The 57,671-nt window shown below is 56.2% G+C and carries 49 protein-coding genes and 1 tRNA gene (1 of these 50 only partly in view); 22 read left to right on the top strand and 28 right to left on the bottom strand.

Features of this window, described 5'->3' with window-relative positions; genetic code table 11:
• Positions 1-131: 131 nt before the first annotated feature.
• The 3 genes from ACVDG4_RS10595 to ACVDG4_RS10605 all read left to right on the top strand — a co-directional run bounded on the left by ACVDG4_RS10595 (position 132) and on the right by ACVDG4_RS10605 (position 3,155).
• Positions 132-908 carry a FadR/GntR family transcriptional regulator gene (locus ACVDG4_RS10595; protein WP_447235014.1) on the top strand — a complete coding sequence of 259 codons (777 nt, stop codon included), beginning with the start codon at positions 132-134 and terminating at the stop codon, positions 906-908.
• 16 nt (positions 909-924) lie between these two features.
• Entirely contained in the window at positions 925-2,061 is a 1,137-nt protein-coding gene (locus tag ACVDG4_RS10600) for an alpha-hydroxy acid oxidase (protein ID WP_409689093.1), read from the top strand.
• Positions 2,062-2,243: 182 nt separating this feature from the next.
• Positions 2,244-3,155, top strand: coding sequence for a DMT family transporter (locus tag ACVDG4_RS10605; RefSeq protein WP_447235015.1), 912 nt, complete (start codon positions 2,244-2,246; stop codon positions 3,153-3,155).
• 35 nt (positions 3,156-3,190) lie between these two features.
• Here the strand turns inward: ACVDG4_RS10605 and ACVDG4_RS10610 are convergent, their stop codons facing one another.
• Together ACVDG4_RS10610 and ACVDG4_RS10615 are read right to left on the bottom strand one after the other, a co-directional pair.
• On the bottom strand, positions 3,191-4,081 hold the full coding sequence (locus ACVDG4_RS10610) for a LysR substrate-binding domain-containing protein (RefSeq protein ID WP_447235016.1): 891 nt from the start codon (positions 4,079-4,081) through the stop codon (positions 3,191-3,193).
• 101 nt (positions 4,082-4,182) lie between these two features.
• Complete coding sequence (locus ACVDG4_RS10615; RefSeq protein ID WP_133948492.1) at positions 4,183-5,058, bottom strand: LysR substrate-binding domain-containing protein; 876 nt, start codon at positions 5,056-5,058, stop codon at positions 4,183-4,185.
• A 246-nt stretch (positions 5,059-5,304) separates the two neighbouring features.
• Between ACVDG4_RS10615 and ACVDG4_RS10620 the strand changes: the two genes are divergently transcribed.
• Positions 5,305-5,631 (top strand): DUF1127 domain-containing protein, encoded by a 327-nt coding sequence (locus tag ACVDG4_RS10620; RefSeq protein ID WP_306149839.1) that lies wholly within the window; start codon positions 5,305-5,307, stop codon positions 5,629-5,631.
• 86 nt (positions 5,632-5,717) lie between these two features.
• Here ACVDG4_RS10620 and ACVDG4_RS10625 read toward each other — a convergent pair whose 3' ends face one another.
• The 4 genes from ACVDG4_RS10625 to ACVDG4_RS10640 form a co-directional block, all read right to left on the bottom strand.
• Entirely contained in the window at positions 5,718-6,476 is a 759-nt protein-coding gene (locus ACVDG4_RS10625; protein WP_409689087.1) for a DUF937 domain-containing protein, read from the bottom strand.
• A 140-nt stretch (positions 6,477-6,616) separates the two neighbouring features.
• Positions 6,617-7,990 carry a glutamate--cysteine ligase gene (locus ACVDG4_RS10630; RefSeq protein WP_447235017.1) on the bottom strand — a complete coding sequence of 458 codons (1,374 nt, stop codon included), beginning with the start codon at positions 7,988-7,990 and terminating at the stop codon, positions 6,617-6,619.
• Positions 7,991-8,144: 154 nt separating this feature from the next.
• Positions 8,145-9,902 carry an adenylate/guanylate cyclase domain-containing protein gene (locus tag ACVDG4_RS10635; RefSeq protein WP_447235018.1) on the bottom strand — a complete coding sequence of 586 codons (1,758 nt, stop codon included), beginning with the start codon at positions 9,900-9,902 and terminating at the stop codon, positions 8,145-8,147.
• A 2-nt stretch (positions 9,903-9,904) separates the two neighbouring features.
• Positions 9,905-10,663, bottom strand: a complete 759-nt coding sequence (locus ACVDG4_RS10640) for a 16S rRNA (uracil(1498)-N(3))-methyltransferase (protein WP_447235109.1) — start codon at positions 10,661-10,663, stop codon at positions 9,905-9,907.
• 190 nt (positions 10,664-10,853) lie between these two features.
• Between ACVDG4_RS10640 and ilvA the strand changes: the two genes are divergently transcribed.
• From ilvA to ACVDG4_RS10655, 3 genes are all read left to right on the top strand, one after another.
• Positions 10,854-12,110: a threonine ammonia-lyase IlvA gene (ilvA, locus tag ACVDG4_RS10645; protein ID WP_447235019.1), complete on the top strand. Its 1,257-nt coding sequence runs from the start codon at positions 10,854-10,856 to the stop codon at positions 12,108-12,110.
• 69 nt (positions 12,111-12,179) lie between these two features.
• Positions 12,180-13,748, top strand: coding sequence for an exodeoxyribonuclease VII large subunit (gene xseA / locus ACVDG4_RS10650; RefSeq protein WP_447235020.1), 1,569 nt, complete (start codon positions 12,180-12,182; stop codon positions 13,746-13,748).
• A 400-nt stretch (positions 13,749-14,148) separates the two neighbouring features.
• Complete coding sequence (locus ACVDG4_RS10655) at positions 14,149-14,496, top strand: DUF805 domain-containing protein (protein ID WP_447235021.1); 348 nt, start codon at positions 14,149-14,151, stop codon at positions 14,494-14,496.
• Between the two features lie 71 nt (positions 14,497-14,567).
• Here the strand turns inward: ACVDG4_RS10655 and ACVDG4_RS10660 are convergent, their stop codons facing one another.
• From ACVDG4_RS10660 to ACVDG4_RS10680, 5 genes are all read right to left on the bottom strand, one after another.
• Entirely contained in the window at positions 14,568-15,938 is a 1,371-nt protein-coding gene (locus ACVDG4_RS10660; protein ID WP_447235022.1) for a TRAP transporter large permease, read from the bottom strand.
• Positions 15,935-16,579, bottom strand: coding sequence for a TRAP transporter small permease subunit (locus ACVDG4_RS10665; RefSeq protein ID WP_447235023.1), 645 nt, complete (start codon positions 16,577-16,579; stop codon positions 15,935-15,937). Before ACVDG4_RS10665 ends, ACVDG4_RS10660 begins: the two co-directional genes overlap by 4 nt.
• Before the next feature lie 74 nt (positions 16,580-16,653).
• Positions 16,654-17,670, bottom strand: coding sequence for a C4-dicarboxylate TRAP transporter substrate-binding protein (locus ACVDG4_RS10670; protein WP_133948512.1), 1,017 nt, complete (start codon positions 17,668-17,670; stop codon positions 16,654-16,656).
• A 227-nt stretch (positions 17,671-17,897) separates the two neighbouring features.
• Positions 17,898-19,313: a sigma-54-dependent transcriptional regulator gene (locus tag ACVDG4_RS10675; protein WP_447235024.1), complete on the bottom strand. Its 1,416-nt coding sequence runs from the start codon at positions 19,311-19,313 to the stop codon at positions 17,898-17,900.
• Positions 19,310-21,097 (bottom strand): sensor histidine kinase, encoded by a 1,788-nt coding sequence (locus ACVDG4_RS10680; RefSeq protein WP_447235025.1) that lies wholly within the window; start codon positions 21,095-21,097, stop codon positions 19,310-19,312. The genes ACVDG4_RS10675 and ACVDG4_RS10680 overlap by 4 nt, the downstream gene beginning before the upstream one ends.
• 148 nt (positions 21,098-21,245) lie before the next feature.
• Here ACVDG4_RS10680 and ACVDG4_RS10685 point away from each other — a divergent pair, with 148 nt between their 5' ends.
• Together ACVDG4_RS10685 and ACVDG4_RS10690 are read left to right on the top strand one after the other, a co-directional pair.
• Positions 21,246-22,079 carry a universal stress protein gene (locus ACVDG4_RS10685; protein ID WP_306149827.1) on the top strand — a complete coding sequence of 278 codons (834 nt, stop codon included), beginning with the start codon at positions 21,246-21,248 and terminating at the stop codon, positions 22,077-22,079.
• Positions 22,080-22,195: 116 nt separating this feature from the next.
• A complete protein-coding gene (locus tag ACVDG4_RS10690; RefSeq protein ID WP_447235026.1) occupies positions 22,196-24,928 on the top strand; it encodes a bifunctional acetate--CoA ligase family protein/GNAT family N-acetyltransferase in 2,733 nt (910 codons plus the stop codon).
• A gap of 67 nt (positions 24,929-24,995) precedes the next feature.
• On the opposite strand, the gene ACVDG4_RS10695 is transcribed toward ACVDG4_RS10690, so the two are convergent.
• Both ACVDG4_RS10695 and ACVDG4_RS10700 read right to left on the bottom strand, forming a co-directional pair.
• A complete protein-coding gene (locus ACVDG4_RS10695; protein ID WP_447235027.1) occupies positions 24,996-26,660 on the bottom strand; it encodes a thiamine pyrophosphate-binding protein in 1,665 nt (554 codons plus the stop codon).
• Between the two features lie 189 nt (positions 26,661-26,849).
• The gene (locus ACVDG4_RS10700) at positions 26,850-27,230 is read right to left on the bottom strand and encodes a hypothetical protein (RefSeq protein WP_008193842.1); all 381 of its coding nucleotides are present in this window, start codon (positions 27,228-27,230) and stop codon (positions 26,850-26,852) included.
• A gap of 126 nt (positions 27,231-27,356) precedes the next feature.
• Here ACVDG4_RS10700 and ACVDG4_RS10705 point away from each other — a divergent pair, with 126 nt between their 5' ends.
• Positions 27,357-28,898, top strand: coding sequence for a bifunctional aminoglycoside phosphotransferase/ATP-binding protein (locus ACVDG4_RS10705; protein ID WP_447235028.1), 1,542 nt, complete (start codon positions 27,357-27,359; stop codon positions 28,896-28,898).
• Here ACVDG4_RS10705 and ACVDG4_RS10710 read toward each other — a convergent pair.
• The 3 genes from ACVDG4_RS10710 to ACVDG4_RS10720 form a co-directional block, all read right to left on the bottom strand.
• Complete coding sequence (locus ACVDG4_RS10710; protein ID WP_166672684.1) at positions 28,895-29,215, bottom strand: branched-chain amino acid transport AzlD family protein; 321 nt, start codon at positions 29,213-29,215, stop codon at positions 28,895-28,897. The two genes, ACVDG4_RS10705 and ACVDG4_RS10710, sit on opposite strands and share 4 nt — an antisense overlap.
• Complete coding sequence (locus ACVDG4_RS10715; protein ID WP_133948524.1) at positions 29,208-29,909, bottom strand: AzlC family ABC transporter permease; 702 nt, start codon at positions 29,907-29,909, stop codon at positions 29,208-29,210. Before ACVDG4_RS10715 ends, ACVDG4_RS10710 begins: the two co-directional genes overlap by 8 nt.
• Positions 29,910-30,037: 128 nt before the next feature.
• Positions 30,038-30,865, bottom strand: a complete 828-nt coding sequence (locus tag ACVDG4_RS10720) for a sulfite exporter TauE/SafE family protein (protein ID WP_447235029.1) — start codon at positions 30,863-30,865, stop codon at positions 30,038-30,040.
• Between the two features lie 244 nt (positions 30,866-31,109).
• Here ACVDG4_RS10720 and ACVDG4_RS10725 point away from each other — a divergent pair, with 244 nt between their 5' ends.
• From ACVDG4_RS10725 to ACVDG4_RS10740, 4 genes are all read left to right on the top strand, one after another.
• Positions 31,110-31,667: a DUF3291 domain-containing protein gene (locus ACVDG4_RS10725; protein WP_447235030.1), complete on the top strand. Its 558-nt coding sequence runs from the start codon at positions 31,110-31,112 to the stop codon at positions 31,665-31,667.
• Positions 31,668-31,785: 118 nt separating this feature from the next.
• The gene (locus ACVDG4_RS10730) at positions 31,786-32,343 is read left to right on the top strand and encodes a DUF3291 domain-containing protein (protein ID WP_447235031.1); all 558 of its coding nucleotides are present in this window, start codon (positions 31,786-31,788) and stop codon (positions 32,341-32,343) included.
• A 142-nt stretch (positions 32,344-32,485) separates the two neighbouring features.
• Positions 32,486-33,190, top strand: coding sequence for a pirin family protein (locus ACVDG4_RS10735; protein ID WP_447235032.1), 705 nt, complete (start codon positions 32,486-32,488; stop codon positions 33,188-33,190).
• Between the two features lie 165 nt (positions 33,191-33,355).
• A complete protein-coding gene (locus tag ACVDG4_RS10740; RefSeq protein ID WP_447235033.1) occupies positions 33,356-33,661 on the top strand; it encodes a GNAT family N-acetyltransferase in 306 nt (101 codons plus the stop codon).
• A 2-nt stretch (positions 33,662-33,663) separates the two neighbouring features.
• Here ACVDG4_RS10740 and ACVDG4_RS10745 read toward each other — a convergent pair whose 3' ends face one another.
• The 4 genes from ACVDG4_RS10745 to ACVDG4_RS10760 form a co-directional block, all read right to left on the bottom strand.
• Positions 33,664-34,179, bottom strand: a complete 516-nt coding sequence (locus ACVDG4_RS10745; RefSeq protein WP_447235034.1) for a hypothetical protein — start codon at positions 34,177-34,179, stop codon at positions 33,664-33,666.
• A 145-nt stretch (positions 34,180-34,324) separates the two neighbouring features.
• Positions 34,325-34,401, bottom strand: a tRNA-His gene (locus ACVDG4_RS10750).
• A 183-nt stretch (positions 34,402-34,584) separates the two neighbouring features.
• Positions 34,585-35,094 (bottom strand): phasin family protein, encoded by a 510-nt coding sequence (locus ACVDG4_RS10755; protein WP_133948534.1) that lies wholly within the window; start codon positions 35,092-35,094, stop codon positions 34,585-34,587.
• Between the two features lie 348 nt (positions 35,095-35,442).
• Positions 35,443-35,832 (bottom strand): phasin, encoded by a 390-nt coding sequence (locus ACVDG4_RS10760; protein ID WP_133948536.1) that lies wholly within the window; start codon positions 35,830-35,832, stop codon positions 35,443-35,445.
• Positions 35,833-36,089: 257 nt separating this feature from the next.
• On the opposite strand from ACVDG4_RS10760, the gene ACVDG4_RS10765 reads away from it, so the two are divergent.
• Entirely contained in the window at positions 36,090-40,334 is a 4,245-nt protein-coding gene (locus ACVDG4_RS10765; RefSeq protein ID WP_447235035.1) for a PAS domain-containing sensor histidine kinase, read from the top strand.
• Positions 40,335-40,575: 241 nt separating this feature from the next.
• The gene (locus ACVDG4_RS10770; protein WP_447235036.1) at positions 40,576-42,225 is read left to right on the top strand and encodes an ABC transporter permease; all 1,650 of its coding nucleotides are present in this window, start codon (positions 40,576-40,578) and stop codon (positions 42,223-42,225) included.
• Positions 42,226-42,383: 158 nt separating this feature from the next.
• On the opposite strand, the gene ACVDG4_RS10775 is transcribed toward ACVDG4_RS10770, so the two are convergent.
• Complete coding sequence (locus ACVDG4_RS10775) at positions 42,384-43,415, bottom strand: Fe(3+) ABC transporter substrate-binding protein (RefSeq protein WP_208326700.1); 1,032 nt, start codon at positions 43,413-43,415, stop codon at positions 42,384-42,386.
• A gap of 335 nt (positions 43,416-43,750) precedes the next feature.
• Between ACVDG4_RS10775 and ACVDG4_RS10780 the strand changes: the two genes are divergently transcribed.
• Both ACVDG4_RS10780 and ftsH read left to right on the top strand, forming a co-directional pair.
• Positions 43,751-45,373, top strand: a complete 1,623-nt coding sequence (locus tag ACVDG4_RS10780; RefSeq protein ID WP_447235037.1) for a thiamine pyrophosphate-binding protein — start codon at positions 43,751-43,753, stop codon at positions 45,371-45,373.
• 140 nt (positions 45,374-45,513) lie between these two features.
• On the top strand, positions 45,514-47,340 hold the full coding sequence (gene ftsH / locus ACVDG4_RS10785) for an ATP-dependent zinc metalloprotease FtsH (RefSeq protein WP_447235038.1): 1,827 nt from the start codon (positions 45,514-45,516) through the stop codon (positions 47,338-47,340).
• A 149-nt stretch (positions 47,341-47,489) separates the two neighbouring features.
• Here ftsH and ACVDG4_RS10790 read toward each other — a convergent pair whose 3' ends face one another.
• Together ACVDG4_RS10790 and ACVDG4_RS10795 are read right to left on the bottom strand one after the other, a co-directional pair.
• Positions 47,490-48,116, bottom strand: a complete 627-nt coding sequence (locus ACVDG4_RS10790; protein WP_133948546.1) for a CoA transferase subunit B — start codon at positions 48,114-48,116, stop codon at positions 47,490-47,492.
• 21 nt (positions 48,117-48,137) lie between these two features.
• Entirely contained in the window at positions 48,138-48,833 is a 696-nt protein-coding gene (locus ACVDG4_RS10795) for a CoA transferase subunit A (protein ID WP_008190021.1), read from the bottom strand.
• 251 nt (positions 48,834-49,084) lie between these two features.
• On the opposite strand from ACVDG4_RS10795, the gene ACVDG4_RS10800 reads away from it, so the two are divergent.
• Positions 49,085-49,327 carry a DUF6460 domain-containing protein gene (locus ACVDG4_RS10800; protein ID WP_055670357.1) on the top strand — a complete coding sequence of 81 codons (243 nt, stop codon included), beginning with the start codon at positions 49,085-49,087 and terminating at the stop codon, positions 49,325-49,327.
• A 3-nt stretch (positions 49,328-49,330) separates the two neighbouring features.
• Here the strand turns inward: ACVDG4_RS10800 and ACVDG4_RS10805 are convergent, their stop codons facing one another.
• The 5 genes from ACVDG4_RS10805 to ACVDG4_RS10825 form a co-directional block, all read right to left on the bottom strand.
• Positions 49,331-50,155, bottom strand: coding sequence for an ABC transporter permease (locus tag ACVDG4_RS10805; protein WP_133948550.1), 825 nt, complete (start codon positions 50,153-50,155; stop codon positions 49,331-49,333).
• Complete coding sequence (locus tag ACVDG4_RS10810) at positions 50,152-51,075, bottom strand: ABC transporter permease subunit (RefSeq protein WP_447235039.1); 924 nt, start codon at positions 51,073-51,075, stop codon at positions 50,152-50,154. Before ACVDG4_RS10810 ends, ACVDG4_RS10805 begins: the two co-directional genes overlap by 4 nt.
• A 10-nt stretch (positions 51,076-51,085) precedes the next feature.
• Positions 51,086-52,243, bottom strand: coding sequence for an ABC transporter ATP-binding protein (locus ACVDG4_RS10815; protein WP_447235040.1), 1,158 nt, complete (start codon positions 52,241-52,243; stop codon positions 51,086-51,088).
• A 77-nt stretch (positions 52,244-52,320) separates the two neighbouring features.
• Positions 52,321-53,400 (bottom strand): polyamine ABC transporter substrate-binding protein, encoded by a 1,080-nt coding sequence (locus ACVDG4_RS10820; RefSeq protein ID WP_371932323.1) that lies wholly within the window; start codon positions 53,398-53,400, stop codon positions 52,321-52,323.
• Between the two features lie 186 nt (positions 53,401-53,586).
• Complete coding sequence (locus ACVDG4_RS10825; RefSeq protein WP_133948556.1) at positions 53,587-54,975, bottom strand: glutamine synthetase family protein; 1,389 nt, start codon at positions 54,973-54,975, stop codon at positions 53,587-53,589.
• A gap of 146 nt (positions 54,976-55,121) precedes the next feature.
• Between ACVDG4_RS10825 and ACVDG4_RS10830 the strand changes: the two genes are divergently transcribed.
• The 3 genes from ACVDG4_RS10830 to ACVDG4_RS10840 all read left to right on the top strand — a co-directional run.
• Positions 55,122-55,832 carry a GntR family transcriptional regulator gene (locus ACVDG4_RS10830; protein WP_447235041.1) on the top strand — a complete coding sequence of 237 codons (711 nt, stop codon included), beginning with the start codon at positions 55,122-55,124 and terminating at the stop codon, positions 55,830-55,832.
• 139 nt (positions 55,833-55,971) lie between these two features.
• Positions 55,972-57,378: a glutamine synthetase family protein gene (locus ACVDG4_RS10835; protein WP_133948560.1), complete on the top strand. Its 1,407-nt coding sequence runs from the start codon at positions 55,972-55,974 to the stop codon at positions 57,376-57,378.
• A 26-nt stretch (positions 57,379-57,404) separates the two neighbouring features.
• Positions 57,405-57,671, top strand: the beginning of a protein-coding gene (locus tag ACVDG4_RS10840; protein WP_447235042.1) for an aspartate aminotransferase family protein. The gene runs 1,128 nt beyond the window's last position; the window shows 267 of its 1,395 coding nt (coding positions 1-267); the start codon lies at positions 57,405-57,407; its stop codon lies beyond the right edge, outside the window.

Below are 57,671 nucleotides of genomic sequence, written 5' to 3' on the forward strand. Positions count from 1 at the left end.
AAAGATGACATAAGCGCACGTGCGGCCTTTTTGGTTTGTTTGCATCAGCTGCGATCCAAAAATTGGATAAATTATTTGACCAATTTTATCGGCTCGACTATTTTCGCACGGTAATCACAGCGTAAAAACCGATGTTTCAGCCGATAGACACTCATAAAACGGCCGACGCCGCCGTCGATCAAATTGAAGAACTGATCCTCAAAGGGGTCCTTCAATCCGGTGACCGGCTGCCGGCGGAACGCGTGTTGGCAGAGCAGCTTCATGTATCCCGGCCCGTGTTGCGGGATGCCCTGAAAACACTGGAAGAACGCGACCTTATCGAAGCGCGCCAGGGCGGTGGAACATTCGTCTGTGATCTCATTGGGCCGATCTTTTCCGAAGCAATCGTTCAATTGATCTCCCGGCACCCATCTGCGGTGAGCGACTATTTCGATTTCCGGCGCGGGATCGAAGGTCAGGCATCTGCAATGGCGGCCATGCGCGCAGCTCCTTCGGATATCCGCAGGCTAAGTGACATCGTTGAGCAGATGGACACCGCGTACGCAGCGGATGACCCTCTTGTTGAAAGTCGTCTGGATGTGGAGTTCCATCATGCTGTAGGGGAAGCCGCACACAACGTGGTGCTGCTGCACACGCTCCACTCCTGCTACCGGCTTTTCGAAAACGGAGTCTTTCTGAACAGAGGCCGTCTCTACCATCACACATCGGCACGTGCTGAAGTGCTGAAACAGCACAAGGCGGTGTTTGAGGCGATTGCCGCTGGAGATCCGAAGCTCGCACAGCGCTGCGCGGAAGAACACATTGATTATGTCCGCGCCACACTCGCTGCCAAGGAACAACTGGATCAGCGCGAGAAACTGGCCGATCTTCGCCGCACACAAGCTTCCGATCGAGCCGTAAAAAAATAGCTCAGGGGAAAATGATATGCCGATTGTAACCGACGTCGCCGACATGCAGGCTCTTGCCAAACGGCGGGTCCCGAAAATGTTTTATGACTATGCCGACACGGGGTCCTGGACCCAAAGCACCTATTGGGACAACGAGGCGGCATTTCAAAGGCAAAAGCTGCGCCAGCGCGTTGCGCGCAACATTGACAACCGATCGGTCAAAACAACCATGATCGGGCAGGATGTCGCCATGCCTGTAGCACTCGCACCGGTCGGGTTGACCGGGATGCAGCATGCAGACGGTGAAATCCTGGCAGCACAAGCCGCCGAAGAATTCGGAGTGCCGTTTACGCTTTCAACAATGAGCGTTTGCTCCATCGAGGATGTTGCCGAACACACCAAAAACCCGTTCTGGTTCCAACTCTATGTCATGCGTGATCGCGGCTTTTCTGAGAACCTGATGAAACGCGCTCACACGGCTGGCTGCTCGGCTCTTGTCCTGACGCTGGATCTTCAGGTTCTTGGTCAACGGCACCGCGATATCAAGAACGGTCTCAGTACACCGCCAAAACCGAAGCCGCATGTGCTCGTTGATCTTGCCTTCAAGCCACGCTGGTGCTGGAACATGCTGCAAACCAAGCGGCGCGAGTTCGGCAACATCGTAGGTCATGTTTCCGGTGTTGAAGATATGACTTCGCTTGCCGAATGGACGGCCAGCCAGTTCGACCCGACGCTAGACTGGTCGTCAGTCGAGTGGGTCAAAAAACACTGGGACCGTAAACTGATCCTGAAAGGCATTAACGACGTTGAAGATGCCAGGATTGCAGCGGATCTCGGTGCAGATGCGATCGTTGTGTCGAACCACGGCGGCCGGCAGCTGGATGGCGCCCTCGCCTCCTATGACATCTTGCGCGATATCGTCGACACCGTTGGCGACAAAGTCGAAGTTCACGTCGATGGCGGCATCCGCTCCGGCCAGGATGTCTTCAAGGCTGTCGCCATGGGGGCCCACAGCACCTACATCGGACGCGCCTTCATCTACGGTCTTGGCGCTATGGGCAAGCCTGGCGTTCGCCAAGTCCTTGAGATCATGCACAAGGAACTTGATGTCACCATGGGCCTCTGCGGCGAGACGGACATCAAGAAGGTCGGTAGGCACAATCTCGTGCTTTAGGAAATCCGGGCGTTTCCTGACTGAAAAACCTGTGCCGCCTGAAGCCTTCGTGTCGTCAGGCGGCGCATCGCAGGACACCCGCTCGCATTCACAGAGCTGATCATCTCATCAAAAACTATCATTTGCGCTGAAGTATTCTGAAGCTCAAATTGTGCTTGTTCCTGCACAAACGAGTATTTCCCATGAGCATTGCCCAGCCAACGCTGAACCGGTCCGGTATGGACTCTACTGACCTTGGTCTCTATGCCGCCACGGTTTTTGCCTGGGGCTTCAGCTGGATTGCGATGAAAGGGCAGATCTCCGGTGTCGCCCCGGAAGTGTCTGTCTTTTGGCGCTTCGTAGTTGCCGCAGCGATGATGATGGCCTGGGTTCGCATGAGAGGTTATCCCCTGACCTTTCCTCTGAAAGATCACATTCGCTTCGCCGGACTTGGCGCGCTCTTGTTTTCAACGAACTTCACCCTGTTCTACTATGGCGCTGCCTATCTACCCTCCGGGCTTTTGGCCGTGGTGTTTTCAACGGCGTCTGTCTTTAACGTCTTTCTGGGACTTGTTCTCTTCCGTCAACGCCCGAGCGCACTCACTCTGGCCGCTGGCTTTCTCGGCGTCGCAGGCATTGCGCTGATGTTTTTGCCGGAGATGGCCGGAACGCAGTTCAATCGAAGTGTCGCGATCGGGTTGGGATTTTGTATCTGTGGGACCTTGTCGTTCTGCTTTGGCAACATGTTGTCCGCTGATACGCAGCGCCGCGGGATTGGGGTCATGCCCGCAACCGCCTGGGGAATGGTCTACGGGATGATATTCCTCGGACTGTTTTCTGCAATCCGTGGGCAAAGCTTCGCGGTTGACTGGACGCTGCCATACATCGGCAGCCTGATCTACCTGGCCTTAGTCGCCTCTGTCATTGCGTTTGCGTCCTATCTGACGCTCCTTGGACGGATCGGCTCCGCGCGGGCGGGATACGCTACAGTGCTGTTCCCGATTGTAGCGCTGGCGCTGTCAACGATCTTTGAAGGCTACCAGTGGACGCCGCTCACAATCGGCGGCCTCGCCTGCGTCATTGGCGGCAACGTTATGATGTTGCGCGCTCGATAGGTTAGATTTCAACGAGTGATCTGGGACCCGAAGAGTTACTCGGCCGCCTCACGGGAAGACACTGTCCCCACATTGCCAATGGCCGCGATGATGTGATTGCACAACCGGTCATGCATCGGTAGGCGGGCGTTATCTGAACGCAGCATGGCGATGTCACAATGCGGTAGGGCGGGGAAGCCGTCTCTTTGGTCCAGGATCCGCATGCCATCCCGGATAGCGCTTTCGGGAAACACCGTTAGCGCCAGTCCAGCTTGCACAGCCCCGATGAGGGCCGAGCCGCTCGCGCTCGTATAGGACACGCGGTACTGGCGTCCGGCGCGGTCCAAAGCATCCATGGACAACCGGCGCCAACTGCAGCTGGACGGGCCAAGGGCAAGCCGGAGAACATCTTGTGTGTGCGCGCTGTGCTGTTCAGATGTAACCCAGTAGAGGGGTTCACGCCGGATGATTTCACCGCGTAACTCACTGGTATCACCGGATGTCGTGATCGCAACATCGAGCTCATTGTCGCGCACCGCTTTTGTCAACTTTGCGCTGCTGGTGCATTCGACCTGAACCTCAATAGACGGGTTGAGGCGATTAAACGCGGCAAGCACCTGCGGAAGCAGCCGATCGGCATAATCGTCAGGGACGCCAAGCTTGACGAAACCAACCTCTTTTTTGCCGTTGAAGGCCAGCAAGGTTTCATCATTCAGCTGAATCATACGACGGGCGTATTCCACCAGGCGCAGCCCTTGTTCTGTCAAACGCGACTGCCGTCCATCTTTGATGAAAATGGGCTGCCCGACACGTTCTTCGAGGCGGCGCATTTGCATGGAAACGGCGGACTGGGTCTTGTGAACTGCTTCTCCGGCCTTTGTGAAACTGCCGAGCTCGGCAATTGCGAGAAACGTCCGAAGCTGATCAATATCCAGCGCGTGGCTCATGGAGCTCTCCTAAATGGACACATAACGCAGTCACAAGACCATCATAAAATATGATTGATTGATCTTGCTTACATCAAATTTTATGGCAATTCAATTTGTGATCATTCCGCCGCCTGCGGAACCGAAAGATTGTCGAGGGACGACATGATGTGTTCCACCAAGGCATCTGTTACGCGGGAGTTATTGTGCCAGGATCGCATGATGCCAATCTCGCAGTCCGGAAGCCGAGGAAACCCATCCGCTTCTGTCAGAACCCGCATTCCTGAACGCAACGCAGATTCAGGTAAAACGGAAATTGCCAAGCCGGCCAAAACTGCAGCCCCAACAGCGGTTGAGTTCCAACTGGAATACAAAAGACGGTACTCGCGCAGCTGGTCCTCCAGCGCACTCAATGCAGCCTTGCGCCAGTCACATGTTGCACGGCCCAAGGCCATTGGTAGAACCGCTTCGTTTTCCGTTGCATGACGAGCAGACGCGACCCAGAGCAATGGTTCCCGGCGCAGGATCTCCACGTTTTTGCGCCCTTTTTTCTGAACGTGGGTGATGATTGCCACATCAAGCTCGCCCTCGCCGATCATGTCCGCAAGATTCGGCGTCGGCGCACATACAACACTCACTTCAGCCTTTGGATTGGATCTTGAAAACCTTGCGAGGATCTCTGGTAGAAACCGGTCAGCGTAATCATCCGGTGTGCCCAAACGAACCAGTCCAGCGAGTTCCGTGTCATCAAACGCCGCGAGTGTTTCATCGTTCAACTGCACAAGTCGTCTGGCATAGTGCAGGAGCCGTTCACCGTGTTCGGTCAGGCGGGACTGCCGCCCGACACGAACAAACAGCGGTTTTCCAATCCGCTCTTCAAGACGGCGCATCTGCATGGAGACCGCTGACTGAGTCTTGTGCACGTTGTCAGCAGCTTTGGTAAAGCTTCCGCTTTCTGCAATGGCAACAAATGTCCGCAGCTGATCCAAGTCTAACATGCCGCTTCACCGATAATTTCTGAAGATTCAAAATCGGAACCAAGCCATTCGAATTGGCTCGAATCCGCGAGTTTTTCCTAAGATACAGTCTTCATATCACAATATCTGATTATTCATATCAAAAACATTCGTTGGAATAATGGATTAATACATCGCATTTAGAGCGTGTTCCAAACAAAGGACTGCCCCAAGGGCGCGGAACAAGCAGCCGGAAATTCCTCCGGCGGCTCACAGGAGAATTACGCCATGTCACATATCGCACACCACCCCATTTTCGCTCTTTCCGGGCAGTTGGTTGCCCGTGCCCTGCGCGTGTTCAAGAACCGCCGCCAAATGGGCAAGCTCTCGGAGTTGAGCGACGCTGCATTGAAGGACATTGGACTGACCCGGAGCGATGTTCGACGAGCCATCGCGCTACCGGTCCACACCGACCCGGTACCTTTTTTGACGCAGATGGCCAACGGGCACAGCATCACCGCGCTGCAGCCTATGCCCCGTGCCGCCAACGAGGGTCCCAAAGCTCCGAGACTGACAGTTATTCCGGCACATCCCCGGTCGGAAATCGCAGCTTGATTGGAAATTGTTTAGCAGCCCCTGTCGGCAAGCCTTGCTGACGTCAACTGACCCGCCTTTTCGGCGGGTCTTTTTTTTTGTTCGTCTTATTTGCCGAGGTTTTTGGTAGCTGTCGCGAAGAAATCGTCAAACGCCTTGAACTGGCTGGACTGCAAGTCGCGCCCAGCCGACATCCAACCGGACACCATTTCATCGAATTCCGACGCCTCGTCTGTCTCGACCTCTTCATCGACCAGATCGTCTTCGAGCTCCGGCTCCAGCTCAGCTTCATCCTCGACATGGCGCGCCGCGGCAGGTTGCAGGAACGAGCCCCAGAAGGCATTCATTGCTTCCGTGTACCCTTGAAGGTAATCGATTGGAGCTGGCGCCCGTTTTGGCCGCCCGCGCGCAAAGCCGCGCAGGTAGGCATCCAACAGGACCTGAGCCTCCCCTTGCAAGAAAGGCCTCGCCACTTGTCCAAAGGCAAGTGTTGCCGCAACCGGCATCAACTCCTGCACAGCGTCTCGTTGAACCCCGGTCATTGTGGAAATCTGCGCAGCAACGGCCTGCTGAACGGCTTCCGGACCGAAGAATGGCGTCAGGGATTGTTGTGTGGGGGCTTGGAAAAATTTTGCATAATCAGCAAAGGGATTGCCGGAACCGGCTGACAGTTGCGCTGCCTGAGCAAACCAGTCTGGCATGCTTTTGCTCGGCGTACCGAAGTGCTGAAACCCGGACAGCGCGGCAGGCATCAGATGTTCCATGACACGATTAAGGTCGTCATTGGACCAGCCAAAGCGCTCTTGCATATCTTTGCTCAAGGAGAAGATATCGAACGGCGGCGCCGCCTTGTCATGTGCTGTCATCACGCTGCCTCGACTGTCTTGCGCAAGGCCCTGAGAAACAAGGCTATCTCGCTCACAGTGACTGCTTCATGGCAGAACGTCAATTGATCCCGGCAAAGCTTTTGCCGGGATAAGAAAAACCACTTAGGCTTTTGAGAGGATCAGTAGGCGTAATCCCTGAAGATCTGTGACAGATCTCCGTTCCACGATCCGTTGTACCGCTGAAGAAGAATGTCGGCCGGGCACATGCCTGCTGCAAGACCTTCCTCAACGGGTGCCAGATGGACCCGTTCATCCAGGTCGCCATCACTCATGCGGGCGCGGCGTTTGAGGCCTTCTTGAGACAACGCCAAGACGTCCTTGGCAACATCCAGCACGGTTCCAGTGCGGAACGGTGTCTGCAATGCGGTTTCCGGCACACCAGCCCGCAAAGCTGCCCGCTCTTCTGCTGTCCAGTCTTTCACCAGTTCAAACGCCTGATCCAGAACACAGGTGTCGTAGAGCAGTCCGACCCACAAGGCGGGCAGCGCGCATATCCGGCGCCATGGGCCACCATCGGCACCCCGCATCTCGATGTATTTCTTCAGCCGCACATCCGGGAACAAGGTCGACAAGTGGTTATTCCAGTCACCAAGACTCGGACGAGCATCCGGGATCTTGCCGTCTAGGGCCCCATTCATGAAGGCCCGGAACGTGGTTCCGGTGACATCGTGATATTCAGTGCCCCGCTTGACGAAATACATCGGCACATCCAGAGCCCATTCGACATAGCGTTCAAAGCCGAAGCCGTCGTCAAAGGCAAAGGGCATGTCGCCCGTGCGGTCCATGTCCGTATCGGTCCAGATCTGGGCCCGGAAGGACTTGAAGCCATTCGGCTTGCCGTTAGTGAACGGGGAATTGGCAAAGATTGCCGTCGCGATAGGCTGGAGTGCCAGACCGACACGCATCTTCTTGACCATGTCCGCTTCTGTTTCAAAATCCAGGTTCACCTGGATCGTCGACGTGCGGTACATCATGTCGAGGCCAAGGGATCCGACCTTCGGCATGTAATTTGTCATGATGTCGTAACGCGACTTCGGCATGCGCGGCATGTCTGCCCGGGCCCAGGTTGGCGCCATTCCAATACCCAGGAAACCGACTCCCAGCGGCTCTGCCACCTGACGGACATGGGCCAGGTGCTGGTTGGCTTCGCGGCAGGTCTGGTGGAGATTGTCGAGCGGCGCGCCGGACAATTCGAACTGGCCACCTGGTTCGATGGAGATCGCACCGCCGCCTTGATCATCAGCGAGGCCAATGATCTTTCCAGCATCCTCGATCCGTTCCCAACCGAGTAGGCGCTCCATGCCTTCCAGGACGGCTTCGACACCATTGGCGCCGCCGTAGGGGATCGGCGAATTGTCTTTTGTATTGAAGCCGAACTTCTCGTGTTCGGTCCCGATCCTGAAATCACTTGTCGGTTTACAACCCGCTTCCAGTGTTGCCGCCAGATCAGCGACCGTTTCAATCGGTGTGGCATCGACCGTATCGCGGGCCATACAACCATCCTTCAGTGTTTGCGGTGCAAATCATAAGGAGCCCAGCCCCCTTAAAACCGCGATGATCCGATGCCTTTTCCGGCGTTTATGAGTTCCGGTGATTTAGGAGTCTTGAAAGTAGAATGCAAGCGCAGATGCGACATGCAGGTGCGCCTCACGCAATCCTGAAGACCGTCAAAGCCTCCTCACGGCCCCTGAGTTTTACACGACCCAAGCTGGTTGCCTTCACTCCTTCAGGCAATTGCGCCATGGTGTCTCCGCTTGCAAGCGCAATTACCTTAGCACCTGGGTCAACGTGCTTGCCATACTCTTGCAGGCGGGCTGCAACGTTCACCGCATCACCGATGACCGTATAATTCATTCGCGAGGCAGAGCCGATATCACCAACAACGACCTTGCCAGTATGAATGCCAATCCTGAGGCGCATGTTCAACGCGCTGTCCTTTTCAATCTGCTCGGCCAATGCCGTGACAGCCGCGATTGCCTTGGAGGCATGGTCCGGTTGTTCGGACGGAGCCCCCCAAAATGCCATGACACCGTCACCAAGAAACTTGTCGATGGTCCCGTCCCTGTCGGCGATTACTTTTGAGACCGTTTCGAAATAGCCGTTCAGATAGGCCGCTGTTTCTTCTGCGCTCAAATTGGATGCCAAGCTGGTGAAGCCTGCAAGGTCCGTGAACACAATCGTCATTTCCCGGAGTTCAATGTTCCGGCTGTCGGTCATGCCTTCTTCGATCAGCCGGGTTACGAGCTGACGCGGCACATATTTGGCAAAGGCATTGAGTGCACCGATCGACCCGTTGAAGGCCTGATTAACATCATTGAGTTCAGCCAAAGGCGAAGACGGCAGACGATGTTCTTCATGAAATTCCAGCTTGCGGAGATCAGCGGCCGCTTCAGCCAACCGTCCCAGCGGACGCCCCAACTTGCGCCCAACTATGAAAGACAAGGCAGCTCCAGCGAGCAGCGCCGCCAATGCTGCGTAGAGCACCACCTGGGTCTGGTCCAATGCTTCTCCGAATTGGTCGGCTCGATAAAGCGTTCCGATGATCCAACCGTCGGCAGGTCCTGTGTCAAGCTCCGTGTAAATCGCGGTGTAGAAGCCGCCAAAAGCTGGAAACAAACGTCCGCTAATCTGTCCGTCAATCATGTGCGCCTGACGCCCTACATCCCAGATCAGGTGTAACGGTGTTTCCGTCATTTCTGTGAGCGATGGCAATGGCGTCTCCGGCGATGCCGAGTAATCCACTCCCTCCAAGCCGTGGACAACAATCACGTTGTTGCGGCCTGAGAGCAAAAACACTTGCTGTCGGCTATCCCAGGTCATGGTTCTGGCAACATCAAGAAACACGGCCCGCGGATAATGGACGAACAGGCTCTGACCGTTTCCAAGGTTCAATTCGGCAGTTTTCACGGCTTCCGCCTGCCCCTCGCGCCATTCAAATGCGGACCATGCAACGTCCGGCAATTCGTCGGCCGGCGCATCGTCCATGACCGATCGGCCAAGTTCAAACTCAGCATTTTCCGGAAGCAGCTTTTTATATGCCTCAAGATCGTCGCCGTTCAGGTGCCGCTGCATCGCCGCTGCATGAACTGCAATCGTGCGAAGCAGAACATCCTGCTCAGAGAAGAACTTCTCCAAAACAGCCTGATTGGCATTCAGGATTGCCGCGGCCTGCTGATCCAGCAAGCGGCCCGCAATACGCCGGTCCGCAGCGGCCATGTAAGCAATGATCAATCCGCAAATTGCGACTAGCAGCAGCGAGAAAACCAACCCGAGCGCCACACCAACCGGAATTCTGAAAGGTTTCCGGCCACGTCGCGAATGCATTGGCCCGCCGTGCTGGGAAAGGGCTGGAGAAGCGTTGCCTGGGGCAGAGATATCTTTGGCTGGGCGCTTCTCCTCGTCCATGGCTACTTCCAGTCTCCGACAGTTGCTTGGACAACAGCAAGGGCCGCGACTGCTGCCGTGTCGGCCCTTAAGATCCTCGGGCCCAACGGGATTGGGGTCACGAAATCCAGGTCTTTCAAAAGTGCGCGCTCGTCTTCCGAAAACCCGCCTTCCGGCCCGATGAGAATGGCCAACGGCGGTGGTCCGTTTTCTTTCAGCTGCACAAGGGTCAAAAGAGGATTGTTGGTCTCTTCGCCCTCATCGCAGAAAAGCAGTTTTCGCCCAGCGTGTGCCTCAGGCCATGCGGTTAGAACATCTTTGAGCGACATCGGAGACAAAACCGTAGGGACAGAAAGCACGCCGCATTGCTCGGCCGCTTCAATGACATTTGCCTCCATGCGCTCGACATTTACCCGGCTGGACTGTGTGTGCTGCGTCATGATCGGCATAAGACTGCCTGCCCCCATCTCGACCGCCTTTTGGACCATGTAATCCAAGCGTGCGTGCTTGAGCGGCGCAAACATGTAGATCAAGTCATTTGGCGCGGATTGTTCGCGCGTCCGTTCCATGAGTTGCAGCGAACAGGCGCGCCGGCCGCTGCTCTGGATCTTCGCCAGCCACTCACCGTCGCTGCCATTGAAGACCAGAACGTAGTCCCCGTCCTTTAAACGCAAGACGTTCAAAAGGTAGTTCGCCTGCCCGCGATCCGCTTCGATACGGGCGCCATCAGCCAGGATGTGACGCAGAAAAAGACGTTGCATATTAAACTCGTATTTCCCCATGCGTTTTAGGTAGGCGGTGGAATGTGCTCGATTCAAGGCGGATTTTTCAAAACGTCAGATGCTTCACAGCATTCCTGTTTCCAGGCGACTTTCAATCCTCGGGACTGTTTTAAAAGCTGCGGGCCTTGATTTTTGGTGCCCGTTCAGATGAGTAGGACATCAATTTACGATAACCGGGAAAGCAATTCACGTGGGACAGTTTGCCGACGATGTCTCCAAGATCCATGAGCTCCTGTCCGGAGTTCTGGAACCGACACCTCTCCAATACAGCCAATATCTGTCCGACCTCCATCAGGCCGACATCTGGCTCAAGCGGGAAGACCTTACCCCGGTGCGCAGCTACAAGGTGCGCGGCGCCTATGCCTTTATCCATCAGGCCTTGGACAAAGATCCAGACTGCGCTCTTTTCGTGTGCTCTTCCGCAGGCAATCATGCGCAGGGCTTTGCCTTTGCCTGCCGGCATTTCGGCAAGCCGGGCATCGTCTTCATGCCGCTCACAACACCTCAACAAAAAATCCAGAAGACCCGATCTTTTGGCGCGCCGCTCGTAGACATCAAACTGATTGGTGACGGCTTTGACGCCGCGAACAAGGCCGCTCTGGAATACTGTGCTCAGAACAATGGCCTGATGGTGCCGCCGTTTGATCACGAAACAATCATTCTGGGGCAAGCCACCGTCGGCAAGGAAATCGTGGAACAGACCCCTGATGGCACCAACTGGGACCGGCTCATCCTTCCGGTCGGCGGAGGCGGACTATCTGCGGGCGTCAGCCGTTATTTTTCCGAAAGAGGGCTCACCGCGAAATTCAGTTTGGTCGAGCCGGAAAACGCTCCCAGTCTTTACAACAGCCTCCGAGCAAATGAGCGGGTGCGGCTTGACTGGGTCGATAACTTCGTCGATGGCGCAGCGGTTGCCCAAATCGGCGCAGAAAACTTCAATCAGCTCTCCACCTTCGCACCAGATGACGTGATCCTCGCCCCCACCGACGGTGTGTGCGCGACCATGATCGATATGCTCAACATTGAGGGGATTGTGCTGGAGCCGGCAGGAGCACTGGCTATTGATGCACTCAATCGGCTCCCCACGGAGCAGGTGAAGGGGAAGAAAATCGTCTGTGTGGTTTCGGGCGGCAACTTCGATTTCGAGCGTCTGCCGGAGGTGAAAGAGCGGGCGCTAAAGTTCTCCGGCCTCAAAAAGTACTATGTCATCCAATTGCCACAGCGTCCGGGCGCATTGAAAGACTTCCTGTCTTTGCTGGGCCCGGACGATGACATTGCCCGGTTTGAGTACCTGAAAAAATCTGCCCGCAACTTTGGCTCGGTTCTTATAGGCATTGAGACAAAACAGCCGGAAAATTTCCAAACTTTGCACGACAGCTTCGACCGGTCTGACATTCGCTGGGAAGACATCACCGACAATGAGGCAATCGCGAACTTCGTGATTTGACCTAGTGACCTGCCCTTGACCGGCGTCATCCCAACCGCCAATTTCACGGGGCAAAAGGGAATCACGCAATTGGCCGATACTTCATCCAACGTCGCTGAGTTTTCCGTTTCGGAAATCTCGTTTTCCATCAAACGCACGATGGAAGACGCATTTGGCTATGTGCGGGTGCGCGGCGAGTTGGGACGGATTTCGCGGCCGGGATCGGGCCACATTTACTTGGATCTGAAGGATGACCGTGCAGTTCTGTCCGGTGTTATCTGGCGCGGCGTTGCATCCAAACTGAAGATCCAGCCAGAACAAGGTCTGGAGGTTATCGCAACGGGCAAGATCACAACGTTCCCGGGCCAATCCAAATACCAGATGGTCATCGACGCACTGGAACCGGCAGGCGCCGGCGCGCTGATGGCCTTGCTTGAAGAGCGCAAGAAGAAGCTTGCCGCCGAGGGCCTCTTTGCCGAAGAGCGCAAACGTCCGCTGCCATCTTTGCCAAATGTAATCGGCGTAGTGACATCCCCCACCGGGGCGGTGATCCGCGATATCCTGCACCGCATCTCCGACCGGTTCCCGGTCCATGTCCTTGTGTGGCCCGTCCGGGTGCAGGGCGAAACAAGCGGTGCGGAAGTTGCCAACGGCATCCGGGGCTTTAACGCCTTACAGCCTGGCGGGGCGATTCCACACCCGGACCTCGTTATTGTTGCCCGGGGCGGTGGCAGCATCGAAGACCTGTGGGGCTTCAATGAGGAAGCTGTTGTCAGGGCAGCGGCGGAAAGCCAGATCCCCCTGATTTCGGCCGTTGGCCACGAGACCGACTGGACATTGATCGATCTGGCGGCAGATCTCAGAGCTCCAACGCCGACCGGGGCAGCCGAGATTGCGGTTCCGGTCAAGGCAGAGCTGATGTCCATGGTCGATGATCGCGCGCGACGACTGTCGACCGGCTTGCAGAGGTTTGTCGGGTCGCGGCGAACGGAGCTGCGCGCCGCAAGTGCTGCCCTCCCCGCCCCACGAGATTTGCTGGCTTTGCCCAGGCAACGGTTCGACACGGCAGCCAACAGCCTGGAACGCGGCCTGATCGTGAACACCAAGCATCACCGTTCCACGTATCAGAACGCTTCGGCCCGCTTGTCCCCCATCGTGCTCACGCGGCTCAGCACAAAGGCACGGCAAGATCTTTTGGTTGCTGGGGATAGGCAACAGCGGGCCCTATCTGTCGGGATTGCGCAAAAACGCCAGGCGTTTGACGCTGTTGTGGCACGATTGACACCCTCTCGGCTGTCTCAGCAAACCGCCCTTTCCAAGGAACGCGTAACTGGCTTCGGCGACCGGCTTGACCGGGCTTACCTGACCCGGCTTAAGGACAGTGCAGCCAAGCTGGACGGCTTGCAGAAACTTTTGAAGTCGCTTTCCTACAAGGATGTGCTCGCCCGTGGCTATGCCGTGGTGCGCGATGCTGAGGGCCAACCGATCCGATCCGCTTCCGCGATTGAGACTGGTGCAGCGCTGTCCGTTGAACTGGCCGACGGTACACTTGATGCTGTTGCCATGAGCGGCGGCTCAGCGCCGAAAAAACCCAAAACCTCCGCGCCCAAAAAAGCAGCTTCACAAAAACCCGCCGCTGGCCAAGGCAGTCTGTTTTAGGACTGTTTTTTGCGGCCTGCTCTACCCGCTAATCATGCATATTGCGAAACCGCTCAATTTGAAAACTATTTTATCCATTCCTTTTCTGAACACTTAATTCGCCGCCCCTAGACTGCCGCTTCAAGAAAAGAGCTCAATGGAAGGACCGCACCGGCGGAGACCACACCGGGGCGTCCTTACATGAAAGTCTCACCGGTTAAATGACGGGTTATAGGCAATGCGCTTAACGTCTAACGACTTGCAAAAGCAGTTGGAACAGCAAAACACGACTCGAGGCCTGTCGGTGCCGCAGGTTGCCTCAACAACATTCACTGCTCCTGCTTACACTGCCGCGACACGAGAAACCAAACCCGGCAAAATGTCTTGCCTTTGGTCTGCAATATGTTTCGTAGGAGGAACCTTGTTCGGCTTCCGCGGCCGGGTCTCCCGTCTCGACTACTGGATTATCGGATCGGCCTACACGGTCACATCCATCATTGGCTACATTGCCTTTGCCCAAGCCGCAGGCTCTTTCAATTGGGGAGACATTGCTTCTACCAGCCATGACATCGGTTTTGTGCTCCGGTTCCTGACGTTCTGTTTCGTCATGATGATGCTGCGCTTCTCTCTCGAAGCGCGCCGGTTTCAAGACCGTGGTGTGACAGGGTATTGGTACTTGGGTTATCTCGTTCCGTTTCTGAACATCTATTTGCTGTTGGCCAACAGCCTGATGCCGGGAACCAAGGGCGCAAATCGCTACGATCTTTGATCACGGACTTGCCCGTTAAAAAGCCGCCGGAAATCCGGCGGCTTTCTTTGTGAATGAACTCGGCCTTAGATCTACCCCATCAACGATGGCAGCCAGGTGATGATCGACGGGAAGGCGAGCAAGCCGGCAATCGTCAGAACGTCTGCGATGAAGAACGGGATACAGCCGCGGAAGACTTCCTGAACCGGGATGTCCGGGCGCACGCCCGACACCACGAAACAGTTCAGCCCAATAGGCGGTGTGATCAGACAGAGCTCCGCCATCTTCACCACCAAAATTCCGAACCAGATCGCACATGCTTCGCCCGACATGCCAAATGTACTGTCGGCTGCAGAAACACCCTCGCCGCCATTTAGCGCCATCACCGCAGGATAGACTACCGGCAGGGTCAGGATCAGCATGCCGATCGCATCCATGAACATGCCCAGCACGGCATAGGCCAGCAGAATGCAGATCATGATCAGCCACGGAGAGAACTCCAGGGCGACGATGAAATCCCGGAACGCTTCCGGCAAGCCGGCAAAGCCCAGAAAGCGGACATAGACCAGAACGCCCCAGATCAGGGTGAAGATCATGACCGTCAGCTTGGCTGTCTCATGAAGCGCCTGACCGAGTTGCTGGAACTTCATGCCCCTTGCAAATGCGACCATCAGAACCACGAAGGCGCCGAGTGAGCCGGCCTCTGTTGGCGTGGCCAGCCCGAAGAAGAACGAGCAGAAGATAATTCCGATGACCGCCACAATTGGCAGCGTGCCCGGGATGCTCTCAAACCGCTGTTTCCAGGTGAACCCCTTAATGGCCGGTGCATCGCCGCGCCAGGCAGACACCCCAACAATGATCGCCACATAGATCAGTGCGGAAAACACACCTGGCAAAAAGCCTGCGATCAAGAGTTTGCCGACCGACTGCTCTACAAGGATCGCGTAGATGACCAGGATTGCTGATGGCGGGATCAGAGATGCCAGCGTACCGCCTGCTGCCACAACAGCGGCGGACAGTCTTGGCGAGTATCCCTCTTTGAGCATCTCCGGGATCGCAACGCGGGCAAAAACCGCAGCCGTCGCCACAGATGCACCGGATACGGCTGCAAAACCTGCCGTAGAGAAGACCGTGCCAACGGCCATACCGCCCGGCATCCAGCCAAGCCAGCGTTTCGCAGCCTCAAACAGCTGTTTCGTGAAGCCTGCATAGAACGCCAGGAACCCGATCAGAATGAAGGTCGGCAAAACCGACAGGGCATAGGTGACGGATTTGGAATGCGGAATCGTTCCCGCCATTTTGAGTGCAACAAAGAAGCCGCGCTCAATACCCATTTTCAGCGAGAAATGTAGAATTAGGCCAACCAGCCCTACGAAGGCAGCGGCAAAAGCCACCCGGACACCCATGATGACCAGGACCAGCAAGACGCCGGTCATCAGGAGACCTACTTCAAACGGTGTCATTTGGTGTCTCCTGCAACAGCGTCGTCGCCAAAAGCTTCTTCGATTTCATGTTGGGCGACCTTTTCAACGTCCTCGATGACAGGGACGGCAACCGGCTCACGGTCCGGATTGCGGACCAGGCGGGCATATCCGTAAATTTGCATGAGGAGGCGCAAGAACAGCAGGCTCAACGCAACGGGAATTACGAGTTTCGATGGCCAAGTCGGCAACCGGATATCCATGGTGCTGTCACCAATCGACCAGGACCGGTCGAAGTGGAACCAGGAACCCCAGATCAACAGAGCGACCGTAAAGGCGATCACGATCACACCGATCATTTCGCAGATGTATAGTGCTCTGCCGCGTAGTTTGCCGAGTACGATTTCCATCCGGATGTGACCACCAACTCTTTGGCAATATGCCACACCGGCAAAGGCAAAAATCGCCATGGCCTGTTCGGTGATGTCGATGAAACCCGGGATCGGCGTGTTGAAGAACAACCGGCCCAAGACCTGGGCAACAGCCAAAAACATCAGTGACAAAATGGAGAAGGCAGCGATCATGTTGAATCCGTTTTCAACGTGACCAAGCCATCCATCGAACCGGATATATGTTGTGGGGCGGTAGGTGTCTGAACCGCCCAATTGAGGAGAAGTGTTCATGAAATCAGCCCTGTGGAAAGTCTCCCCGGCAGTTGGTGCCGGAGAGACATCTTCGAGTTCAAGTGAGGCTGACGTTATTCAGCGATGGTCTTTTTGACCATGTCGAGCAACTCTTGAGCCGGCAAACCGTTAGCGGTTTGCTCTTCAATCCAAGCAGCGTGGATCGGACCGGCCTTTTCGGCAAATGCCGACAGTTCCTCATCAGAGAATTCAACCTGCTGAATGCCAAGCTTGTCCAGCTCCGGCCACCACTTGTCGTAAACCTTGGCGTAGGTAGCCAGGTAATGGTCGAGGGCCGGATCGACGGAAGAGTCGAGGGCGGCCTTGAAGTCATCCGGAAGCGCTGCGTAGGCGTCTGTATTGACAACGATCGGGCAATGAACGGTGCCCGGATTCAGGTTCTTGGTCCACCAATCGGCCACTTCAACGACCCGGAAAGACAGGTGCGCATGTGGTGCAAAGCCAGCGGCCTGCACTGTGCCGGAGTCAATCGCCTGATAGGTTTCAGATGCGGTCACGGATGTCGGAACAGCGCCAGCTGCTTCCATCAGTTTGCCGAGACCACCAAGGGCGCGCACACGCATGCCATCGAAATCGGAAACGGAAGCCGGTGCATCCCCTTTGCCAGCAAAATTGTACTGCGGCATTGGAGACGGCATCAGCAACTTGGCGTTCCAGCGGCCGAGATCCTGCTGGACTGCCGGATGCTCATAGAGCGCCTTGGAAACCTTTACTTCGGTCTCAAGATCGGAAACGCCCAGGAACGGCAGTTCAAGAACGGTCAATGTCGGGTTTTTGTCGGCGTGGTAAGATGCGCAGAACTGAGCCATCTCGAAAGCGCCGAAGGAGATACCATCGAGGTTCTCACGGGACTTGGACAGCGCGCCACCATAGTGCAGGACGATTTCAAACTTGCCGTCGGTCTTTTGAGCGACCTGCTCAGCAAGCTTCTCGACATGCTCGGTGAACGCCCGGCGCTTGCCCCAAAGGGACACGTTCCAGGTGACATCGGCAGCGAAAGTTTCAGTTGCGAAAATAAGGGCAAGGGCGCCCGCGGAGACCGCGGTCGCGGCTTTGAGTGACGTGAGCATGAAATCCTCCCAGATTATTGGCTCAATCTCTTGACCACCCGGCCAGCAATGAGGGGCTGACCAAGTCAGAGCCTGATAAGCATGACCCGTGCCAGCTTCAATTGACAACCGAAAACTGGGCAAACTGGCGGCTTTTTCGGGCTCAGCGCAAAACTACCGCAGTGCACCTAGGCGAGATCTTGCCGATGCTCATATTGCGTCGGCGATTTTTCGCCGATCGCCAAGTTTCAGGCGGCTCCCGTTTCCGGGTCGCTCGCTTGATCCCGGCTCAATCCGAGCCGTGCCATCTTCTCGTTGAGCGTCCGGCGAGGCACGTTCAGCTCGCGCATGACATCGGCAACCTTGCCACCATGACGCCTCAAGGCTCCTTCGATCAAGGACCGTTCGTAAGCGTCCATGAGATCCTTCAATCCACCTGCTCCCATCGGCGAAGCGTCATCGCGCCGGCCGGTGACGAGCGTTTCCAGAGGTTGCGGGTTGACCTGCGCGTTCAAAACGAACCGCTCGGCCGCATTGCGCAGTTCACGGACGTTGCCCGGCCATCCGTAGGTTTGCAAAAATGCTTCATCAAGCGCGCTCGGCGTTGGAGCCTCCATGGCATATTGAACTGCAAACCGGTTGAGAAACGTATCAAACAACAAGATGCTGTCACGGCCGCGTTCCCTCAAAGGCGGAATGACGAGTTCGATTGCATTCAACCGGAACAATAGATCTTCTCGCAACCGGCCGGAAGCCACCGCTTCCCGCGGATCAACGTTAGCCGCGCTCACCAGCCGGATATCGACGTCAACGGGCCGGTGGCCTCCAATCCGGTCAACTTTACGCTCTTGCAGCACCCGAAGCAGTTTTGCCTGGAGCGGCAGCGGCATGGATACAATTTCATCCAGAAACAAGACACCGGAGTTCGCGGCCTCGATCCGGCCGATCCGTTGCCGGTCTGCACCTGTAAATGCCCCGGCTTCGTGGCCAAAGAGTTCGGCTTCGACCATGGTCTCCGGCAACGCGGCCGCGTTGATCGCCATGAACGGAGCGTCCTTGCGCGCGCTGTAATCATGCAGCGCCTGAGCGATCACTTCCTTTCCCGTCCCGGTTTCACCGGTGATCAGAACCGCGGCATCGGTTTGCGCAAAATGCAGGATCTGTTGCCGCAGCGCTTGCATTGCCGGGCTGTTGCCGATCAGCCGGCTTTCAAGACTGGAACTGTCCGCGATCTGGGTCTTCAACGCCCGATTCTCCAGAACAAGCGCGCGGCGGTTGCACGCCCTGCGAACGACTTCCGCAATCAAGTCCGGATCGAAAGGCTTTTCGACAAAGTCATATGCACCGGCGCGCATCGCTTCCACGGCCATTGGAACGTCGCCATGGCCGGTGATCAGGATAACCGGCAGATCACCGTCCAGTTCTCCAACCCTGCGCAGCAAGGTCATGCCGTCGTCACCATCTAGCATCACGTCCGTGACGATACAGCCACCAAAATCCGGGCTCAGAACCGCCATGGCTTGGTCGGCCGTTGCCACCTCGATCGTCTCAAAATCGGCAAGCCGGATCCATTGACGAAGCGCTGCGCGCATGGACGGATCGTCGTCAACAATCAGAACCGGGGTGTTCGTGGATTGAGAGGGTTTTGAATTAAGCGTTGTCATTCAGCAACTTCTGCTTCCAGACGGACAAAAGATGCATCCGTCATTTCTGCCGATTTGACAGCCGGCACCGTGAGTTCAAAGGCAGCGCCGCGCGGCAGGTTGGCGGAGACCGCCAAATCACCGCCGAGGTCTTCTGCAATTCGCATGGAGATGGCCAGACCCAGCCCCATCCCTTCCGCACTTGTTTTGGTTGAGAAAAACGGATCGAAAATACGTTCCCGTAGATCCATGGGGATCCCTGGGCCGTTATCGAGCACCCGCACGACAACCGTGTCCCCAGTCTCAACGATATGCAGCCGGACTTCACCACTGTCTTCTGTGGCGGCCGCATCGGCTCCGTTGCGCAACAAGTTGACCAGTATTTGCTCTATCCGAAGCGGGGCCGTCTCAACGATCAAGGGCTGATCCGGCATCTCGATTTTCAGAGTAACACCTGTTTCTTCAAACCTGGGACGGACAATTTTTTCCGCCGCCAAAATGCTGTCTCGAAGGTCGACGGTTTCGATCCGGCTCTCGCCCGGACGCGCAAACCTCTTGAGCTCTTGAGTCAGGCTCGCCATGCGCATCTGAAGGGATTCAATCTCCTGCAGGTTTTCTGCAGCCGTGTGGGTATCCCCTTTTTCTAGGAACTTGCGGGTGCCTGCCACAAACATTCTGAGCGCCGCCAGGGGCTGGCTCAGTTCATGAACGACAGCAGCCGACATTTCACCAACCGCTGCGAGACGGCTGGAGCGCGCAAGGCCCCGTTGCGCTTCCAGAAGTGCGTGTTCCACGCGCCGGCGCTCCTTGATTTCCCCAACCAGCCGCTGGTTCAGTTCTTTCAAATCCGCTGACTCCTGGCGAAGCGCAGCGGACGCCCGGCGCAGCCTTTGCCCGCGCAAGCCAAGCACAATCACCGCATAGAGGAGGCAAAGCGTCAGGGTAATCACCCAAATCGGCAGCAGGCTCTTGTGCGCTTCTGCCTGCGGCACGAGGAAATGCAGTTTCCAACCGAGCAGATCCACATCGGTCGAGTTGTGCCGATAGGCCTGCCCGTCAATGGTCAGCTGCTTTGGGCCGGTCACCGGCGCGTCACTGATCGGGGTCAGCGGTTCATTTGCGTATTTCTGACTGCTGGCAATGGCATCCCGCGTAGCCATTGGAAGCTCGGCCAAAGTCCGATAGCGCCACTCCGGCTGGCTAGACAGAAAAATCACACCGTCTGCATCGGTGGCAAAGACGAGCTCTCCACCTTCCGCCCAGGCGTTTTCAAGCTCGCTGGTATCTACTTTAACGACGGCAACCCCAACCGGATCTCCGTCGACCGGCGTCGGCCGCGCCAGGAACAAACCGGGACGGCCAGTGGTCAAACCAATGGCAAAAAACTGCCCCTCCTCACCTCGCATCGCCGCCGTAAAGTATGGCCGGAACCCATAGTTCCGGCCGACGAGGGAAAGCGGTTTTTGCCAGTTGCTGGCCGCCAGCGTTGTCCCGGCAGCGTTCATGACATAAAGAAGGTCTGCACCCGAATTTTCCGCCATTTCTTCCAGAAAACGATTGGCGCTCTCTACCGGCTGACCAAGGCCAATTGCTGCCGTGGCGCGTGGATCCCGAGCAATCATGTAAGGAAGGTAGCGGTATTTCTGGTATTCGCCGATGATGGTTTGCCGGTACAGCGTCAACCGTTCTGCAGCTATGCGGTCGACGTTATCATCATCCAGTTCCTGGAAGACGTAAGCGAGCACAGCCGCGGCGACCACCATGAAAACAGGCGGCAGCAAGAGTATGAGCCAACGGGTCGACATGGTTTCTTATTACCGATTTTTTTCCTGGCCGCCAGCACACGCCTATTCCAAACCTGAATTGATAAGGGTCAAAGACGCCAAATTGCGGAGGCATATAGATTTTTCACAAGGCTGGGGCAAAACTGACTGCCAGCCATAGGAGGGTATTATGCCAATTAAAGATATTTTGACGGTCCTGGATTTGGCGGGCGATCAGCCGGCAGCAAAATATGCTTTGGAGTTCGGCCGTGTTCATGATGCACATGTAACTGGCCTCGCGGTTTCGTTTGAACCGGTTGTTCCGGCATTTGCCGCAGCTCCGATGCCCGTCGACTATCTTCAAGCAGCCCATGATCAGGCTATCGCAGCAGCGAAAGACGCCAAAGACCAATTCGACGAATTTGCCCGGCTGGCCGGCGTCAAAAGCGAAAGCCGTTTGGCAGAGATCCTCACAGGCGGACCGCTCGATAATGTTCTGGCGCATTGCCGGCCCACAGACCTTGTGGTGATTGGCCAGAGCAATCCGGACAAACCGGAGCCAATGCGCGAACTTCTGATCGAAACAATCCTTTTCGAAAGCGGCGTCCCGGTTCTGCTGGTGCCTTATATCGGCAGCAAAACTTTTGAGCCGAACAACGTGCTGATTGGCTGGGATGGCAGCTCGACGGCGACGCGGGCCATTCACGCTTCGATCCCGGTGCTTGAAAAGGCCGACAAGGTCACAGTCCTGGTCATCGAGAAGAAGGCAAACTCTGAGGCTGGTCAGCCCGGTGCGGAAGTTGCCAACTATCTCGCCCGCCACAACATGAATGTAACGATCGACGTCGTCTCCAACCCTCAGACAGGCGTTGCGGACACGGTCCTCAATTATGTGACAGACAACAACAACGACCTGGTCGTGATGGGTGGATACGGGCATAGCCGGATGCGTGAGTTCCTGTTCGGCGGCGCAACCCGCGAAATTCTGGAAGCCATGACAGTGCCTGTGCTTATGGCCCACTAACGGCCTGTCGATATGCCGCAATCCCGCACCCAACTTTTTTGGGTGCGGGTATTTTTTTGTCTTAAATCTCCGCTAGTGTTCGATTTGCCTGCTGTTGACCGGGAAAGGATCCCGACGTGACCATCCGCAATCTCGATGGTTTTTTTGCACCGACGTCCATCGCTGTCCTTGGTCCTTGCCGCCATCCCGGCGTTTTGACAGACAAGCTCATCGAATGCCTTCAGGCCATCGAAACCCAACACAAGGTTACACTGGTCGAGATTGATTATTCGGTGCCGTTCAACGGGACCAGCGTCCCATCTTTGGCCGATTTGGACAACGCACCCGATCTGGTGATCTACCTCGCCAAGGCCGAACATCTGCCCAAGGTGATTGAAGAACTCGGAGACCGCGGAACGCGCGCGGTTCTAATCCCCTCGCCCGGTTATGAAGACTGGCCGGAGCCAATCATGCAGGCCTGCCGGGAGGCTGCCCGCAAGACCACGCTTCGGTTGATCGGACCAGGCAGTCTTGGCATTTCCGTTCCGGCAAAGGGGCTGAATGCACTGTTGAGTGCCGAAGTGCCCGGCAAGGGCGACATTGCTTTTTTCTCCCGGTCCGGCGCTGTTTTGAATGCAACACTGTCCTGGGCTAAGACCCACAACACCGGGTTTTCATCAATCGTCTCACTCGGCGCGCGCATCGACGTCGATGTCAGCGACTTGATTGATTATTTCGCACAAGACTATCGGACCCGTGCCATTGTCCTTCATCTGGAAGGCGTCGCAGTTCCGCATAAGTTCATGTCTGCCGCCCGGGCCGCAGCCCGCGGCAAACCAGTCATCGTGCTTCGCTCCGGACGCAGCCGTGATACAGGCGGGACGGGCAGGACGCACGCCGGTCGTCTCGCAAAGTCGGATCTTGTTTATGAAACCGCGTTCCGGAGAGCAGGGCTCCTTCGGGTTTACGACCTTGACGAGATGTTCGAGGCGCTTGAAACGCTGTCTCATGTCCGCGTTCCTCAATGCCGGAACCTTGCTGTCATTGCGAACGGCCGGAGCCTGGCAAACCTTGCGTATGACCGGCTAGACGCCCTCGGCGCTCAATTTGCATCGCTGAGCCCGGAGACGCTTGAACACCTGCAGCCGTTCCTTGGCCCGTCGAACGATCTGGACGATACGTCAGCCGCGCAAGCGTCCGTCATCTTGCGCGAAGCAACAGCCGCCGAAGATCTTACGGAAACGATCATGACTGTCTTGAAAGACAAGAATGTCGATGGTGCGGTTGTCCTGCAGGCCGCAAGTGCGTTCCAGCCACTCCCCGTCCTGGCAACGGCCGTTGCTGAAGCTGCGACCTTGGACCGGAAACGGCCGGGCCGGCGGAAAGCCCTGGTTGCCGGGCTGATCGGCGGCGACAGTGCAACCCGCGAAGTTCTGACGGAAGCCAAGGTGCCGAATTACGCAAGCCCTGCGGAAGCCGCTCGAAGCCTGATGCATCTGGCGCATGATGCTCAGGCTCGGGAATTCCTGATGGCGGCCCCACCGAGTTTGCCGGCCAATTTTACGCCGAATAGTGCAAAGGCCCGGGCAATCGTCGAAGCGGCCCTCGCGGAAGACCGCATTTGGCTCACACCGAAGGAAGTCTGCGATATCCTGGCGGCCTATGACATTCCGATCATGGCGACCGATATGGCAGAAAAGCCTGAGGATGTCGGCGCTTTGTCGGAGCCATTTTTCAAGACGGCCAAACACTGCGTTGCCAAACTCATTTCCCCCGACTTACCCTTCAAATCAAAGATCGATGGTGTCCGGCTTGGTCTGGAAAACCCAGCGACCGTTGAAGACGCAGCGCGCGAATTGATCGCCAAGACGCAGAAAGACTACCCGGACGCCCGCATATCGGGTGTTTCCGTGCACCCCATGCTTGAAGACCGGCACGGGCTCGAGCTTTATCTTGGTCTTGCTGAAACCCCTGAATTCGGCCCGGTGCTTGTGTTTGGTCAAGGGGGCACGGCTATTGAAGAAAGCGAGGACATCGCCTTTGAGCTGCCGCCGCTCGATCTCAAATTGGCCGAAGCGCAAATCGACCGGACCCGGATTTCACGCCTCTTGGACGGCGGCCCGTCCCGTCCCTCACTCGACAAACCAGCTCTTGCAGAAGCACTGGTCAAACTCTCTCAGATTACGATCGACATTCCGGAAATTCAGGAACTCGACATCAATCCGATGGTGTTGCTGCCGAGCGGATTAATCGCCCTGGACGCGCGTATGACCCTGTGCCACCCGGAGAAAAAACCGGGCCGGACAGGCGGATCGAGATTGGCGATCGCGCCTTACCCCAAGGAGTGGGAACAAACACTGACTGTGAAAGGCGGACGGCAGATTTTCGTCCGGCCTGTTCGGCCGGAAGACGAAGACATGTTCAAGGCATTCTTTGAGCAGATTTCACCGGAAGACCTTCGCCTGCGTTTCTTCGCTCCGGTTCGCGAATTCAGCCACCGGTTTCTCGCCCGTCTGACACAGCTTGATTACGCCAGGGCCATGGCATTCACCGCCCTTGATCCGGACGACGGATCGCTTCTGGGTGTCGTCCGCCTGCACGCAGATCCCGACCACCAGACCGGCGAATATGCCGTCATGGTCCGCTCGGACCTGAAGAGCTTCGGCCTTGGCTGGGCCCTCATGAAACTGATCATCCGGTATGCCAAAGCCGATGGGATTCAGACCATCAAGGGTGAAGTCCTAAAGGAGAATACGTCGATGATCTCCATGTGCCAAGCGCTCGGCTTCAAGATCACGACATCCCTCGACGATCCCGGGATCTCCAACGTGGTGTTGCCCGTCAGCGATCTTCCAGAAGACGACAGCTGACCCCTGGGCGCGCCGGGCGATTCGATAAAATCGCCCGACGTTTTGTTTTTCCGTAAGTGATCTGAGATTACTTCTGCTGAGCTGCGGTCCGGATTTGTGAAAGGCTGGCCGCCGGCGTAATCGCTTCCGGATCCAGCTTCAGATGCAGGATCGCCGGTTTGCCGGAGGCACGCGCCCGCTCAAAGGCCGGACCGAATTCATCCGTGGTTTGCACCGTCTCGCCAAAAGCGCCATAGCAGTGGGCCAACGCCGCAAAATCCGGATTGACCAGTTTGGTGGCGGACGGGCGGCCTGGATACGTCCGTTCCTGGTGCATGCGGATGGTACCGTACATGCCGTTGTCGATGACCAACAGGACGATGTTGGCGCCGTCCTGACAGGCTGTTCCGAACTCCTGCATGGTCATCTGCAAGCAGCCGTCGCCGGCAAAGCAAACAACCTCACGTTCTGGAAATGTCAGCTTGGCCGCAACGGCTGCCGGCAGGCCATACCCCATTGATCCGGATGTTGGCGCCGCTTGGGTTCCAAACCGGCGAAAGCGGTGAAAGCGATGCAGCCAGGTGGCGTAGTTTCCTGCCCCGTTGGTGCAAATGGCATCTTCAGGAAGATTGTTTTCCAGCCAGTCCATGACACCTGACATCTGGAGATCGCCCGGCGTTTGCGGACGGGCACCGGACCACTCCAGATAATCCTGGTGTGCCTTGGCGGCTGCGCCTGCCCCTTTGAGCTCGGCTGGCGGTTGGAGGCCTTCGACCGCCTTGCAGAACCCGGTCGGGCTGGCATTGATGGAAAGATCAGCGCGGTACACCCGGCCAAGCTCTTCCGGATCAGCATGAACATGCACCAGCTGCTGGGTCGGCGACGGGATATCCAGCAAGGTGTAGGACTGGCTCGGCATTTCAGACAAGCGGCCGCCCACCAACAAAATCAGATCTGAGGATTTTACACGATCCAGCAGTTTCGGATTGATCCCGATGCCAACATCGCCGGCATAGTTCGGATGCAGATTGTCGAACAGCATTTGCCGGCGGAAGGAACAGGCCACCGGTAGATCGAAGCGCTCGGCAAAACGGGTAAACGCGGCAACCGCATCTTCTGACCAGCGGCTTCCGCCGAGAATCGCAATCGGGCGTTCCGCTTCCCAGAGACGCTTTTGCAGATCCGCCATCTGAGACAGTCCCGGATGCGTTTCGACCTGTTGCCAGGCCGGTGGCTGAGCCGCATCGGCGAGTTCAACGAGCGTGTCTTCTGGAAGCGCCAGAACGACAGGTCCCGGACGGCCGGAGGTCGCGACGTGATACGCGCGGGAAATAAATTCAGGAACACGGGAAGCATGATCGATTTCGGCCACCCATTTGGCGATACCGCCAAACATTTGCCGGTAGTCGACTTCCTGAAAAGCTTCTCTTTCGCGCATGCCGCGCTCGATCTGGCCGATGAACAGGATCATCGGTGTGGAGTCCTGGGCTGCCACATGAACACCCGCGGAGGCGTTGGTGGCGCCCGGGCCACGCGTCACCATGCAGATCCCCGGTTTGCCTGTCAGTTTGCCGTGTGCATCCGCCATCATTGCGGCGCCACCTTCCTGACGGCAGACCGTGACCGGGATCGACGCATCATGTAGGGCATCCAGAACGGCAAGGTAGCTTTCGCCGGGCACGCAATAGACCCGCTCTGCACCATGGCGTTCAAGAGCGTCCACCAACAATTGGCCACCGGTTTTCTGTGTCATGTTCATTATCCCGAGCCTAAAAAACTGATGGTCATTCTATAGCGTAACAAACACATTCGGGTGAGAGGGAATTATCAGATTAATTGGCAATAAGATCATTCCAATTGGTAAGAAACTTAAGTCCCATTCAAAACAAAAAGAGCGCCGAAAATGGCGCTCTTTCGTGATTGTTTGCAACCAGTGTTGAGATCAGATGGATTGAACCGTCACGACTTGGAAGGTGTGCAAGTCCCCATCCTCATCCTTGATCGACACATATTCACCCGGTGTGAAAGCGTGTGTCCCAAACCGGTATCCAGCCTCGTCATCGTCGTCGCCGTCGATGTCATAGTGAAACGCCCAAGACCCGCCTGGGCGGTGGATCAAGTGACCGATTTCCTCTACTTCATCGCCCCAGAACCGCCGGACACGGCAATGATCGCGCTCCTTTTTCCAGAGCCCAGCATCGATATGCCCGGTCTCGTCCAAAGGTGCCGTGAATTCATACCCATGGCGCGCCGAGCCTTGCGGGAACTCTTTCGTCCGGGCCAGGTTCAGCCTGATCTTTTTCAAAGCTGGAAAGTCGCTCATGGTGCCCTCCTTATGCTGACATTGAAATCTATATGTGCCACATCGCTGTTGCCTGACATTGAGAAGAATCAAATCTGTGAACGCCCTTAAGCGGCAGACTGCGCGTTGACAGATGAAGGACCCGATATGGATCATGCAGAGACACAGACCGAAGCGTTTGCCTTTCTTAACAGTCTTCCGTCTGACGATCCGGCGCGCCCGGATGTTGTTCGCATCGACACGCATGCGAACATCGTGTTTCTCTTGGGGTCCAAGGCCTACAAGGTCAAACGGGCTGTGAAGTTCCCTTTCCTGGACTATTCGACATTGGCGCTGCGCGAGGAGGCCTGCAAAGCGGAAATCACGGTCAATCAGGCCAACGCTCCGCAAGTGTACCGGCGCGCGTTGGCGATCACACGCCAAAGGGACGGGTCACTGGCCTTGGATGGCACCGGAGAGCCCGTCGAGTGGGCTGTCGAAATGAACCGGTTCGAACGCCGGGACGAGCTGGATATCCTGGCTAAATCCACCGAGTTCTCCAACGATCTTTGCGACAAGCTCTCCAAGATGATGGTGGACGCACACGCCAATGCCCCGCTTCGCAAAGGCGGTGACTTCTTTGCAGAACTCACGTCCTACATAGAGCAAAATGACACGGCTTTCCGGGAACATCCGGACCTGTTCCCGCCGGACGACGTTCAACACCTGACGCTTGCTTCGCGTACCGCGCTCTCCTCAATTCACGATCTGATTCTAAGACGCGGGGATATGGGCTTTGTGCGGCGCTGTCATGGCGACGCGCACCTGCGAAACATCGTACTGATCGAGGATGCATTGGTCTTGTTCGATGCTGTGGAGTTTTCCGACGCCATCGCGACAAATGACGTCTTGTACGATCTGGCGTTCTTGTTGATGGATCTCTGGGAGCGTGGTCAAAGAACAGCGGCCAATCGGGTCTTCAATCGGTATTTGGACTTGAGCGATCTACCCGAACACCTTGAGGGTTTGGCCGCGCTGCCCTTCTACATGATGATGCGCGCTGCAATCCGATCCAAGATCGCAGCGGCTTCCGCGCTTAATCAAGCCGATCCCGTCACCAAAGAACATCAGCAAAACCAGGCGAAAGAATACTTCGGCTATGCCTTGGCTTTCCTGGAACCCACGCCGACAAAACTGATCGCTGTCGGCGGGTTGTCCGGCACCGGAAAAACCACACTTGCCTATGGGCTCGCTCCTGATGTCGGCCGCGCACCAGGTGCGCGGGTCCTGCGAACAGACGTCAAACGCAAACGTCTGCTCGGCCTTTACGAAACAGAAAAGGCCCCGCAAAGCGCCTACACGAAAGAAGCGTCAGACAAGGTCTACCAAGCTATCGATAGCGATATTCAAACCGCACTGGCTGCCGGACATTCTGCAATTTTTGATGCCGTCTTTGCATCCGAGGACGAACGTGCCGCGATCGAGACCATAGCCGCCCGGGTGGAATCCGAGTTTCACGGCATCTGGCTAGACGCTGATCCCGATACGCTCAAAAGCCGCGTTGCCGCCCGGTCCGGCGATGCATCGGATGCGACGACCGAAATTGTCGACCGGCAACTGACTTATGATCTTGGCACCCAGTCCTGGGAAACGATCGACGCCGGCGGACCGGCGCAGATAACGCTGGAGCGGGCCAAGTCTGTGATCTAGATCCCGGCGGCCCGCATGCCGGCGGCGGCTGCCGCGGCGCAGAAAACGGCAATGTATTCCTTGCGAAGCTTGATCTGTGCAGCTGCAGCAACAATCAGGCAGAGCCCCACCGCAAGTCCGCCCTGCAACACGATCGGCAAGATGGTCGAAACGATGATCGCGCCGGGCAAAGCTTCGAGACCACGGCGAACCCGCTGGGTCAAAGGAAGACGGCCCATGACCCAATACCCACCGGCACGTAATGTATATGTTGCAACAGTCATGCCGAGCACGGCCAGCATAAACATTGCATCTGCGGAAAACATGCCATCAGTCATCGAGATAAGCCCCCGCCAGCGCTCCGGCTATTGCGCCGGTAAAAATACTCCAATACCCGCCGACCAGGGCCCATGTCGTTGTGGCAACTGCCCCTGCAACCAGCCAGCTGACGGTCTGGCGTTTTCCCTTCCAAAGTGGCACCAGAAGAGCGGCGAAGAAGGCAGGCAAAATGACGTCCAGGCCGAAAGCTTTGGGATCAGAAATAAGGCTTCCTGCGAAATAGCCGGGGATGACAGACAGCGACCACACAGTCCAGGTGAACAAACCGCTGCCGAGATAGACGCCCCAGTCGCGGGTCCCCTTCTCGTATTCGGAAAGAGAAATGAGCCAGTTCAAATCGGTCAGGAAATAGAGGGCTGGGTAGGTCTTGTAGGCCGGCACCTGTCCAAGCCAGGGACGCAGGCTTGCGCCGATCAGCAGCATTCGCATGTTCACGGCAGCGGTCACGCCGACCATTGCGATTAGCGAGCCCCAGGTCAGGGGATCACTATAAACTTCCATCGCGACGAATTGGCTGGCGCCGGCAAAAACCAGCGAATTGATCATAATCGTTTCCAGAAAAGTCAGGCCCTTTTGCGCCGCGACGGTTCCAAAAACCATGCCCAGCGCGACCACACCGGGAAACCCCGGCATACACAGCAAAGCCCCCTGCACACAGCCCTTGAAGCTGAGCGTGACATTCCGTTCCAACATAAAATTCCTATTGCCAGCCAGCGCTGATCATTTGTGAACATCTGCCCATCATTGTCCCTGATCCGCTTAGAGAGAACCAATGAAAGTTGTTCATCAACTTGATCAAGAAATTTTCTGAATCCGCCGGATCACATCAAGACATCGTAGATCATGCGAAGACCGGTGAAACCGAGAAATAGGGCAAAGATCAGTTTGAGTTTGGAAGGATCAATCGCATGCGCAATTTTCGCCCCAAGCGGCGCGGCGAAGGTTGACGCCGGTATGATCAAAAAGAACCCGATCAGGTTTACATAGCCGAGCGACAAGGGCGGAAGACCTTCCGCACCCCAGCCAAAAAAGATCGACATCAGTGTACCAGGCACCGCGATGATGAGGCCAATGGCAGCCGCGGTCCCGACCGCCTTGCGGATCGGATAATCGAACAATGTCAATGTCGGAACGCCGAGGGTCCCGCCGCCAATCCCCATCATGACCGAGATACCGCCAATGAGAAAACCAAGCAGCTCCTTGATCGGAGATCCCGGCAGTTTGTCTGCAAGTGCAGAGCCTTCTTTGCGCAGCAACATGTTGGCGGAGACCAAAAGAGCGACCACGCCGAACACCAGGGTCAGCGCACCGCCGGACATGTTGCCGGCAATCATTGCGCCTGAAATCACACCGATCGCGATCGCCCACCACCACCGCTTCAACAGGTCCATATCGACACTGCCGCGGTTGTAGTGTGCCCGCGCGGACGAAGTACCAGTTGCCAAAATAGTTGCAAGAGAGGTGCCGACCGCCACATGCATCAGGATCGCGGGATCGATCTTCAGGGCGGTGAACATGTAATAGAGCACCGGGACGATCACGATGCCGCCGCCAACGCCAAGGAGGCCTGCGATAATCCCGGCGACAAGGCCCGTCGCAAGCAACGCGCCCGCCAGCAAAGCGAGCGAAACAAAACTGAGATCTTCCACGTAGGCTCCTTGTCGTATTCCTGAGCGGATATCGGTGATCGAAAATCCCGCCGAAAGTCAAACGGTCCGCAGCGCGCACAATAGTCAGCTTGGTCAGAAACAAAAGGCCACAACTGCGTTTCCGGTTCGGCATAGATATGCATTTAAACCCCGAGCCTGGTTCGCACGGTACGACGCAACAACACTGGCACTTCTGAATTGCGCGCCATATCTTTCCGGAAGCAGCTTAAGTAGCGGAGCTGAAATGCAGTCCAAAATCCTTGCCGTATACACTTTCAATGAATTGGCTGCGCCGTTTCTTGCGGACAGGAACAAGGCCTATCGCGACGTCGAGCCTGGAGCCTTCGCGGCTGTCGAACAATGCGAGGGGTTCATCGCGCGCTCCGGGTATCGCGGCGAAGACGGACCGGCGAGCTGGGGCTCAATGGTCATGCCAAAGTGCTGGGAGAATTTGAACGGCGACGGTTGGGCCCCAGTGACCCTCTCGCTTTGGACTTCAATAGAAGCACTGATTGCGGCTACGTATCACGGCTATCATGGCCATGCGTACCGGCTCGGTCACCAATGGCATATTCGGGCAAAAGACATCCCCTCTTACGTTTTGTGGTGGGTACCCGAAGACCACAGACCAGACTGGGCAGAGGCCGTTGGAAGGTATCAAGGCCTACTGGACAATGGTCCGAGCGCGTCCGCCTTTTCCTTCAAACAGGTTTTTGATCCGGCGGGACGGCGAACGAATCCTGATGCACAAAAAGTACAGCTGCTCGCAGGGAGAATTACGCCGGCTCCGACACAAGATTGAGCACGAACTCTTGATGCTGACAGGACACACCAGTTTAGAAACACCTAATCCACGCGCAATTTTTGATTGATGTTTTGCATAACGCCTCTTTTGATGCTCACGCAAAATTGGAGATTTAATGCAGTCGCATCACCTGGCCGTATATACATTCAATCAGTTCATCGCTCCCTATCAATCGGATGCGATCAAAGGGTTTCGCGACGCCGAGCCCGGCGCGTTCGCGGAAATAGAGAACGCGAGCGGGTTCATCGCGCACTCAGGATACGAGGGCGAGGAAGGTCCGTTGAGCTGGGGACCGCAGGTGTTTCCCAAATGCTGGGACAACAGCAATGGTGACGGCTGGGCACCCTCCACCCTGTCTTTATGGGAGACGATCGAGGCCCTCATGGCGGCGACTTACCACGGACACCATGGAGACGCCTATCGGCAGGGCAGCAAATGGCACCTCGCAAGACCCTGTGTCCCGGAATATGTCTTGTGGTGGATCCCGGCTGGTCACCAGCCGGACTGGACGGAAGCGGTTAGCCGATTTGAGGATTTGATGGACAACGGCCCAAACGTCGGGGCGTTTTCGTTCAAAAAGGCCTTTGCTCCGGATGGCCAAACCGTCAAACCGGATGCGGCGCGGGTAAAAGCCATCGCCAGAGAAAACCAGGCCATCGCTGATATTGCGTGATGCCATCAGCAATCCATGTGATTGTTCAAAAAACGATGACTAATCGTTAAACACTCGGCTCATTGTATAAAACAGTACGCATGACGATCTTAGCCCCAGCAGCGCGGGACATTCCCGCCAAAGTATGAAAAGGATCGTCACCATGTCCCAGATTTATCGCGCCTCTGACGCCCGCGGCGATGCCGACTTCGGTTGGCTGAAAAGCAAACACACGTTCTCGTTCGGCTCCTACTTCGACCCGAATTACATCGGTTTCGGAGCGCTACGCGTCATCAACGAAGACCGTGTCGCACCGTCTGCCGGCTTTCCAACGCACCCGCATGAGAACATGGAGATCATCTCCTATGTTGTCTCTGGTGGGTTGGAGCACAAAGACAGCATTGGCACCGGCTCCGTCATCCGCCCCGGCGAACTGCAACGCATGACAGCCGGAACAGGCGTCCGCCACAGCGAATACAACGCGTCCGACACGGATCCCGTCCACTTCCTGCAAATCTGGATCGTACCAGAGCAGGATGGTCTCGCGCCGAGCTATGACCAAAAGGCGTTCCCGATTGAAGAGCGACAGAATGCGCTGAGGCTGATCGGGTCCCGTGATGGCCGTGAGGGATCACTCGTCATTCATCAGGACCTCGACCTTTATGGGTCGCTGCTTTCCGCCGATCGCAGTCTTGCATTTGATATCCGCCCAGGCAGAAAGGTCTGGTTGCAGGTCGTCAAGGGTGCACTGAGTGTCAACGGGCAACAACTCAACGCCGGCGACGGTCTCGGTATCCTGGAGCAAGGTGCCATCTCCTTGACCGCTCAGGAAGACGCTGAGTTCCTGCTCTTCGATTTGGCGGCGTAACCGCCCTACATCCTAGAGAAAGTCGCGTTCAAACGGATTCAGGTTTCTCTGCCACTCGGCTTTGTCCCGTGCGCGAAACCTGAAGCAGTCTGAATTCAATTGAACACGACACGCTATAAAGCGCGCGCAGAGGTACTCTGCGCGCCAATCTTCAAGGAGTTCATGATGTCGCATTCCGCCGAAATCACAATCACGCTGACGAAAGACAGCGCAAAGGGGCGCTACGTTGCAACAGTTGCCGGCATAGACGAGCCGGCAGAGCTGACCTTTTCGATTGTCAGCGATCACATGATCATCGCGGATCACACGGGCGTTCCCGACAGCATGCGCGGCATGGGCGTTGGAAAGGCGCTCGTGGAAAGGCTCGTGGCAGATGCGCGGGAGAACAGCATCAAGATCGTGCCGCTATGCCCATATGTAAATGCCCAACGGCAAAAACACCCCGAATGGGCCGACGTCTTTCAGGGCTGACCTTAATTGGATGATCCTTGTGCGGCCGCGTCCGCATCCTCCTGGATAACCACATTGGTGGGGACACCGCAGCCGCGTAAGGTATAGAGCGAATCTGTCAACAGATCGCCAGCCTGATCAAACGCGGCTGCGGTAATGTCCGGCCCCGCAGACCGAATGCCTTCCGCGGCCTGACGCAAACCAACCAGATTGGCATTCAGCTCACTGAGCTGGCCTCGAAGCGCGGCGTCCGGTTCCTCTCCGCGATCTTTCAGGCGCTGGGAAATCTCGCTCAGCCTGGCGTCCAGGTTTTCCAAACTATCCTTGAATTCAGCTGGTGTGACCTGGAGACGGGCAAGCGTTGCGCCGGTGACCGCCCCCGCAACGCGGGTTCCTGTTTCCTCAACCTTGTTCATCACGAGAAGAGCCAGCACACACGCCACAATGATCAGAAGGGCCGTTGCGTTAATCAAGGCCAGAAGCAAATTCCCCGGCAACCGGATCAATCTGCCCCATAGTCCCAGCCGTTCCTTCGCCATAAACTCACTCCCTGAAAATCTGTCGGGCGGACACGCATGTGACTGCCGCATCTCAAAAATCAGATGCAAGCTAACACGCTTCCGTTAAGGGAGTTCTGCGTCCCATCAGGATATCGAGGACAAGAATATGTGTGTGGGAGAGTAGTGGTACAGACGAGTGGATTCGAACCACCGACCTTCGGAGCCACAATCCGACGCTCTAACCAACTGAGCTACGTCTGCACAAGGTCCTTAAATTGGCACGGTGCGAAGCTTCCGTCCACCAATTTCAAGGGCGTCTTCTAACGCCGTTTTGCCGGACCGGCAAGCGTCAATTTTCAGAAATTTTTGCTTGTTGAAAAGCAAATGCCCGGAACTTTCAGCTCCGGGCACAATACGCAGTCCAGGCACCATGTGCCGATAGACTTAGTTTACCTTCATGTCTTTGAAGGTTTTTTCCATAGCTTCTTTAACCGGAGCGGAAACGTCGGTGCCCAGCTTGGTTGCCAGTTCCTGCATTTCCTTGCTCTGAGCGCTGAGGCTGTCGAACTGCTGACGTGCAAACGTGGACTGCAGCTCGATGGCTTCTGCCAGGGTCTTCACGGACATGATGTCCTTGATGAATGTGAAGGCAGCGTCGGCGTTGACTTTGGCAGCATCAACGGCCTTGTGGTTGAATTCAACAACGCCCTGACGGGAAGTTTCAAAAGTGTCTTCCATCAGATCGGTTGCATCTTCAGCAGCAGTCTTGACCTTAGCGTAGGTCTCACGTGCGCTCTCGATGCTCTTCTCGGTTGCTTCACGGAAAGCAGCCGGAACTTCCATTTTCGGCATTGCGAATGCTTCGAAATCCGGGAAAGCAGCAGCCGGTGCGGCCTTTGCTTTGGTTGCGCGGGTTTTAGAAGCTGTTTTGGTAGCAGTTGTCGTGTCAGTCATGATCTCATCTCCTAGAGTTCGGATGCGATCATTGGTGAATATGATTTCCGCCGGTCATCTCCCGACGGACCCTGTCGTCATCCGCATTCCCTACATAGGACATCTTTTGCTGCATTGCAATATTTTTTTGCAGTGCACAATAAAATTTCCGTTGCGTCTTCGGGAGTTTTTTGACCGGGTGCAGTCATGGCTAGCAATAAACGCGTCAACACATATCGCCTGAACGAGCCACGAAGAAAAGGCCGGGGACAGAGCCGACTCTGATACGATCACAAATAGTTGGGTTCGGACCAACACTGACTGGCGCAGATAACCTGCGCCAGCGTCAATCAGACACTCATAAGGGACTTAATCTTTCTGAGCGGCCTTGGTGGCGTCAGAGACAGCCTTCGTCGCGGAGTTGGAGAATTCACGAGCTTGTTCGCCAAGGGATTCCATCTGGGTCCGAAGGTAGTCCTGCTGCAGCTTCATCATGTCTTCGACATTCGATGCCTTCACCAGGTCCTGCGCGAACTTGAAGGCCGCATTCACATGCTCTTCTGCATATCCAAGCGCCTTTTTGTTGACATCTGCTGCCCCGGCCTGAACGACGTTGGCGCTCTCTTCAACATTGGTTACGGCCTTGTGGGTGGCCCCCATGAAATCATCAAAAGCCTTGCGCGCCTGGTCAACGCTCTTTTCGGCAAAGTCACGCATTTGTTCTGGCACTTCAAAGCCCGTTTTGTCAGCAGTCATCATTGCGCTCCTTGGATATCGAAAATGGATAGGACGTGATCTCGTGAGATATTTCCATGCCAAAAATTCGTAACACGCATATGGCAGTGCCGCAAATTCGCATGCGCCGATTAACCACGCCTTCATGTAACCCCTTTAGCAACCATGCTTATCGTGGACGGTGACGCTGTTTCCCGGTATTAACAGAGTGTTAACGCTGCTGAAAAATGCTGGGTTATTGCGTCGTGCGCCCGGTGCCACTTGATCCTTTGGAGCAGAGCATGGACCATCAGACCCGTACCTTTCTTGACCTGACAGGCATGACCGACCTGGTCGAGCTTGTGGCGGATCGGCGCGCTGCCTGGTTATGGTCCGCTGACGGAGGGCGGGTCTTGTGGGCGAACGCCGCTGGTGCAGCATTCTTCTCAGCAGACTCCGTTTCTGCATTAGCGAACCTGAATTCGCTCGAGCGCTCCCCGGCCCGCCCGCATATTGCGCGTATTGCAGCCTCCGGATTTGAAGATCGGTTCAGCATCGACCGGCTGCGCTTCTATCGTGGCCTGCGCGTGATGCTCCTCACCTGTCAGTGTAAAAAGGTCGTTCTTGAGGACGGATCGGCGGCAGCCCTCATCATATGCGCTGACAAAGGCTTCTCGACGACGAAAGACCCGGTCGTGAGCTTCGCTCAGCTTGTGAGCAACAGCGACGTGACTGTCTTCGTCACGGACAGAGGCATTGTCTCCGCGAACTATGGATCTTTGACCGGCACCCCAGAGGATATGGCTCCGCTGGACGGACATCACGCGGTGTTTGGTCCAATTGAACTGAACTGCTCACTGCACGAAGGCGCGCTTTTTCAGCTCTCCAAGGACCGGAAACTGATCACGTTGGACAATGAGTCGATCGAGGCACCGGAGGTTGAAGAGCCAGAAGTTGATGCAGCGCCCTTCAACATGCCTTCAGATGAAGTTGATGTCCCGGCTGACCCAGCAGGATCTGTGTGGGCTCGCGCCGATGTACTCGAGGAAGCTGCAGAAGCGCTGCCTTCCTTGGCCGTGGCAGATCCCGAAGAGGCAACTGCGGAACTACGAGACAGCCTTGAGTTGGCCACAGAGGTCTCTGCTGACCAAGCCGAGGCTGCCCAGTCACCCGCAGATGGGGACGACCGGGAACAAAAACCTGCAGATAATGCAGATGACACTGCCTTGATAGACAGCCCGCAGGCGTTGGAGGCTTCCGAAGATCTCGACGCCAGTGCCAATGATCCAGAGATCGTCCCAGCCGCGGAACATGAATCTGACTTTGTGTTCCAGCCTGGCCGGCGCCCAGTCCGTTTTGCTTGGAAGATGGACATCAACCAGCGTTTCACGTTCCTCTCTGATGAATTTGCCAACGTGGTCGGACCAGCCAGCTCGGATATTGTTGGACTGACCTGGGCCGAAGTTGCCAACCGGTTTGATCTCGACCCACGTGGAAGCATCGCAAGAGCGCTTGACCGCCGTGACACATGGAGCGGCAAAACAGTAGACTGGCCAGTCACAGACGCTGCCCTGCGCGTCCCCGTTGATATGGCGGCGCTTCCGGCTTTTGATCGGAACCGGACTTTCGAAGGCTACCGCGGGTTCGGTGTTTGCCGAGCGGCTGATGCCAAACCCGGCGCACGGATCGCAGCGCTCAGCCCGGCAATGGCAGCGTTTGATGAGCAGTTGGAAGGCGGGCACTCAGAGGCTGACGAAGAAGCTGAAGACACTCACGCATCAAATGAGTCTGAGCCGGTTGATGTTCATCATGATGTCAATGAAGGGCGTCCGGTCGAAGAAGCCGAGGGCTCAGAGACCAAAGTCTCACCGGTCCCCGCTGCAGAAGACCTGAAGCCCAAGCAACCGGACGCCTTGGCCGGAAAGATGGCAATTGGTGCGAGCGCGGCAGCGTTGGTTGGCTCTCTGTCACGTTTCTCGGACCCCACACCGAAAAGCTCTTCCGAACAAAATACACCGGGAATGGCAGAAGAAGCAGTCGGCCAGTGTGCGAGCCCATCGGAAGAGCCATTGCCGGACGAACAAACGACCATTGATGATACTGCAGAGGAGCAGAACTCGCCTCTTGAGGCTGCCATGAAAATGGACGCAGCGCTCCAACAGGGTGTGTCCGGCAATGATCTCGACCTGGAAACGCCGGAAATCGACAGCGACATTGAGAAAGTAGCTGACGAGGCCGGTGCGAATACCCTGTCAGAAGCGGTCAAATCAAGCAGTGCGGACGCGCAGGAACCAGAGATCGCAGATCTGCCGCAGAATGAAGAAGTAGAGACAGCTTGGGACGCGACGACCGCCAAAGCATCTAACGATGCGCCAGAACCTTCAGGTATTTCAGGGCCAGCCCCGCTCGACGCCTCAGAGATCGAAACAGCTGTCCGCTCGCTTCAAAAGTCATTCAAGAAAGAACGCAAACCCGCAGCGGAACAAGATCTCTTTGCGGAGGCTGAAACGGAAATCTCGGCGACAAACCCAGAAGATGAGGAAGATACGGCTGAAGAAACGGTCGCCGCCGACGGCAACAACCTCGAAGAGGCTGTCGATGATGTGGCAGATGTTGAGGCTGTTGCCGAAGTCGATGAAGCAGACGAAGCGACCTTCGATGCCGGCCTCTTGAGCACTGATCTGGAAGAAAACGAAGAGCGCGAATTTTTTGAAGAAACCGCCGCCTTTGAAGCTGAAGAACTCGCGGCCGAGTTTGAGGAAGATCTACAGGCGACCGATACGGCCGACATTCTCAAGCCAGAGCCTTCTTCCGACAATGTGATCCCGCTTGCAACGGTCAACCCGCGTGTTGTCCCGGTTGATACATCCGGCCTCTCGCGCCCGGAACGTCAGGCGTTCCGGAAGATCGCAGAAGCGCTTGGTGCCCGGCTGGAAGGGGACCTGGAAGGCTGGGATGAACCGGATGCGGATGAAGCTGATAATCGCGAAGATGATCTGCCCGACCTGCCGCCGGAGGTGCCTGAAGCTGGACCAATTGATCCGAGCCTTTTGGATAGGCTGCCAATCGGTATCGCCATCGCACATGACCGGGACGTCCTTTATGCGAACAAGGCACTCCTGAGCATCTTGGGATACCGATCGATCCGTGAATTGAGTGAAGCAGGCGGCCTGGAAGCGCTTTTCATTGACGAAGCCGAAGACCTCCCCGATGCCGACGGCATGGAAGGCGAAGTCGACGAGACCATGAAAGTCAGGCTCGCGGATGGCGGCGTACGCTCGGTAGATGCCCACATGCATTCCGTACCTTGGAACGGAAGCCGCGGGCTCATGATTTCGATCACCGAACGGACCAACAAGCCTGCACCGGCGGCTTCAGAAGGAACAGCGCCCAATTTCTTCAAGGAAGTCCGCAGCGAACTGGACGGCGCCCGGACGCAAATTTCCGAGATGGAAACCATCCTCGAAACGGCCACCGACGGCGTTCTTGTGCTGGATGAGCATGGCACGATCTTGAAGGTCAACGGATCCGCGGAAGCCCTATTTAGCGCGAGCCGCGGCGAGATGATTGGTTCTCCGTTCATTGAGTTCCTGGCACCGGAGAGCCACCGTTCCGCCGAAGATTATCTCGACGGCCTGGCGCGCAACGGCGTTGCCAGCATTTTGAATGATGGCCGGGAAGTCTTGGGCAAAGTGCCAACTGGAGGTCTGATCCCGCTGTTCATGACAATGGGCCGGATCGGCGACAAGGACGACACAAAATTCTGCGTGGTCCTGCGTGACATCACTCAATGGAAAACCGCGGAAGAAGAGCTCACGCAAGCCAAGCGTCAGGCCGAAAACGCCAGCTCCCAGAAATCCGACTTTCTAGCCAAGATCAGCCACGAAATCCGGACGCCACTCAACGCCATTATTGGCTTCTCCGAAGTCATGATGGAAGAACGCTTCGGCCCGATCGGCAACGACCGTTACAAGGACTACCTGAAGGACATTCGGACTTCGGGCTCACATATCATGAGCCTGATCAATGATCTTCTGGATCTTTCCAAGATCGAGGCCGGCAAACAGGATCTTAAATTCTCAGCCGTTTCCGCCAACGACATCATCAATGAGTGCGTGGCACTCATGCAGCCGCAAGCGAACCGGGAACGGGTCATCATTCGGGCCAGCCTGCCGGATGCGGTGCCGAATATTGTGGCCGATCCGCGTTCCTTGCGTCAGATCGTGTTGAACCTGCTTTCCAACGGGATCAAGTACAACAAGTCCGGTGGACAAGTGATTTTGTCGACCACACTGGAACCAAATGGCGAAGTCTCCATCCGTGTCCGTGACACCGGTTCGGGGATGAACCCAAAGCAACTCGCCGCTGCGTTGGAACCGTTCCGCCAGGTTCATACGGCCCGCCGTGGCGGCGGTACCGGCTTGGGCTTGCCATTGACCAAGGCATTGGCGGAAGCCAACCGGGCTCAGTTCCATATTGATTCCACGCCGGATCAGGGGACGCTGGTCGAGATCACATTTCCGACCGAACGGGTGCTGTCAGAATGACACGCCCAAGGGGCCTAAGCATAACTTGACCTTTTGGCTCTTATTTGCCAGTTAACACCACGGGTATTGGCATCGTGAGAGGCTTCGGCTCCTAGAAACCAATGCTGCGTGAACCGGCATTCCCGAAAAGGTTGGCCAGGTTCACGTAACGAAATAGCTTTCCGGCTGAGGTTAGATCCTGTCCAGTTCCACATTCAGCTTCAGTTTGTCGGCGACGAAGTGGTTCAGAACACGGTCTGCCATGGGCAGCCGAACGCTGATCATCTGCACAATTGTCATCGGAGCAATGTGCCTGTTGCCGATGGTTGCGGTCGCAATTGCAGCGGCGCTCGGCTCCTTCGATACCCTGTCTCACCTGATCGACACCGTGCTGCTTCGTTACACGCTGACCACACTTGCCCTTATGGTGCTCGTGGCCATCTTTACCGCAATCATCGGGACTGGCACGGCCTGGCTTGTGACCATGACACGGTTTCCAGGGGTTCGCTTCTTTGAGATCTCACTGGCCCTTCCCTTCGCCTTTCCGGCCTATGTCATGGGCTATGCCTATACCGACTTTCTGGATCATCCAGGCGCGGTCCAGACCTTGTTGCGCGATGTCACCGGATGGGGACCGCGGGACTACTGGTTCCCGGAAATTAGGAGCGTAGAAGGGGCGGCGCTGATGCTGACCCTGGTGCTCTATCCTTATGTCTATCTCTTGGCCCGCACAGCCTTCTTACAGGAATCCGCAACCGCGACGCTCGCAGCCCGGTCCCTTGGCCGCGGCCCGTGGGGCGCCTTCTGGACTGTTTCCCTGCCGATGGCACGTCCGGCAATCGCCGGCGGCGTGCTTTTGGCAGTGATGGAGACCATAGCCGACTTCGGAACCGTCAGCTATTTCGGGATTCAGACGTTTGCGACCGGCATCTATACGAGTTGGTTTTCCCTTGCAGACCGCGGAGGCGCAGCGCAATTGGCGCTGTGTCTGCTGACATTCGCCTTGTTCATCGCGATCCTGGAACGAATGCAGCGCGGCGCTTCGAAACACCATAACGCCGGCAAACGGATCGAACGCGTGCCACCAACGCAGCTGACTGGCTGGGCAAAAATTGGAGCTATGACCGCTTGCGGTGCGCCAGTGTTTTTCGGTTTCATATTGCCATTGGTGCTCCTGTTCGAAATGAGCTTCGCCTCCGAGCAGGACCTGTTTTCCAGCAGATACATCGGTTTCATAGCAAACTCGATCATTTTGGCCGGTGTTGCCTCTGTCGTTACAGTTCTTGCGGCCATGCTGGTGGCGTTCAACCTGCGCCTTAATCCCGGCAGGCTCTCGCTTTCAGCCGCGCATGTCAGCCGGATTGGCTATGCGGTTCCCGGGGGCGTCATTGCTGTCGGCCTGCTTGTTCCGTTTGCCGCATTGGACAATGGCATCGACGGTTTGATGCGCAACTGGTTCGACCTATCGACCGGACTCTTGTTCACTGGCACGATCACTGTGCTCGTCATGGCCTATATGGTCCGCTTCATGGCCGCGGCCCTCAACACGGTCGAAGCCGGACTGTCAACGATACACCCGACGACCGATGCCGTTGCCCGGACGCTTGGACGGTCTCCGATGACCATGCTCTGGAGCGTCCACTTCCCAATTCTGCGACCGACTGTCTTCACAGCAATGCTGATCGTTTTTGTGGATGTGATGAAGGAGCTGCCCGCGACCCTCATCATGCGGCCCTTCAACTTCGACACGCTTGCCGTTCAGGCCTATAGGCTGGCATCCGATGAGCGCTTGTCAGGTGCCGCGGTGCCGTCGCTGGTGATCGTTGCTGTCGGATTGCTCCCTGTCATTCTGCTTTGTAAAGCACTGGCTAGGCGCCCGGGCCGCCAATCAAGCCGGCCCACAGCGGTCTAGTCTTCTCTGTTTCCATGTTCGCCCGCACGCTTGTTTCAAGCGCTATGATCGGGAACCACGAAGGCCATCCGTCTCTCCCTTGCAGTTAACAGAAAACCCCTCCGCGCGACTGCGCGAAGGGGGCTTTTGGAGTGTTCTGCTTTGTGCTAGCGAACCAGTTACTTCCAGCCAGCTTCGTTGAGGAGCTTCTGAGCCGCGGGGACGTTTTCTGCGATTGCAGATGCATCCACATCATCCGGCTTGAAGAAACCAAGCTGAGCAACAGACGGGCTGATGCCAACGCCCGGGACAGCTGGATACTCGTCGTTACCGGCAGAGAAGTACTGCTGTGCCTGATCAGATGCCAGATACTCGAGGAACTTGATGGCGTTCTCCTTGTTCGGGGCGTGCTTGGCAACACCGCCACCGGACAAGTTCATGTGCGCACCGATCGTGTCCTGGTTCGGGAAGACCCAGCCGATTTTCGCAACATCGTCAGACAGACCCTTGACCGGCTTGCGAAGCGCACGGCCGAAGTAATAGGTGTTGGACATGGCGATCGCGCACTCACCGGACACAATGCCGCGCAGCTGATCAGTGTCGCCGCCTTGCGGATCGCGGGCAAAGTTGCCCACAACTGCTGTTGCCCAGTCTTTCACGGCTTCTTCACCCAGGTGCTCAATCAGAGCGGCCGTGATGGTCTGCGTGTAAACGTTGGACGATGAGCGGATACAGATCATGCCTTTGTATTTCGGATCTGCCAGATCCTGATAGGTCCGCGGCGGCTCAGCAACTTTCTCCTTGTCGTAGAAGATGATGCGCGCGCGCTGAGAGAAGCCGAACCACTGATTGTCATCGTCCTGCACATAACCCGGCAGGCGCTGTTCCAGAACAGGAGACTCGACGGACTGAAGAAGGCCCATGCCCTTCGCACGCTCAAGTCGTGACGTGTCGACAGTCAAAAGAATGTCGGCCGGGCTGTTTTGGCCCTCGGCTTCCATGCGGGTCAGCAGTTCATCCGCTTTACCTTCGATGCGGTTGATCTTGATGCCGCTCTGTTCTTCGAAATCAGAGTACAGACGCTCGTCTGTATCGTAATGACGCGAAGAATAGAGGTTCAGCTCACCGGTCGCCAAGGCAAGCGGGGATGATGCGATCAACAACGCAGCAGCCAGACCGGCGCGGGATACTGTTGAACGGAATGAAGGCATTTGGGCACTCCCTGTTATTTCGTTAGGACAAAACATGACCTGCGCTCTCAAGTATAGAAATCTGAGGCTGGGTCAAGTAAAATCGGAACCTAACATTCCAGTTTTTGAATTCCGCGTTGAAACCAGGTTTGAAGGATCTACCGGGCACCTCTCCCTCGCTTCCGGTTTGCCAGCAGGAGCAAATGACTGCACAGGTGCCTAGCGCATGTTTCCCGCGCCCTACGCCCTAATATGCACGAAGAATGCACATTACCCCGATCAGTGTCCTCAAATGCACGGTTCCCGCAGAACAAATCGTTTATGAGTAAGCTGATATTTCATGAGGAGTACGACCGGTGACGACAAAGCTGCACGTCTATCAATCCATTGCCAGAGCGATCAAAGATCATGGAGTTGAGACCATGTTCGGCCTGATGGGCGATGCCAATCTATTCATGGTCGACAGCTTTGTGCGGGATTGCGGTGGCCGCTTCGTTCCAGCTGCTCACGAAGGCAGTTCGGTTCTCATGGCACTCGCCTACACCCATGTGAGCGGATCCGTTGGTATTGCAACGGTAACGCACGGCCCCGCGCTTACGAATTGTCTTACTGCGATCACGGAAGGTGTCCGCGGCCACTTACCAATCGTTTTGTTTGCCGGGGACACGCCTGCTGAGAATCCTCGGCACTTGCAAGGCATTGACCAGCGCGAACTAATCAAGGCAACGGGCGCAGGTTTTGAGCAGCTGCGCACACCGGAGACGGTCGCCAAGGATGTCGCGCGGGCCTTCTACCGCGCTCAGGTGGAACGCCGTCCGATCGTCTTGAACATGCCGGCAGATTTCATGTGGCAGGAAGCTGCTTATGAAAAGCACATCCTGGACGTCTTCACCGCTCCGGGCGGTGTTGCCGAAGGCGGCATTCTGGATGAGGCGATTGGCATGATCGCATCGGCACGCCGTCCAATGATCCTCGCCGGCGGTGGGGCCATTGATGCACGGAACCAATTGATCAAACTTGCCGACCGGCTGGAAGCCCCGCTTGCAACGACCTTGAAAGCGAAGGGCCTCTTCAAGGACCATCCCCACAACATCGATATCTTCGGAACACTCTCAACGCCGGCAGCCTACGATCTGATTGCACAAACAGACTGCATTGTCTGTTTCGGCACCGGCCTCCACGACTTCACGACGGACCGCGGCAAGCTGATGAAAGACAAGCGGATTGTTCAGGTGGATGTCGAACCCACCGCCATCGGCGGCGCGCTTCACCCGGACGCTGCGCTTCTTGCAGATGCTGGTTTGACCGCCGAAACGATCTTGTATTGGCTTAACGAGGCAGAAATTCCGGCGAGCGGTTTCACCCGCGAACTCGACACCGCTTCGCTGACCGCCCATCCGGTGGATAAGAAAACAACGGCAGACGGCTTCGTCAATTATGTCGGCGCCCTGGAGCGGTTTGAAGAGGCGCTTCCAGAAGACCGCATACTTGTGACCGATGGCGGGCGTTTCATGACAGAAGTCTGGTGCCGCATCTCCGCCCCGGATCCGAAGAGTTTCGTGAACACGGCCAATTTCGGTTCCATTGGCCTTGGCCTTCAGGAAGCCATTGGTGCAGGGGTCGCGGCTCCCGACCGGCCGGTTGTGCTGTTTACCGGCGATGGCGGCTTCATGATGGGCGGCATCAACGAATTCAACACGGCCGTTCGCCTCGGGCTGGACCTTATCATCATCGTGGCAAACGACTCTGCCTATGGCGCTGAACACATCCAGTTCCTCGATCGTCAAATGGACCCAAGCCTTACGACATTCCAGTGGCCGTCCTTCGCCGAGGTCGCGACTTCGCTTGGCGGAACGGGCGTTGAAGTCCGGTCGGATGACGAGCTTCAAACAGCGCTGAATGCATTGGAAAACCGCAAGGGACCAGTCCTGATCGAGTTGCGGCTTGACCCGCATGACGTGCCCCGTATGCGCATCTGATTGCACATCCATTTCAGGCAAAAGATACTTGGGCATCAAGCCGGTTGGCGGACAACAGGACGGCCAACCGGCTTGACACCTTTGTGCCGAAACCCACCAATGGGCATCGTCAAATTCAACGATTAGAGGACTCCCTTCCCATGGAGAAGAAGCACCAGATCAATCTTTGGTACGCCTTCATCGCAATGATGCTGGTGCTGACCTTTCAGAGCTGGTGGACGGCCTATAAGACCATTGAAGAGATCCCTTACAGCCAGTTCGAACAGTACCTCAAGGACAAGAAAATTGAGGAGATTTCCGTCAAGGAAAACACCATTCAAGGCAAATTCAAGGAGCCTTTGAAGGATGGCAAACAGTATTTTGTGACGACCCGCGTGGAACTGCCGCTCGCTGAAGAACTCACGAAATACGATGTGAAGTTCACGGGCGTGATCGAGAGCACGCTCATACGGGACATTCTCTCCTGGGTGTTGCCGGTGTTGCTGCTCTTTGGCCTTTGGATGTTCTTCATCCGGAAATTCGCCGAAAAACAGGGCATTGGCGGGATGATGACCGTCGGCAAGTCCAAGGCGAAAGTCTATGTGGAGACCGACGTTGAGGTCAGCTTTGAAAATGTCGCCGGGGTTGATGAGGCCAAGCGGGAACTGAAGGAGATCGTCGATTTCCTGAAAGACCCGAAGTCCTACGGCCGGCTTGGCGCGCACGTGCCAAAGGGCATTCTTCTGGTGGGGCCTCCGGGTACCGGCAAGACGTTGCTTGCCCGAGCAGTGGCCGGTGAAGCAGGTGTTCCGTTCTTCTCAATTTCAGGGTCCGAGTTTGTCGAGATGTTTGTTGGGGTTGGCGCGGCCCGTGTCCGGGATCTGTTTGAACAAGCGCGTAAGGCGGCCCCTGCCATCATATTCATCGACGAACTCGATGCACTGGGGCGTGCGCGGTCGAGTGGTGCCATGGGCACCAACGACGAAAAAGAACAAACCCTCAATCAGCTCCTGACCGAATTGGACGGGTTTGATCCCTCCAGCGGCATCATTCTGCTGGCAGCGACCAACCGGCCGGAGATCCTGGATCAGGCACTGCTGCGTGCCGGCCGGTTCGACCGGCAAGTGCTGGTGGATCGCCCCGACAAAAGCGGGCGGCGGGCCATCCTTGATGTCCATGTCAAGAAGATCCAACTCGCGCAGGACACGGACCTTGATCAGGTCGCCCAATTGACAGCCGGCTTCTCTGGAGCCGATCTTGCAACCTTGATCAATGAAGCCGCCCTGCTCGCGACCCGCCGAAATGCGGATGCCGTTACCCTGAAAGACTTCAACGAGGCCATCGAACGCGTGATTGCAGGGCTTGAAAAACGCAGCCGGGTTCTGTCCGAAAAAGAACGCAAGACAGTCGCCTTCCATGAGATGGGCCATGCGCTTGTTGCCGCCAATCTTGAAGGCTGCGATCCAGTACACAAGATCTCGATCATCCCGCGGGGCATCGGCGCGCTCGGTTACACCATGCAGCGGCCGACCGAAGACCGGTTCCTACTGTCAACGCAGGACCTGGAAAACCGGATGGCTGTTTTAATGGGCGGGCGTGCGGCAGAAGAAATCATCTTCAACGAGATATCGACCGGGGCGTCGGACGACCTTCAAAAAGTCACCGAAGTGGCCCGGGACATGGTGATGCGCTACGGCATGGAAGGCGGACTCGGGAACCGGGTTTACGCAAGCCCGCAGCAGAATTTTCTTGGCCAGCCTGTGCCGGACAGGGCGGATGTTTCAGAAGAAACCCAGCGGGAGATTGATTTGGCAATCCGCGCCCGGGTGGAGGCGGCCTTCGCAAGAGCAAAAGCAATCCTGAACGATCACCGGTCCGAGCTAGATGCCGGTGCGGAGTTGCTATTGACCAAGGAAACCCTGACCGATCAGGACTTCCCGGCCATCCGTCCCATCGCCGAGCGCAACCCCGCCGCAGCGGCGGAGTGAACAAACAAAAACGCCCGCAAACTGCGGGCGTTTTCCAGATCTTTGACTTTCACATCTGCCGCCCCGGACTTGAACCGGGGCCTCGTCAATGCCCGAGGTCCCGGCTCGGAGGCCGGGACGGCAGATACGAAACCATCAGTTTCCGATACTCAGACGACGTTCGCTTCGGTCTTGGATTTGACTTCGTCCAGGGAAACATCCGGCGCCAGTTCGACGACCGTCAGGCCGTGCGGCGTGATGTCGAAGACGCCGAGGCCGGTGATGACCCGGTCAACGCAGCGCACACCGGTGAGCGGCAAGGTACACTCTTTCAGCAGCTTCGGATCGCCTGCCTTGGAAGTGTGGTCCATGATGACGACGACGCGCTTGACGCCGGCGACAAGATCCATTGCACCGCCCATGCCCTTGACCATCTTGCCCGGGATCATCCAGTTGGCGAGATCGCCGTTCTGGGAGACTTCCATCGCGCCAAGGATCGACAGATCAATGTGACCGCCGCGGATCATGCCAAAGCTGTCGGCAGAGGAGAAATAGCTCGTCTGCGGCAATTCGGTGATTGTCTGCTTGCCGGCGTTGATTAGATCGGCATCAACCTCATCATCGGTCGGGAACGGCCCCATGCCGAGCATGCCGTTTTCCGACTGTAGGGTGACATGCATGCCATCCGGAATGTAGTTGGAAACCAGTGTCGGAATGCCGATACCGAGATTGACGTAAAAGCCGTCGTGAAGTTCTTTTGCCGCGCGCGCGGCCATATCGTCACGTGTCCAGGCCATGTTTTTATCTCCTCAACTCGATCAGGCTTCGCGGGTGGTGCGCTTTTCGATGCGCTTCTCATGGCTGCCGACAATGATGCGGTCGACAAAGATACCGGCGGTGTGGATGTTGTCCGCGTCGAGTTCACCGACTTCAACCAGCTCCTCCACTTCCACAACAGTGGTTTTGCCGGCAGTCGCCATCATCGGATTGAAATTCCGCGCGGTCTTCCGGTAGATCAGGTTGCCTTCCTTGTCGGCCTTCCAGGCTTTAACCAGGGAAACATCGGACACAAGACCGGTCTCCATGATGTAGGTCTCGCCGTTGAAGTCTTTGTGCTCCTTGCCGTCGGCAATCAACGTGCCCACACCGGTCTTGGTGTAGAAACCCGGAATGCCTGCACCGCCAGCGCGGATCCGCTCGGCAAGTGTACCTTGCGGGTTGAACTCGAGCTCCAGCTCGCCGTTGAGGTACTGCTTTTCGAAGGTTGCGTTCTCGCCCACATAGGACGACACCATTTTCTTGATCTGGCGGGTTTGCAGCAACAAGCCCAGACCGAAATCATCCACGCCGGCATTGTTCGAGATCGCGGTGATGTTTTGGGCGCCGGATTCCCGCAGAGCCACAATAAGGTTCTCCGGAATCCCGCAAAGGCCGAAGCCACCGGCCATCACAGTCATTCCGTCAAAGGTCAGGCCCTCCAGGGCAGCCTTTGCGTCCGGGTAGACTTTGTTCATTTTTCACTCCCGTTTGGTGTCGTAACGCACGTCGGCGGCACATTCGCTGCAAGTTTTCCTTCGGTCAAGGGGCAATGATGCGTTGCAGCGAAAAACATGAACCTTCATTCAGATCGCAAGGTTTACCCTGTTTGCGGTTTGTCGTATGCGAACAGCATCTTGACCCATGGATATGGTTTTGTGCTGATCCGGATATGGTATGTAATTCCTTAACGGTCAAACGAAGATTACCGACGAAAGACTCTGGAGCCTTGTACCAATTCCTGTCGACCCTCTTTAAGATTGCGGTGATTTCGCTGCTGGTCGGCGCCGGATTATCGTTCATCAACATCACAGCGGAAGATGTGCTCGGCTCCGTCGGTCTCAGCCCAATCCAATTGTGGATTTACATGCTGGAGTTCCGGGACTGGGCGATCCCGAATATGATTCTCGGCGCGTTTATCGTGGTGCCGGTTTGGCTTGTGATTTACCTATTCCGCCCTCCGCGCGCATAAAACTCAGCCGTCCGCGCCGAACGCTGCCCGTTCATCCCGTTCCCGCTGCACCTGCTGCCGCTTGGTGGCAATGGACGCTGCAATCACACCGATCGAGACAAGCACGACCAGGATCGTACAGACCGCATTGATTTCCGGCGTAACACCAAGGCGGACCTGGGAATAGATTTTCATCGGCAAGGTGGTTGCACCAGGCCCTGTGGTGAAGCTCGCAATGACGAGATCATCCAGGGACAGGGTGAATGCCAGCATCCAACCTGCAATGACACCGGGCAGGATGATCGGCAGCGTGATTAGGAAGAACGTTTTGACCGGCGGGCACCCGAGATCTTCAGCTGCCTCTTCAACGGATTTGTCGAACCCGACCAACCGCGACTGCACGACCACAGCCACGTAGCACATGGCAAACGTGGTGTGCGCTATGATCACTGTCCAAAACCCGCGCGCCTGATCCATCGCCACAAACAGAAGCAGCAGCGACAACCCGAGGATCACCTCCGGCATAACAAGCGGGGCGAAGATCATGCCCGAAAACATGGAGCGCCCCATAAACCGCCCTGAACGCACCAAGACCAATGCGGCCATTGTGCCGAGCACCGTCGCGACAGATGCCGAAACAAAGGCAACACGCAGCGTCACCCACGCCGCATCCAGCAGCTGATCGTTCTGGAGGAGTTCCACATACCACTTGGTGGAAAAACCGCCCCAGACCGTCACCAGCCGGCTTTCGTTGAACGAATAGATGACCAGAAGCACAATTGGCAGATATAGGAACGAAAAGCCGAGGACGATCGACGTCACGTTGAACCAGGAAGGGCCGCGAGTCATTGGTTCTTCTCCGCCATTTTTTGTTGCTGGTTCTGGAAAAGAACGATCGGAATCACGAGGATCAGCAAGAGGATCACTGCGACTGCAGAAGATACCGGCCAATCGCGGTTGTTAAAGAACTCCACCCACAGCGTCTTGCCGATCATTAGGGTTTCCGATCCGCCGAGAAGGTCTGGGATGACGAACTCGCCAACCGCTGGAATGAACACAAGGAAACAGCCTGCGATTACACCTGGAAGCGATAAGGGAACGGTGATCTTCCAGAAGGCTTTCCATGGCGGGCAGCCGAGGTCTTCTGCGGCTTCCAACAGACTGCCATCCAGCTTTTCAAGGCTAGCGTAAAGCGGCAGCACGAGGAACGGCAGGTAGGAGTAAACGATGCCGATATAGACCGCGACATTGGTGTTTAGGATCACCAGCGGCTCGTCAATCAGGCCCAGCATCATAAGGAACTGATTGAGAAGGCCCTCGTTTTTGAGAATGCCGATCCAGGCGTAGACGCGAATGAGGAAGCTGGTCCAAAACGGCAGGATCACCAGCATCAAAAGGGTCGGCCGCCAAGCTTCCGGGCTCCGCGCCATACCGTAAGCGATCGGGTAACCGATCAGGAGGGTCATGAATGTGGAAACCGCGGCAATGTAAACCGAGGAGACGTAAGACTTCCAGTAAAGGGCATCTTCCGTCAGCCAGACATAGTTCTCCAGGGAGAGCTCGCCAAGTCCTTCCCGAAAAGCCTGCCAACCTTCAGCCAAATCGAACGTTGGAAAATAAGGCGGGATCGCAACCGCGACCTGCGAGAGGGAAATCTTGAAGACGATCAGAAACGGCGCGAGGAAGAAAATCAGCAGCCAGAAATAAGGAACTGCAATTAATCCCCAGCCGCCGAGACCCCGTTTGGATTTAGATGCCGCTTTGCTCATGCCGCCCTCCTCATCCAGTCAGGATTACACCGGCGTCCCGGTCAAATGTCAGGACAACATTTTCATCCCATGTGATCGGGTTTTCGACCATGCGCGAGATGTTGGCCTTGGTGGCACGTAAAATGTCGTGATCGTCTTCACCAACCTTCGCATGGAAGATGGAAACGTCGCCAAGATAGGCGATGTCCCAAACGATCCCACCAATCTGATTGGTTACCGAACCTTCTGGCTGCCCCTGCGCAACTCGAACCTTTTCGGGTCGAATGGCATACCAGACTGTATCTCCGACAGAAGCAGCCGTTGTCTGCTCCGTATCAATGGCAAAGTCGCCAACAACCGCCTGCATACGCGTCCCGTTATCGGCCTTCTCCAGAACCTTCGCCTCGATCAAGTTCACATCGCCGATAAAGTCGGCAACAAACTTGGAGTTCGGCGCTTCATAAATCTCCGAGGGTGTTGCCACCTGAACAAGTTCACCGCGATCCATGACAGCGATCCGGTCGGCGACCGTCATTGCTTCTTCCTGATCGTGCGTTACGATCAAGAAGGTCATTTTCAAATCTTCCTGCAGCGCCATGAGCTCAAACTGCGTTTCTTCGCGCAGCTTGCGATCCAGCGCGCCCAGTGGTTCATCGAGCAGTAAGACCTTAGGGCGTTTTGCGAGAGACCGAGCCAGAGCAACACGTTGCCGCTGACCGCCGGACAACTGGTGAGGCTTGCGCTTGGCGAATTGCTCAAGCTTGGTCAGCCGCAGCATTTCGGCGACCCGATCATCAATTTCCGATTTCGGTAGATTGTCCTGCTCCAGGCCGAACGCAATGTTCTTCTCAACGCTCATATGCGGGAAAAGCGCATAGGACTGGAACATCATATTGGACGGCCGCCGGAAAGGCGGAATGCCAGACAAATCCTGGCCATCGAGAAAGATCTCACCGGAGGTGGGCGTCTCGAACCCGGCGAGCATGCGCATCAACGTGGTTTTGCCGCAGCCGGATCCTCCAAGGAGTGCAAAAAACTCCCGCTTGTAGATCTTGAGTGAGAGATTGTTGACCGCGATAAAGTTACCAAACTTCTTGGTAACATTGCGAAATTCGATAAACGGCTTTTGTTCTGGATCTTCCCAGGGAACAAATTCGCGGCGCACTGGTCCGATCGTCTTTTTAGCCAAGGTAGCCCCCACCCCACGAAGAACTAAGACACAAAAAGTCCACCGGACAGCAAATGCGGTCCGGTGGTTGTCTTGGGTTACTGTCCGCTTTTCACAGAGGTCCAGGACCGTGTCACAACGCGGTTCACCTTCGGCGGGTAGGACGTCACGGTGTAGAGGTTTTCGACAGCTTCTGCCGGCGGATAAATCGCCGGATCACCGATGACATCGTCATTCAGCATTTCTTGAGAGGCTTTGTTGCCGTTTGCGTAATAGACGTAGTTCGAGGCCTTCGCCATCACATCCGGGCGCATGATGTAGTTCAGGAATTCATGCGCTTCCTCTTTGTTTTTAGCGTCTGCTGGGATCGCCATCTGGTCGAACCACATCAGTGCGCCTTCTTTCGGAATGGCGTATTCCACGGTTACGCCATTGTCGGCCTCTGCTGCACGGTCACGGGCCTGCAGAACGTCGCCAGACCAACCGACTGCCAGGCAGATGTCACCATTTGCAAGCGCGTTGATGTACTCCGAGGAATGGAACTTTTGGACGTAGGGCCGGACCGATTTCAAAAGCTCAGTCGCTTTTTCAATTTCGCCGGTGTCCTTGCTGTCCGGGTCCAGTCCAAGGTAGTTCAGCGCAGCCGGGAACAATTCGGTCGGCGCATCAAGAACATGGATACCGCATTCTTGGAGTTTTGCAGCATTTTCCGGCTTGAACAACAGGTCCCAGCTGTCAACCGGTGCGTCTTCGCCAAGTGCAGCCTTTACCTTCTCGACATTGTATCCAAGGCCAGTTGTGCCCCACATGTAGTTGATAGAATAGGCGTTATCCGGGTCGTATTTGGCAACCCGCGCTTCGATATCCGACCACATGTTTCCGATATTGCTCAACTTGGATTTGTCGAGTTTGTCGAAGACGCCTGCCTGGATTTGGCGCGACAGGAACGTGCCGGTCGGGACCACAACATCATACCCGGTACCTCCAGCCAGAAGCTTGGTCTCAAGCACTTCGTTGGAGTCAAACACGTCGTAGACAACGTTGATGCCGGTTTCCTTGGTGAAGTCTTCCAAGATCGACTCATCGATATAGTCGGACCAGTTGTAGACATTGACCGTGCGATCTTGAGCCAATGCCGCCCCACCCAGCACACTGAGTGAAGTTACGGCGAGAAGCATAGTCTTGAGTTTCATATTCATGTTCCCCTGTTTTGTTTCGGAGGACGTTGACCGTCATCTTTTTGCAAACGGCGGTAACCGTTTGCGGTTCCCTTTGGTTTGACGCGAACTTTGCCACGCACGGTATTTTTGTCCAGAGTCGATTTTGGGCAAGCCTGCTTAGCTTATGTTCGTTTTCCGGTTTGCTTACAGATATGTCTGTCGTTCGAGTGAGGAAATTTCACGGCCGAACTCGTTCAATTCTTCTCGTTTGATTTCCGTCAGCACTTTGTGCATTTCAGGACCGACCGCCTTCTTCATCAATTTGGAAGCCTCAAACGCATCAATGGCTTCGTCCATCCAAGGCGTCAGGCGTTTTTTGCGCTTTTCATACGCATTGCCCGTTACTGCCGCTGGTGGATCTTTCTTCAGACGCAGCCCCTCCATCATGCCTGCAAGGATCCCGGTGAGAACCAGATATGGATTGGCATCCGCACCTGCAATCCGGTGCTCCACGCGTGCGGCCTCTGGAGAAGAAGCGGGAACCCGTAGAGCCACAGAGCGGTTGTCAAACCCCCAGCAGATTGATGCCGGAGCGTAAGATCCCGGTTGCATGCGCCGGAACCCGTTGAATGTTGAAATGAAGAGCAACAGAGCTTCCGGCATCGTCTTCAACAAGCCATTGATCGCATATCCGAGCCTCTCGCGGCCATGTTCCGGATCTGCAAACAAGTTGCCGTTGTCATCTTCCATAGAGACGTGAACATGCATGCCATTGCCGGGCCATTCCACAAACGGCTTGGCCATAAAGGACGCTTTAAGCTCATGTTTTCGCGCAACACCGGCAACAAGACGACGAAGCAGCACGACATCATCGGCAGCCAAAAGCGGGTTGTTTCGATGATGCAAGTTCAATTCAAACTGTCCAGGTGCGGCCTCCGACACAGCAGCGTCTGCCGGAATGCCTTGCGCCTCACATGCCTTGCGCAGGTCATCAACAACAGGCAGCAACGCTTCCAGATCAGACAGCGCATACATGTTTTGCCGCGCCGGACCGAGATGGGTCGAGAACAGGGGCTTTGGCTGCTCGGTCCAATCCCCGTCACTCTCCTCGAAAAGATAAAATTCCAGCTCAAAGGCACATGTGGCTGTGACGCCGAACTCTTCCTTCATCTGCGCCACGGTGTTTTCAAGCACATGCCGCGGATCAGCGAGGAAAGGTTCACCATCACGGTCGTACATCGACAAGAGCACCTGAGCGGTCTTCCGATCCGCCCACGGGACGAGCTTTAGAGATTCCGGGATTGGCCAACACACGCCATCCTTGTCGCCAGTTTCCAGGTGCATACCGGTCGCTTCGACTTCCCGGCCCCACACGTCCAGACCGAACAGGGAATAAGGAAACGCGACACCGCCTTCGAAGACTTTCGCCAGCGCTTTTCCGGGCAGCCATTTTCCGCGTAGAACCCCGTTCGTATCCGGCAGAACTACTTCGAGTGTATCCAAGTCTGGATGTTCTTCCAAAAAGGCTTCGAAAGCCGACTTCCAACCGGGCTCCGCCGGATGTTCCAGAATCTGGTGAGGAAGTTCGTTCATTTACGTCCTGTGTTTCTGCTGGCCTTGTTGGTTCTTTGGACCACCAGCTTATGATTGCGATATCGAAAAAAATGTGATCACTTTCTAGATAGACTGTCAAGACAATCGCGATGAAATCGCAAATCCAACATAGAAGGATATCACTATTGCCGGTCCGGCGCTCCGCACTCAATGCGGGTCCTGAGAAGACCCAAACGACCGCTTCAGCGCGCAGCGCAACCCGCGATCAAGTGGATATCGCTGTGCGATCAGGCCTGCTGACCGGACGGTTTATTCCCGGAAAAGCGGTAACGCTGCGGGGTCTTGCAGCAGAGCTCGGGGTCAGCCCGATGCCGGTGCGCGAGGTGCTTCAACGTCTGGCTGCTGAAAACGCTCTTGAAGTCAAACCCAATGGGCGCATCCAGGTTCCCGACATGACACCGGAGCGATTTGACGAGGTGTTGATGGCCCGTCTCCTGCTCGAGCCGGAACTGGCCGTACGCGCCATGCCCCACCTTAGTTCCGACGACATTGCAGAACTGAGGCGCATTGATGACGATATTGACGTGCGGCTTAGCTCCGGCGATGCGGAAGCCTATATGCGGCTGAACCACGCCTTTCACTTTGATATCTATCGAGCATCCGGCTCCCGTGTTTTGTTGCCGCTGATCGATAGTCTCTGGCTCCAGTTCGCCCCCTTCATGCGCACCGTTTACGGGCGAGTCGGCACAGTGAACTTGATCGACCAGCACAAGGCCGCCATTCATGCGGTCGAGATGCAAGACGCCTCAGCATTGAGAGAAGCGATCACGGCAGACATCGCTGATGGCATGGGCCTCCTTGGCCGGGAAATTCTCCAAGGCGAACAGCCCGGTTGATCCCGGCTCAACCTTGTGTCATTTTGTGATCACAAAATAGTCCTGACGGCATTTGGATAAACATTGAACAGCAGCCAATTCGTGATTTTCACGGCTGTTCGGTTGCGCCGATCATGGACAAGAATCTCTGGAGCCTCGCGTGACTGATACCCCACCTGCCAATTCGACCCCGCACAAGGATGAAAGTCTACGCGGTGTTTCAAACGTTGATGCCGCGCGGGATTGGCTCAACCATCGGAACATTCAGGATATCGAGTGTATCGTTCCGGACCTGGCGGGCGTTGCCCGAGGCAAGATGATGCCGACGGAAAAATTCTTTTCGGGCCCTGTCATGACCATGCCTGCCTCGATCTTCGCGCAGACGATCTCCGGCGACTATCCGGAGGACGACGAGCGCTTCCAACACAACCCGACTGACGGCGACCTCTATTTCCGGGCCGATTATTCGACTCTGACAACAGTCCCTTGGGAAAGCGATCCGACGGCACAGCTCATTCACGATGCCTATACGCGGGAAGGTGCGCCCGTGGAGACGGCGCCGCGAAATGTCCTGAAGCGCATTCTGAAGCTTTATGAAGACAAAGGCTGGCAGCCGGTTGTCGCCCCCGAGATCGAATTCTATTTGGTTCGTCCCAACACCGATCCCGATTATCCGCTGGAACCGCCGACAGGCCGCTCCGGCCGTCCTGAGGTCGGCCGTCAATCCTATTCGATTTCGGCCCTCAACGAATTCGACGACTTGATCGACGACATCTATGACCTGTCCGAACAGCAGGGGCTGGAAATCGACACGATGATCCATGAGGAGGGTGCGGCGCAGATGGAAATCAATCTGCGTCACGGCAATCCTCTGGAGCTCGCAGATCAGGTCTTCCTGTTTAAGCGCACCATCCGTGAAGCCGCGCTCCGGCATGAGATGTATGCGACCTTCATGTCGAAACCGATGTCGAACCAGCCCGGGTCGGCGATGCACATCCACCAATCGGTGATCGACAAAGAAACCGGTCAGAACATCTTTGCCGGCGAGAACGGGATGGAAACGGAGGCGTTCCTGTCCTTCATTGCCGGGCATCAGGTGTATCTGCCGCAAGTCACCCCAATCATGGCGCCGTTCGTGAATTCCTACCGTCGGTTCTCAAAGACTTCGACCTCGCCGGTCAACGTGTACTGGGGCTATGACAATCGGACGGTCGGGCTGCGCGTGCCGTATTCAAGTCCGGATGCGCGGCGCCTGGAAAATCGTATCCCCGGCTCCGACGCAAACCCCTACCTTGCAATCGCTGCGTCTCTGGCCTGCGGCTATCTCGGGATCGTTAAGGGTCTGAAACCCGATGCCCCGCGCATGGATGACTGCACCGAGCTCACCAAGTCCCTGCCGCGCGGTTTGCCGGAAGCCCTTACATTGTTCGAAAACTCAGAAGACATGATCGAGGTTTTCGGAGAGAAATTCGTCGCGACTTACCGCGCTATCAAATACGAAGAATTCGAAACCTTCATGTCGGTAATCAGCCCGTGGGAGCGGGAATATCTTCTGCTGAACGTGTGATTGGCCTTCTTCCGGAGCATCCTTTTATGACCGCCCATTCCAACATCTATCCGACCAAGGCGCTTCAGGAACTGGACGCCGCACACCATTGGCACCCGTTTTCGGACATGAAGTCTCTGAACGCCGAAGGCAGCCGGGTGATCACCAGCGCAGATGGTGTCTGGTTGACGGATTCCAACGGCAACAAGATCCTCGATGGCATGGCCGGGCTTTGGTGCGTGCAGGTCGGACACGGCCGCTCGGAAATCACCGAGGCCGTCACCAAACAAATGAACGAGTTGGCTTATTACAAC

The sequence above is a fragment of the Roseibium sp. MB-4 genome (assembly GCF_053005265.1).

Coding starts and splice junctions, on each gene's coding strand:
- ftsH (WP_447235038.1), top strand. CDS start 45,514: ATGGAGAAGAAGCACCAGATCAATCTTTGGTACGCCTTCATCGCAATG.
- ACVDG4_RS10610 (WP_447235016.1), bottom strand. CDS start 4,081: ATGAGCCACGCGCTGGATATTGATCAGCTTCGGACGTTTCTCGCAATT.
- ACVDG4_RS10735 (WP_447235032.1), top strand. CDS start 32,486: ATGTCCCAGATTTATCGCGCCTCTGACGCCCGCGGCGATGCCGACTTC.
- ACVDG4_RS10715 (WP_133948524.1), bottom strand. CDS start 29,909: ATGTTGGAACGGAATGTCACGCTCAGCTTCAAGGGCTGTGTGCAGGGG.
- ACVDG4_RS10635 (WP_447235018.1), bottom strand. CDS start 9,902: ATGGACGAGGAGAAGCGCCCAGCCAAAGATATCTCTGCCCCAGGCAAC.
- ACVDG4_RS10665 (WP_447235023.1), bottom strand. CDS start 16,579: ATGAACACTTCTCCTCAATTGGGCGGTTCAGACACCTACCGCCCCACA.
- ACVDG4_RS10685 (WP_306149827.1), top strand. CDS start 21,246: ATGCCAATTAAAGATATTTTGACGGTCCTGGATTTGGCGGGCGATCAG.
- ACVDG4_RS10805 (WP_133948550.1), bottom strand. CDS start 50,155: ATGACTCGCGGCCCTTCCTGGTTCAACGTGACGTCGATCGTCCTCGGC.
- ACVDG4_RS10790 (WP_133948546.1), bottom strand. CDS start 48,116: ATGGCCTGGACACGTGACGATATGGCCGCGCGCGCGGCAAAAGAACTT.
- ACVDG4_RS10680 (WP_447235025.1), bottom strand. CDS start 21,097: ATGTCGACCCGTTGGCTCATACTCTTGCTGCCGCCTGTTTTCATGGTG.
- ACVDG4_RS10605 (WP_447235015.1), top strand. CDS start 2,244: ATGAGCATTGCCCAGCCAACGCTGAACCGGTCCGGTATGGACTCTACT.
- ACVDG4_RS10730 (WP_447235031.1), top strand. CDS start 31,786: ATGCAGTCGCATCACCTGGCCGTATATACATTCAATCAGTTCATCGCT.
- ACVDG4_RS10810 (WP_447235039.1), bottom strand. CDS start 51,075: ATGAGCAAAGCGGCATCTAAATCCAAACGGGGTCTCGGCGGCTGGGGA.
- ACVDG4_RS10705 (WP_447235028.1), top strand. CDS start 27,357: ATGGATCATGCAGAGACACAGACCGAAGCGTTTGCCTTTCTTAACAGT.
- ACVDG4_RS10600 (WP_409689093.1), top strand. CDS start 925: ATGCCGATTGTAACCGACGTCGCCGACATGCAGGCTCTTGCCAAACGG.
- ACVDG4_RS10765 (WP_447235035.1), top strand. CDS start 36,090: ATGGACCATCAGACCCGTACCTTTCTTGACCTGACAGGCATGACCGAC.
- ACVDG4_RS10640 (WP_447235109.1), bottom strand. CDS start 10,663: ATGGGGAAATACGAGTTTAATATGCAACGTCTTTTTCTGCGTCACATC.
- ACVDG4_RS10725 (WP_447235030.1), top strand. CDS start 31,110: ATGCAGTCCAAAATCCTTGCCGTATACACTTTCAATGAATTGGCTGCG.
- ACVDG4_RS10775 (WP_208326700.1), bottom strand. CDS start 43,415: ATGCCTTCATTCCGTTCAACAGTATCCCGCGCCGGTCTGGCTGCTGCG.
- ACVDG4_RS10625 (WP_409689087.1), bottom strand. CDS start 6,476: ATGACAGCACATGACAAGGCGGCGCCGCCGTTCGATATCTTCTCCTTG.
- ACVDG4_RS10670 (WP_133948512.1), bottom strand. CDS start 17,670: ATGCTCACGTCACTCAAAGCCGCGACCGCGGTCTCCGCGGGCGCCCTT.
- ACVDG4_RS10695 (WP_447235027.1), bottom strand. CDS start 26,660: ATGACACAGAAAACCGGTGGCCAATTGTTGGTGGACGCTCTTGAACGC.
- ACVDG4_RS10740 (WP_447235033.1), top strand. CDS start 33,356: ATGTCGCATTCCGCCGAAATCACAATCACGCTGACGAAAGACAGCGCA.
- ACVDG4_RS10760 (WP_133948536.1), bottom strand. CDS start 35,832: ATGATGACTGCTGACAAAACGGGCTTTGAAGTGCCAGAACAAATGCGT.
- ACVDG4_RS10595 (WP_447235014.1), top strand. CDS start 132: ATGTTTCAGCCGATAGACACTCATAAAACGGCCGACGCCGCCGTCGAT.
- ACVDG4_RS10755 (WP_133948534.1), bottom strand. CDS start 35,094: ATGACTGACACGACAACTGCTACCAAAACAGCTTCTAAAACCCGCGCA.
- ACVDG4_RS10675 (WP_447235024.1), bottom strand. CDS start 19,313: ATGACAACGCTTAATTCAAAACCCTCTCAATCCACGAACACCCCGGTT.
- ACVDG4_RS10820 (WP_371932323.1), bottom strand. CDS start 53,400: ATGCTTCTCGCCGTAACTTCACTCAGTGTGCTGGGTGGGGCGGCATTG.
- ACVDG4_RS10620 (WP_306149839.1), top strand. CDS start 5,305: ATGTCACATATCGCACACCACCCCATTTTCGCTCTTTCCGGGCAGTTG.
- ACVDG4_RS10770 (WP_447235036.1), top strand. CDS start 40,576: ATGGGCAGCCGAACGCTGATCATCTGCACAATTGTCATCGGAGCAATG.
- ACVDG4_RS10700 (WP_008193842.1), bottom strand. CDS start 27,230: ATGAGCGACTTTCCAGCTTTGAAAAAGATCAGGCTGAACCTGGCCCGG.
- ACVDG4_RS10825 (WP_133948556.1), bottom strand. CDS start 54,975: ATGAACGAACTTCCTCACCAGATTCTGGAACATCCGGCGGAGCCCGGT.
- ACVDG4_RS10615 (WP_133948492.1), bottom strand. CDS start 5,058: ATGTTAGACTTGGATCAGCTGCGGACATTTGTTGCCATTGCAGAAAGC.
- ACVDG4_RS10630 (WP_447235017.1), bottom strand. CDS start 7,990: ATGGCCCGCGATACGGTCGATGCCACACCGATTGAAACGGTCGCTGAT.
- ACVDG4_RS10710 (WP_166672684.1), bottom strand. CDS start 29,215: ATGACTGATGGCATGTTTTCCGCAGATGCAATGTTTATGCTGGCCGTG.
- ACVDG4_RS10795 (WP_008190021.1), bottom strand. CDS start 48,833: ATGAACAAAGTCTACCCGGACGCAAAGGCTGCCCTGGAGGGCCTGACC.
- ACVDG4_RS10660 (WP_447235022.1), bottom strand. CDS start 15,938: ATGACACCGTTTGAAGTAGGTCTCCTGATGACCGGCGTCTTGCTGGTC.
- ACVDG4_RS10745 (WP_447235034.1), bottom strand. CDS start 34,179: ATGGCGAAGGAACGGCTGGGACTATGGGGCAGATTGATCCGGTTGCCG.